Here is a 45,322-nt window from a genome sequence, read left to right on the forward strand (position 1 = left end):
TACCGCCTCCATGGCCGCACAACAGAAGAAGCGACCTCAGAAACGATCATCGCCGACCCGCCCTCACCCCCGCAGCGAATTGCGCAGCAGAGTCAGCGCCTACCGGCCGGCCGAGTTCGCCGTGCGGGGCCGGGAGCGGTGACTCGCGCCTTTCACGCTGCGGCGCCTCATCGCAGACGTCATGAGCAGCACGGCGGATGTACCTTCCGACCGAGTTGGCCCCGACGTGATGTGCCATGGGCTGCTGCGTCTGGCGAGGTCTTACGGACCCGTGACGTGATGGGCGCGGTGCTGCCGTGCGGGGTGCTCATGCTCCTAGCGTTCGTGTATGCGAGTACTGGTCACCGGCGGAGCCGGGTTCATCGGATGTCATGTCGTCGCGGCGCTGTCCGCACGGGGGCACGAGGCAGTTGTGTTCGACCTGCGTGACGGCCTGGACGTGCGTGACGCGGAGGCGGTCGCGGCCGCTCTGCCGGGTGTGGACGCCGTGTGCCATCAGGCGGCGATGGTGGGGCTCGGGAAGGGGTTCGGCGACGCGGTCGAGTACGTGTCGCGCAACGACCTCGGTACCGCGGTGCTGCTTTCCGCCATGGCCGAGGCGGGGGTCGGGCGGTTCGTGCTGGCCGGGTCGATGGTCGTGTACGGCGAGGGCTCGTACGGGTGTGAGCGGCACGGGGAGGTACGACCAGGCCCTCGGGCCGTAGCCGATCTGGGCGCAGGGCGTTTCGAGCCCCGGTGCCCGCGGTGCGAGTCGGCTCTGGAGCCGGGGCTGGTCGGCGAGGACGCTCCGGTCGATCCCCGGAACGTGTACGCGACGACCAAGCTGGCCCAGGAGCACCTGGCTTCGGCCTGGGCCCGCTCGACGGGCGGCTCGGCGGTTTCCCTGCGCTACCACAACGTGTACGGGCCGGGCATGCCACGCGACACCCCGTACGCGGGGGTCGCGTCCTTCTTCCGGTCCGCGCTCGCCCGGGGTGAGGCACCGCGTGTCTTCGAGGACGGCGGTCAGCGGCGGGACTTCGTGCACGTACGGGATGTGGCGACGGCCAATGTGGCGGCCCTGGAGGCAGAGTCCCCGGCCGGAGCGCTGGCGGCGTACAACACCGGCAGCGGGGAGCCCCACACGGTCGGCGAGATGGCGCGGGCGCTGGCGTCCGCGTACGGCGGACCTGCGCCCGTGGTGACGGGGGAGTACCGCTTGGGGGACGTACGGCACATCACGGCGGACTCGTCGCGGTTGCGGTCCGAGCTGGGTTGGAAGGCCGAGGTCGGGTTCGAGGAGGGCATGCGGGAGTTCGCGAGAGCGGGGCTGCGCGAGGAGTAGTGCGCGACCGGTCCTGTCGCGGCGGGGCGGGAGGCGGACGGCGCTCGGCCGGCGGACCGGCGGTCGAGCAGCAGCGCGGTCGCCGCAGCGGATACCGGCTGCCATCGCGACGTCTGGGGTCGACACGGTGGGGGCCGGCAAGGTCGTCGCCTGAACTACGGCCGCCGGCTCCGCGGGCATCGCGGTGACCGCGACAGCGACGGCGGATGAGGGAGACGGGCAGCGTTCGCGCGTCAGGTCTCCGTGTCCGGTATCCCGGTGCCCCCGCGTGCGGTACAGCCGGTTGAGCATCGGAGGCGCGTGCCGCTCACGCACGCGACCGGACCCCTGCCGACCGCACTTCGGTGCGCTGCCACCTCCTTCGACGTCCGCGTTTCGTAAGGAGCCGAAGTCCCTTACATACCTTTTGTCTTCGTAGGGTGAAAGCCGTGACGACTTCTCCAGCAACGCAATCGGAAGCGGAGACGACCGCGGCGACTGTCGACGTGGTGCTCCCTTGTCTGAACGAGGCCGAGGCCCTGCCCTGGGTCCTCGCCCGTATCCCGCCCGCATGGCGCGCGCTGGTGGTGGACAACGGATCCACGGACGGCTCGCCGGAACTGGCCCGCGACCTCGGCGCGACCGTCGTGCGTGAGACGCGCCGCGGCTTCGGCGCCGCCTGTCACGCCGGGCTGACCGCGGCCACCGCGGACATCGTGTGCTTCTGCGACTGCGACGCTTCCCTCGACCCGTCCCTGCTCGTGCCCTTCGTGCGCGAGGTGTGCGAAGGTGAGGCCGACCTGGTGCTCGGGCGGCGCCGTCCGCAGGGCCGGGGCGCCTGGCCCGCGCACGCCCGGTTGGGCAACGTGGTGCTGGCGCGGATGCTGCGTCGCCGCACGGGGCTGCGCCTGCACGACCTCGGCCCGCTTCGCGCCGGCCGCCGTGAACAACTGCTCGACCTCGCTCTCACGGACCGCCGCAGCGGCTACCCGCTGCAGATGGTCGTCCGCGCCGCCGACTCCGGCTGGCGTGTCGTCGAGCACGACGTGCCCTACCTGCCGCGCACCGGTGCCTCCAAGGTCACCGGTACCTGGCGCGGAACCTGGCAGGCGGTACGGGACATGAGCAGGGTCCTGGCCGAACCACCGGTGCCCCGGCACGGGGCTGGTGCCGACTCGTTCGCCGTACTTCCAGGAGGAACCGCTCAGTGACCACTCTCCTCGTCATCGCCAAGGAACCGCGGCCAGGACGGGTCAAGACACGGCTCACGCCGCCGTTCACGCCTCGAGAAGCGGCGGCGCTCGCCGAGGCGGCGCTCGTGGACACCCTGCGTACGGTGGCGGCCACACCCGCCCGGCGTCGCGTGCTGGTACTCGACGGCGCTCCGGGCTCCTGGCTGCCGCCCGGCTTCGACGTCGTCCCGCAGTGCGCGGGAGGTCTGGACGAGCGGCTGGCCGCCGCCTTCGCCGGCTGTGACGGACCCGCGCTGCTCATCGGCATGGACACCCCCCAGGTGACGCCCGCACTGCTCACCGTCGACTTCGCCGACTGCGACGCGTATTTCGGGCCGGCTGAGGACGGCGGCTTCTGGGCGCTGGGCCTCGCTCACCCGGATCCCGAGCTGCTGCGGGGGGTGCCGATGTCGACGCCCACGACGGGTGCCGTGCAGCGTGAACGGCTCGCCGCCGCGGGCCTGCGCGTACGCGAGCTGCCCCGCCTGCGAGACGTGGACACCGCCGACGACGCGGAGGCGGTCGCCGCGGCTGCGCCAGGGAGCCGCTTCGCCGCCGAACTGGAGCGTCTCGGGGCGGCTGTCGGCCGATGAGCACCGCACATGAGATCACGTCGCCGAGGGCGATCGCCGTGGATCGCCCGGTGCCTGTCGCGTCCGTCAGCTCCCCGCGCCCTTGGGCTGCCGACCCCTACTCCGAGGCTCTGGTCACCGGCCGGGGTCCGCTCTTCCTCCGCCGCGCCGACGGCTGGCTGCTGCCGCTGGAGGTGGAACGCTGGTGTGCCAGGGCCGACGCGGCGGACCTGAGTGTTCTGGAGCACTGCGAAGGCGCTGTACTCGATGTGGGGTGCGGTCCGGGGCGGCTTGTCGCCGAACTCGCGGCCCGGGGCCGGCCGGCGCTCGGCGTCGACGTGAGCGAAGCCGCCGTCGCCCGCACCGTGCGGCTCGGCGGTCAGGCTCTGCACCGCTCCGTCTTCGAGCCGCTCCCGGCCGAAGGACGCTGGAACACGATCCTCCTCATCGACGGCAACATCGGCATCGGAGGCGACCCGACGGCCCTCCTCCGGAGGATGGCCGAACTCCTCAACCGAAACGGCCTGTTGATCGCCGAGACGGTCCCGGACAGTGAGGTCGACGAACGCGTCACCGTCCACGTCGTGAGCATCACCGCCGGCACGCACGGCATGGCCGGCCCGCCCTTCCCCTGGGCCCGACTCGGCGCACCGGCCCTGCTCCGGCTCGCGACACGCGCCGGCTGGCGCCCGGAGCGTCAGTGGACGACCGGCGGTCGCTCCTTCGTCGCCTTGCGCAACCGCAGTGACCGCACCAGGAGCATCACCGCCGAGCCGCCGAACAGCACCGCGGTGATCAAGAGCCAGCGGGACAGGAATGCGTCGCCAGGCAGGGTGGTGGCGGAGCTGTAGTGGTCCGCCACCTGCCCGCTGATCAGCGGAAACCAGATCAGCAGCAGAAGGCCGGAGAACGCCGCCGGGACGCGCACGAAGACCGTCCACTCCCGGCGGCCGACCACGTCCAGCCCTCGCGCGACGACCCGGTCCGCTCCTGCGTACAGGGGCGACAGCACGAGGTCGTGGACCAGCGCCGCGCCCACGAACCAGAGCACGACAGAGGGCCAGTCGTCCGCGAGCAGTCGCACACCCGCATACCCTGCCAGTGCGAACGAACAGGCGAGAAGCAGGAGTTGAAGCGGGCTGCCCACTCGCGGGCGCACTACGAGCCGTCGTGTCACACGTCGTCGCATCACAGTTCTCCGAACGTCATCCGTGCCACCCACTTGGTGTTGAGCACGCCGGGCGCCGCAGGAACGATGATCCGCGCCGGGTAGCCGTGGTCCGCGGTGAGGGGCTCGCCGTTGACGAACAGGGCGAGCAGGGAACGAGGGTCGCGCACCTGGTTGTCGCGCAGGGCGGCCCGGCGGAACGCCCCGTGCCGCTGGAGCGACTCCACCAGTACGTCGGGCGCCGCGCCGCTCTCGAACCCGACGAGCGCCGCCAGATCCCGCAGGCGTACGCCCCGCCACCACTGGTCGGAGGTCGACCAGCCTTCCACGCACGCGATGGGCAACGCTGCGCTGTACAAGGGAAGTTGCAGCAGCTCTGCCCGGCTCAGCCGGACCGTCCGCCCCCGCCCCTCGATGACCAGCCGCCACGCCTCGTCAGTCGTCTCGGTCATGCTGATCCCGCGCGACGCGGCCGTCTTGTTGATCTGGAAACCGCCGGGTCCCGAACCCGGTTCAGGGCCGCCGTGCGGCGCGAGCAGAGCCGTTGCCCGCAGCGGTCCGTCGAAGTTCCGGCCCGCCGTCGTGACCAGCAGGAGCAGAGAGCCGCCGCCGACGAAGGCGAGCGCGCCGCGGCGCGAGACGGTGGGCGGGGCGGGGTTCGGGGAGACGAGCTCGCTCTCCTCGTCGCGAAGGTGGCGCAGATTGCGCAGCGCGGCCGGCACCCGCAGCACCGCGTGCGTCACGAACGCCGCGAAGAACACCCAGGCCCCGTAGAAGTGCAGCGGATAGAAGGAGCCGGGGAAGAGGTAGTCGAGCTGGACGTTGAGCACGCCCGTGGTGAACTCGAACAGTGCGCCCCCGACCAGCAGGAGCAGTGAGATCCGCTCCAGCGCATGCGCGAGGGATCGCACGGGCGGCAGGGTGAACAGCCTCGGCAGGACCGACCACAGCTTTGCCAGCAGTACGGGGATCAGCGCGATGCCCAGGGTGACGTGGACGCCTTGGGTCAGCCGGTAGAGCCAGGGCGGGTCGGTCGGCCAGGCGAAGAGGTAGAAGCCGAGCAGGCCCTTGTCCGGGGTCATGTCGTTCACCGGCGACAGGCCGGGGTTGTAGGCCGCGTACGACACAAGGCCCGTGGTGAAGAGCACCGTGATCCCGCCGAGCAGCACGATACCGAGCACGGAGGTGAACCAGGGGCTGCGCAGCGGGCTGCGCCAGAAACCGGGAGAGGTGGGGAGTCGATAGTCGCGCATGTCCCGACCGTAGGCCGGGACGGGCCGAGGAAGGGGCCCGCAACACATGACGAAACGCTGACGTCCAGGCTCACCGAAGCCTCATCTGGTCCTCCCCGGCCTAGCGTGCCGGTGTGAACCGCGATCTTCTCCGCGACCTGTCCGCGGCCCTGGCCGCAGCGCTGCTCATCACGACGGCGGCTGTGATCGGCACCGTCCTCGAACACCGTTACGGAAGCCTTCATGTCAGCTGGCCGCCGCTGTACGGCCATTGGGAGCCGCATGTCGGCCCCGGCACCCCCGCAGCGATCACGGTGGCCCTCGTCGTGGTCGTGTACGGGCCGCTCCTCGCCGCCCGGCTGCCCTGGCGCGCGCTGCTGTGCGCTGCCTGGGGCACCGCCATGGCGTGGACGTTCTCGCTCGCCCTGGTCGACGGATGGCAGCGGGGAATCGCCCGGCGGCTCACGACCAGGTACGAGTACCTCCAGGTCATCGACCCCGTCAACCGCTTCCACGACATCCCGGCCGCCCTGCGGGACTTCACTCACCACATCCTGATCCACTCACCCGACGCCTGGCCCGCGCACGTCGCCGGGCATCCCCCCGCGGCCACCCTCACCTTCGTCCTCCTCGACCGGATCGGGTTGGGCGGCGGGGCCTGGGCGGGCGTCTGGTGCATCACCGCCGGGGCGACAGCGGCGGTGGCGGTCCTCATCACCGTACGAGCGCTGTCCGGGGAGGCGCTCGCCCGCCGCGCCGCGCCCTTCCTGGCCCTGGCCCCGGCCGCCGTGTGGATGGGCACCTCCGCTGACGGCTACTTCGCGGCGGTCGCCGCCTGGGCCGTCGCATTCCTCGCCCTCGCCGTCACGGGACACCGGCCACGTGCGACAGGTCTCGCCTCCGGACTCCTCTTCGGCCTCACCGCGTATCTCTCGTACGGGCTGACCCTGTTCGTGGTGATCGCCGCCGGCGTCCTGCTGCTCGGCTCCCGACGACTGCGCCCACTCCCGTACGTCCTCGCCGGATTCGTCGTCGTCCCGGCCGTCTTCACGATCGCGGGCTTCAACTGGTGGGAGGCGTATCACCTGCTGGTCACCCGCTACTACCAAGGAGCCGGCGGTATCCGTCCTTACGGCTACTGGGTGTGGGCGAACCTCGCGTGCACGGCGCTCGTCGTGGGCCCGGCGACGGTGGCCGGACTGCGACGAGTCGGCGCGTCTCCCGTCCGTCAGGGCGTTCGCACGTGCCTGCGCCGCTGCGCCCCCGAACCCCGCCTCGCCCTGCTCGTCCTCGCCGCTCTGCTCGCGCTCCTCGCAGCCGACCTCTCCGGCATGAGCAAAGCGGAAACAGAACGCATCTGGCTGCCCTTCGCGATGTGGCTTCTCCCCGCCTGCGCGTTCCTGACCCGACCCCGCACCTGGCTCACCGCACAGGCTGCTCTCGCCCTGCTCCTCAACCACCTGCTGCTGACGGGATGGTGATCATGGAGACCCGGCTCGAGCCTCCGCGGAGGAGCGTCACCGGTCACCGCTTCTCCGGACGGATCTTCCGGCCCTCGCCGTCAGCGCCACCCCCTACTGCGCACACGGCACCGCTCTGGTTTGTGCGAGGGGAGGCAGGCAGGGGCTCGCGACGCAAACGGGCGTCAAGGTCTTACGAAACGCGGACGTCGGGGCGGCCCTGCTGCACGGCAATGGAGCCGGTGGGAAGCTGGGGGCATGCAGCAGCCGCACGAATCCCCTGACTCCGGACCTGCTCCCCGTGGGCAGGGAGGTACGACCCGCGTCCTCGTCGTGGACGACGACCCCACCGTCTCCGAGGTCGTCTCCGGCTATCTGGACCGCGCCGGGTACCAGGTGGACGTAGCCGGGGACGGGCACTCCGCGCTCACGCGGGCCGCCGCGCACTGGCCGGACCTGGTGGTGCTCGACCTGATGCTGCCCGGCATGGACGGCCTGGAAGTGTGCCGCCGGATACGTGCCCGCGGGCCCGTGCCGGTCATCATGCTCACCGCCCGAGGCGACGAGGGCGACCGGATCCTGGGCCTGGAAGTGGGTGCCGACGACTACGTAACGAAGCCCTTCAGCCCCCGTGAGCTGGTCCTGCGGGTCGAGTCGGTACTGCGCCGGACCCGGCCCGCCGTCGAGGCTCACCCCGTGCGCGCGGCAGGTGTCACCGTCGACCCGGCGGCCCGCCGCGCCACCAAGAACGGCGCCGAGCTCAGCCTCACACTCCGCGAGTTCGACCTCCTCGCCTTCCTCCTGCGCAACCACGGCCGCGCCTACAGCCGCGAAGAGCTGATGCGCGAGGTGTGGGGCTGGGACTTCGGCGACCTGTCCACCGTCACCGTCCACGTCCGCCGGCTGCGGGGCAAGGTGGAGGACGACCCGGCCCGGCCCCGGCTGATCCAGACGGTGTGGGGAGTGGGCTACCGCTTCGATGCCACGCCCTGCGAGGAGGCGGTCTGACCATGCGCGACACCCTCCTCATCGCCCTCTTCGCCTTCCTCGGCGCCGCCCTGGCCGGGCTGCTAGGGGCGGGTGTGCTGTGGCTGATCCGGCGCCGCTCGCTGACCGCGTCCCTCGCCGTGGTCGCCGCCGTGGCCGTGACCGCCATGCTCGCGGGGACGCTGGCCGTGGCGTGGGCGATGTTCCTGTCCTCGCACGACCTGACCGTCGTCACCATGGTTGTCGCGATGGCGGCGGTCGTCTCCCTGGCCACCGCGCTGCTGCTGGGCCGCTGGGTCGTCGCCCGCAGCCGGGCGCTCACCGCCGCCGCCCGTTCTTTCGGCGACGGCGGCCACTTCTCGGCTCCCAACGGCCCGGTGACCGCCGAACTCGCCGCGCTCAGCGAGGAGTTGGCCGCCACCAGTGCGAAGCTGGCCGAGTCCCGCGATCGCGAGCGCGCCCTGGAGGCATCGAGACGGGAACTGGTCGCGTGGATCTCGCACGACCTGCGCACTCCCCTCGCCGGGCTGCGCGCCATGTCCGAGGCCCTGGAGGACGGCGTGGCCGCCGACCCCCACCGCTACCTTCGCCAGATGCGCACGGAGGTCGAACGCCTCAACGGCATGGTGGGGGACCTTTTCGAGCTCTCCCGCATCCACGCCGGGGCGCTCGCCCTCTCCCCCTCCCGTATGTCGGTGTACGACCTGGTGGGCGACGCCCTCGCGGGAGCGGACGCCCTCGCCCGCGAGCACGGGGTGTGGCTGGTCGGCGACCGCGTCGAGCCGGTGCCGGTCGAGGTGGACGGCAAGGAGATGAGCCGAGTACTGGGCAACCTGCTGGTCAACGCGATCCGCCGGACACCCTCAGACGGTACCGTCGCGGTCACCGCCGAGCGCTTCTCCGACGGAGTCGTCCTGTCCGTCACCGACGGATGCGGCGGCATCCCCGAGGAGGACCTGCCGCGTGTCTTCGACACCGGTTGGCGCGGTACCCATGCCCGTACTCCTCCCGCCGGTGCGGGCCTCGGCCTGGCCATCGTCCGGGGCATCGTGGAGGCCCACCGGGGTCAGGCCGCCGTACGCAACGTCCCCGGCGGCTGCCGCTTCGAAGTGACGCTTCCCCTGGCCGAGGCGTGATCACGCCCATGAGACGGTGCTCGGCGGAGTAGCCGCCTGGGCGGTCGCACTCCGCGAGCGTGCCCTCGAACACAACGCGGTCGGGATCGGTCTTGCCCAGCACCTTGAGCAAGCCCGTGCACGGTCAGCGAGCAGGTTGGTCACCGTGGTGCTGTTGGCGTGGAGGAATGAGGGCACCACCATGACGGTCGTACGCTTCCTGCGCTGCTGCTTGGTCAGGGCTGTGGGGTGCTGCCCATCTCGGCGGCGAAGATCACGGGGTCGCTGTCGAACCCTCGGACCATCTCGTGGAACTCCCACGTTCCGGAGGCGTCCCTGGTGAATTCCGCGACCGTCGCGGCGGTGTAGCCGGAGAGCTGTGCGAAGTCGTCCTTCAGCAGCTCCCTGTACCCCTCGACAACCAGGACTCCGGCGTTCGATATGGCACCGAAGGTTTTGGGGCCGCTGTTCTGGTGGATCGCCACACCGACCACCACCCGTGCGAAGGAGGAAGCGAGGCGATCGAGCTCCAGGGTCATCGCTTCGACGTAGCCGAGGCCCTGGCCGGTCTGACTGTGCCGGCTCATGTTGATGGTGCCGTCCGGTGAGCGGCTGTCGAAGTGGACGATGTACACCGGACTCCCGAAGGGGGCGTCCGCCGAGTAGGTGGCGGCGATGATGTCGAGATGATGGGGTGGCTGACCCCAGGGACTCGGGTCCCATTTGAGCCGTATCTCGGCTTTCCCGACGCCGTGGCTGTCGCTGCTCACCGATTTGCTGCCTCTCTCATTTCAAGCCACCTCGCGATGGCACTTGCATGAGCAAGTATGGCTCTCGGCCATCCTGCTGAAGCCATGCGCGGCAGCTCGCGATCGGGCTCGCCCTGCTGTGGACGGTGGAGGCGTTTGGAGGATCCCTCCAGAGCGTCGCGGACGATTTCTGCGGTAGTAGCGTTCGACGAGGAGGTGGGACGCCTCCCGCTCCCGCCCCCCTGGCCGACGGCGCGACGGCGCGACGGCGCGACGGCGCGACGGCGCGACGTAAGGATTCCGTCATCAGCCGCGGGGTGGGGGACGGCCGCCCGTGCCCGTTGAATGGGAGCGCAACAGGAAAATCTCAAGGAGGCGAGCGGGGATGGGGCGCGTGCGGAAGGCAGTGACCGGGCCGTGGGTCATCGCGGTTGTGGTGGTGGCGGTCGGGGCAGTCGGCTTCGGGCTGTACTGGTTCCAGCCCTGGAAGCTGTGGCAGGACGAGACCGTCCAGGAGGCACTGCCCGGGGTCGTGGAGGTGTCCGCTCCTCCTGCGGCGGCGCCCTCGGAAGAGACCTTCGCGCCGCCCTCCCCGGCTACCGGTCCGCAGGTGCTGGCCAGTGGTGAGCTGATCAGCCACGAGCATGCGACCTCGGGCGCGGTGAAGCTCGTACGGCTGGCTGACGGCTCCCATGTCGTCCGGCTGGAGAACCTCGACACCAGCAACGGACCGGACTTGCGCGTCTGGCTGACCGACGCGCAGGTGAAGCCGGGGGAGGCGGGGTGGCATGTCTTCGACGACGGGAAGTACGTCAGCCTCGGCAAGCTGAAGGGCAACAAGGGAAGCCAGAACTACGCCCTGCCCAGGGACGTGGATCCGTCGAACTACCGCAGCGTGAGCATCTGGTGCGACCGTTTCGACGTGTCGTTCGGCGCCGCCGAACTCGCCCGAGTCTGACAGCGGTGCGGCCATTTCTCGCCACGTCGGTACTCAGCCCAGGGCATCGAGGGCGGCCAGGACATCGGCGGGTTCGGCGCGCTTGGTGTAGTCCGTGTCGACGAGGGCCCAGCGGATGACGCCCTCGCGGTCGATGACGTAGGTGGCGGGCAGCGGCAGGGTGCGCGGGTGTCCGCCGTTGACGCGCTGGAGGTCGGAGCCGAGCTTGGCGTAGACGGTTGCGACGTCGTCGGGGAGGTCGAAGGCGAGGCCGTACTGCTTGGCGGTGTCGGAGCCGACGTCGCTGAGGACGCTGAAGGCGAGCTGGTGCTTCTCCGCCAGGGAAAGGGACTCGTCGGGGACCTGCGGGGAGACCGCGACGAGGCGTGCGCCGCGTGCGGTGATCTCGTCGTGGTGCTGCTGGAGGGCGCGCGCAGGGCGATGTTGCAGTACGGGCACCAGGCGCCCCGGTAGAACGTCAGGACGACGGGGCCGGTCTTGACCAGGTCGGCCAGGCTCACGGGGTTGCCGGTCGCGGACGGCAGGTGGAAGAGAGGGGCCTGTGCGCCGACGGCCAGTGCGCGGTCGGCCTGACCTGAGTCGGCTGGTTCCTGGCCGGCCCCGCTGCATGATCTGCCGTATGTCGGCGGGGATCTGCTGCCGACGGGCTGTGTAGAAGGCGTGCAGCTCGGCGTTGAGGGTCGTCGGAAGGGTTCCTCCTGGGGGCCGGTCAGTGTCCAGGACGTCGTGACGGCGACCGGCCTGAACCGCTCCAGCCTCTACGACACCTTCGGCGGCAGGCAGGAGCTGTACCGCGCCGCACTGCGCCGGTACGTCGAGCAGCGCTCCCGGCCGGCGTTCAGCCGCCTGGCGGGAGACGGCCGCGGCCTGCCCGCCGTCCACGAATTCTTCGCAGCGCTGATCGAGGCCCGTTGCTCCGGCGCGTACGCCCGCTGGGGCTGCATGGTCTCCAACGCTCACGCCGGCGGCGAGAACGGTGACCCCGACATCCGGGTCGTCCTCGAACGGCACCATGGGGAGCTACGGGAGGCGCTGCGCACGGCGCTCGTCGCCGCCGAGGCCAAGGCTCAGCTCAAACCCGGCACCGATCCCGGGGCCGCGGCCGACCTGTTGGCCTTGCTCGCCTACGGAGTGAATCTGCGCTCCCGTGCAGGCGCCGACGCCGGGGAGCTGACGAGGACGGTGACCGGGGCCCTCGACGCGCTGGGGGCCGCGTAGCCGGGCCGTGCGGCATGCCGCGTCGGCGGGGTTGGGGCTCGAGGTGAGTGGACACGGGCGCATCGAGGGCTGGGGGACGGCTGTGGACGTCGTACGCGCTGTCGGCGGCAGGCCGTGGCGGCGGGCGGTGTCAGACGTCTTTGGCCGGCCAGTCCAGAAGCCGGGCGCCGATCACGGCCGTCTGGAGCATGTAGCGGTGGGTCGGGTCGGCGGGGTTGGCGCCGGTGAGTTTGTGGATGCGCTCCAGGCGGTAGGTCAGGGCGCGCACACTGAGGGTGAGGCGGCGTGCGGCCTCGGCGGCCACACAGCCGGAGTCGAAATACGCGGTGAGGGTGTCCAGGAAGGGCTGGGCGCCGCCGCGGGCGCTGGTGAGCGGTCCCAGGGTGTCGGCGACGAGGTCGGCCATGGCTTGGCGGTCGCGGGTGAGGACGGGGTAGACCAGCAGGTCGGCGGCGCGCAGGACGGGGTCGTCGAGGTCGAGGCGCTCGGCGAGTTCCAGGGCGTTGAGAGCTTCCTCGTAGGACTGGACGACGCCCCCGGGGCCGGGTTGGGGCCGGCCGATGGCGACCCGGCCGCCGTGGGTGGCGGCGTGCGCCTGCTTGGCGAAGTAGGCGAGTACCTCGTCCTGGTGGCCGGGGGCGACGCACAGCAGGCGGCCGTCCTTGGTGGTGAGCAGGATGCTGCGGTCGCCGAAGCGGGAGATGAGCGCCCGTTCCACCTGCTGGGGCACCGGGTCGCCCTCGTCGTAGGTGGCGGGGCCCTGCGCGACGGCGACGGCGTGCGCGTGGGACAGGCGCAGGCCGAAGCGTTCGGCGCGCTCGGCGAGGCGGCCGAGGTCGCTGCGGCCGTAGAGGAGGTCGTCGATGAACTCGCGGCGGGCGGCCTCTTCTTGGCGTACGGCGACAAGCTGGGCGCGTTCGTAGCCTTCGGCGAAGGCGTCGATGACCTGCTGCACGGCGGCAAGTGCGTCGTCGGCGGAGCCGGGTGAACCGGGCCAGGCAGTGCGGGCGGTGGTCAGATGCGCGCTGACGAGGGCGCGCAGGCCGTGGCCGGCCTCGGCGGCCTGCTCGCCCAGGGCGCGGCGGGAGGCGATCTCGTCCCGGGTGAGGCGTCGCCCGGTGGCCGACACCTCGGCCAGTATCTCGGCGTAACCGTCCAGATACTGCTCGGGAAGTGCCCGGTCCGTCATGTAGTCCCCCCGGATTCTTGACGCGCCGGTGACGGTTCCTTAGCGGCCACCGGCATGCAGACCCTAATGAACACTGCCGGGAACCGGCAATGCGCGGCCGGGATCGGATCGTGCAGCATGGCTCGTGGGGAGCGCGGCGGACGGTTCCGGTGCCGGACACCGGCAAATGCCCGGCACCGAGCCCGGAACGACCGCGCGCCGTCGGAGACGACAGATGCGCGCCGCGTGCGAGAGGGGGATCAGGAGATGCGGACATTTCTGGTAGCGGCCACGGGCCTGCCCACGATCCTGCTGACCGCCGCGCTCGTCGTGGTCGTCTGCTTCTGGCTCCTGGCCGCCGGCGTCGCCGGCGCCGGCACTTTCGACACGGACGTGGACCTTCGGGCGTGGCGTATGGGCGGGGTGCCCGTGGCGGTCGCCTTCTCCGTGCTGACGGTGCTCGCCTGGTCCTTGAGTGTCGGCGCGACGGTCGTGGTTGCCGTGTTGGCGCCCCTCGGGCTTGTCGCCGGGCTGCTGCGCATGGTCGTGCCCGTGGGAGCTCTCCTGGTCGCCTGGGCCACGACCTGCCTGATCGTGCGGCCGTTGCACCGCCTCTTCCCGGATGAACCCGCGCCGTCCGGGCTGAGCGAGGCTCGCACGGGCGGCGGCACCGGGCTACGAAGTGCCGGGAGCCGCGATCCCCATGGGAGCGCGTCCCGTGTCGCCGTGCACCAGCCGCGGGACCCCACCGCCTGAACCCCGACGCCGCCGGATCTCACCTCCGGCCTTCTTCCTCACGCTCAACTCCCTTACGCCTCAAGGACGTATGCCATGGTTGCCATGCTCGTGGGCATCGGCGTGCTCGTCGCCGTCTGCCTGCTCGTCGTACTCGTCGTCTCCCAGCTGTTCCGCAAGGTGGAGCAGGGCAAGGCGCTGATCGTCTCCAAGCTGCGGAAGGTCGACGTGACCTTCACCGGGCAGGTCGTTCTGCCGGTGCTGCACAAGGCCGAGGTGATGGACATCTCGGTGAAGGCCATCGAGATCACCCGGGCCGGCAAGGACGGGCTGATCTGCCGGGACAACATCCGCGCCGACATCCGGATCTCGTTCTTCGTCAAGGTCAACAAGACGGTGGAGGACGTCGTCAAGGTCGCCCAGGCGGTCGGGACCGCCCGGGCGAGCGACCAGAAGACGCTGCAGGAGCTGTTCCACGCGAAGTTCTCCGAGGCGCTGAAGACCGTCGGCAAGCAGCTGGACTTCACCGACCTGTACACCAAGCGCGAGGAGCTGCGGTACCGGATCATCGAGGTCATCGGCGTCGACCTCAACGGCTACCACCTGGAGGACGCGGCGATCGACTACCTGGAGCAGACACCGCTGACCCAGCTCGACCCGGCCAACGTCCTCGACGCCCAGGGCATCCGCAAGATCACCGAGCTGACGGCCGTGGAGCACGTGCGTACCAACGAGGCCCAGCGCACCGAGGAGAAGGAGATCACCCGGCAGAACGTCGACGCCCGTGAGGCCATCCTGGAGCTGGAGCGCCGGCAGGCGGACGCCGAGATCAAGCAGCGCCGGGAGATCGGCACGGTACGGGCGCGGGAGGAGGCCGAGACCGCGCGGGTGGTGGAGGAGGAGCGGCTGCGGTCCCAGGGCGCGTTCCTGAAGACCGAGGAGCAGCTCGGCATCCAGCGGGAGAACCAGGCCCGTGAGGTCGCCGTCGCGGCGAAGAACCGCGAGCGGGTCATCGCCATCGAGAACGAGCGCATCGAGAAGGACCGGCAGCTCGAGGTCATCGCGCGGGAGCGGGAGACGCAGCTGACGCAGATCGCCGCCTCCAAGGAGGTCGAGGCGGAGAAGCGGGAGATCGCCGAGGTCATCCGCGAGCGGGTGGCGGTGGACCGTACGGTTGCCGAGCAGGAGGAGGCCATCAAGAAGCTGCGGGCCGTGGAGGAGGCCGAGCGCGGTCGGCAGACGGTGATCATCGCCGCCGAGGCCGAGGCACAGGAGAAGCTGGTCAAGGACATCAAGGCCGCCGAGGCCGCCGAGCAGGCTGCCGTTCACCGCGCCGCCGAGGAACTCACTCTGGCCGAGGCCCGGTTGAAGAGCGCCGACCTCGACGCGCAGGCCAAGCTGCGCCTCGCCGAGGGCATCCAGGCTGAGACCGCCGCCGAGGGCCTGGCTGCCGTCCAGGTGCGGGACAAGGAGGCCGAGGTCATCGAGAAGGCCGGCCGCGCTGAGGCGGAGGCGACCCAGGCCAGGCTGCGTGCCGAAGCCGACGGTGCGCGCGCCAAGGCGCTGGCCGAGGCGGAGGGCATCGGCGGGAAGCTGAAGGCCGAGGCCGCCGGTCTCACCGAGAAGGCGGCCGCGATGGCCGCCCTGGACGACGCGTCCCGTGGTCACGAGGAGTACCGGCTGCGCCTGGAGGCCGAGAAGGACATCCGGCTCGCCGGGCTGGACGTGCAGCGCCAGGTCGCCGAGGCACAGGCCACGGTGCTGGCCACCGGGCTGGAGAACGCCGACATCAACATCGTCGGCGGGGACTCGGTCTTCTTCGACCGGCTGGTGTCCTCGATCGCGCTCGGCAAGAGCGTCGACGGTTTCGTCCAGCACTCCGAAACGGCCCAGGCGCTCGCCAAGCCCTGGCTGGAGGGCACCTCCAGCTTCACCGACGACCTCAGCCGCATGCTCGGCTCGGTCTCCACGGCCGACGTGCAGAACCTGACCGTCTCCGCCCTGCTCATGAAGCTCATGAACAACGGCGGTGCGAACGCCGGACAGTTCCGGCAGCTCCTGGACAAAGCCGGTGAGCTGGGCCTCGCCGACACCTCGCTGACCGCTCTCAACGGCAGCGTCAGGGCCTGACCCTCGCCGGGGCCTGACCGGCATGCCAGGGCCCGAGCTGCCGCCACGGCCCGACCCCCGGCCCGTGGTCCGGAGCTGCCGCACAGGGGACGGCAGCTCCGGACCACGTTTCTCCGACACCCGAGAGGGACCCCATGATCACCGGGACCACCGGTCTGGACGCCGGCACCTACGAGGTGCTGCGCGACCGGCTCAATGCGCAGGCCGACGAGCTCGCCCGCCGCGCCGAGGCGCTCAACGTCCGCCGGACCGAGGAGTTCGGCTCCGCCCGGCTGGAGCTGACGAGCACCGAGCGGCTGCGCACCGAGCACGCCTGCGTGCCCCGCGACATCGTCGCCGTCGGCGACACGCTGCTCTTCGGCCACAACGTCTTCCTCGGGTTCCCCGGGCTCAAGCCGGAGACGACGGTGGCCGACGTCTTCGCGCTGTACGACCGCGACCTGAGCCGCCTGCCCGAGGACGCCGTGCCGGGTCTGCTCGACGACCCCGCCTTCGTCCGGGAGTTCGCCGCCCTCCACCGCTACTACCGCCAGGCCCACCTCCTGCAACTACGCCGTGTCGAAGGCAAGTTGCTGGCCGTCTTCCAGACAGGCGAGAAAGCCGGCGACATCCGCGTGCTGCGCTGGACCCTGTCCGACGACGGCCGCGTGTCCTTCCTGGACGCGCGCGGCGAGCGCGACCACGTCCTCCCGCCCTCCCACGACTTCGCATGGACGCGGACGACCCGCGAGCACCACGTCCTCGGCCGCCACCCACACGTCTCCATCGAGGACGAGGTCTTCGTCGAGACCATCGGCGGCACCTTGACCGTCAAGACCGAGAACAACACCGAGACAGGCGAAGGGACGTACGCCGAGCCGGTCGCCGAGCCGCTGCAGTCCCTTGCCGACGCGGACATCGCGTACGCGCGCGTCGGCGCCCTCATCCTGTTGGACGTCCTCCCCTACAAGGAGGACGACCACCGCTACCTGGTCTTCAACACGCTCACGAAGAGCGTCGTCCGCCTCGACGGCACAGGGCAGGCGTGCCGTCGCCTGCCCGAGGACCAGGGCATCGTCTTCCCCGGCGGATACTGCCTGGCCACAGACAGGTACAAGACGTTCGACGGGCTCGACACCGAGGAACTGGAATTCGAGCGAGTGGTCCGCTCACCCAATGGCGAGGATGTTCTCTTCGCCTTCCACGCGCAAGTGGAAGGCCGCAGTCTGCTGCTGCCCTACAACATGATCCGCAAGGAGGCCGCCACCCCGCTGTCCTGCCACGGCTGGGCCCTCTTCGACGACGGCACGCTGGCGGTCCTGCGCGCAGACAACGACGAACCGCAGCGCGTCCACCCCGTCCAGCTGTGGAACTCCCCGTACGTCTCCGACACCCACGCCGCCGCCCAGCCGGTAGGCACCGGCCCGCTCGCCCGTGTCGGCAACGCCGACCTCGTGCGCGGCATCTCCGACTGCCTGTCCATCACGCGCGCCGTCACCGAGACCACCCCGACGAGCGAGGTGTACGAGGCACTGGCCGCCGCCTGCGTCCGGGCCACCGACGCCTACCACTGGCTGAGCGAGCCCGAGCTCGGAGATCTGCACGAGCCGCTCACCCAGGTGCGGACCACCACCGAGCAGGTGCTGGCCGAGTTCGAGACCGTCCAGGCCCTCACCCGCCAGGCCGCCGACGCGCTGGCCGAAGCCGCCGCACGGGTAGCGGCGGTCGTTCGACGCCTGCGCGGCGAGGCCCCGCGCAGCGCCGCCGCCTGGGTGACCGGCCTGACCGAACTGTGCCACGCCCAGGGCCACCTGCTCACCCTCAAGGACATCCGGTACGCGGACACCGCCCGCCTCGACGAACTCGCCGCCGACGCCGAGTCCGACCTCGCCGCCTTCGGGCAGCGGGCCGTCGCCCACCTCGCGCGCGAGGACGCTTTCGCCGGCCATCAGGCCGACGTCGAGCAGTTCGTCGCCGACGCGGAGGCGATCGCCACCGTCGCCGCGGCCGCGCCCATCACCACCCGCCTCGACGAACTCGCGGACGGACTGCGCACCGTGACCGAGGTCGTCGCCGGCCTCGACATCGGCGACGCCACCGTCCGCACGGCCGTCCTGGAGCGGATCGCCGAGGTCCTCGGCGGCATCAACCGCGCCCGCGCCACCCTCGACGGCTGCCGCCGCGCGCTTCTCGACCGTGAGGGACGGGCCGAGTTCGCCGCCGAGTTCGCGCTGCTCGGCCAGGCCGTCATCGGCGCGCTCGCGGCTGCCGACAGCCCCGAGGGGTGCGACGAGCAACTCGCCCGCATGCTGGTGCGGGTGGAGAACCTGGAGGCGCAGTTCTCGGAGTCTGCCGATTTCGACGACTTCCTCGGCGAGCTGGTGGACAAGCGCGACGAGGTCCACGAGGCGTTCTCCGCCCGTAAGCAGACCCTCGCCGACGCCCGCGCCCGCCGCGCCGAGCGCCTGGCCGACTCGGCGAGGCGCGTCCTGCAGACGGTCGCCCGCCGCGCCGGCACGCTCGCCGACGCGGACGCGATCGCTGCGTACTTCGCCTCCGACCCGATGGCCGTCAAGGTCCGCCGTCTCGCCGACGAGCTGCGCGAACTCGGCGACCAGGTCAGGGCGGAGGAAATGGACGGCCGTCTGAAGGCCGCCCGCCAGGAGGCCGCTCGTGCCCTGCGCGACCGCACCGACCTGTACACCGACGACGGCCGCACCCTCCGACTGGGCAGCCACCACTTCGCCGTCAACACCCAGCCCCTCGACCTCACCCTTGTCCCGCACGGCGACACCCTCGCCTTCGCGCTCACGGGCACCGACTACCGCTCGCCGGTCAAGGACCCCGGCTTCGCCGCCACCCGGCCGTACTGGGACCGCCCGCTGCCGTCCGAGTCGCCCGAGGTCTACCGCGCCGAGCACCTCGCCGCCCGTCTGCTGGACGAACACGGCCCGACCGCGCTCGCGGAGGCCGACCTGCCCGCCGTCGTCCGGCAGGCGGCGGAGGCGGCATACGACGAGGGCTACCAGCGCGGCGTCCACGACCACGACGCGACCGCGATCCTCGCCGCACTTCTTCGCCTGCACGAGGACGCCGGCCTGCTCCGCCACGAGCCCGCCGCACGCGCGGCCGCCCATCTCTTCTGGGCGCACGGCACGACGGCCGAGGAGCGCGAGAGCTGGACCCGGCGGGCGGTATCGCTGGCGCGCGCCCGGGACACGTTCGGGCTCGCGCCCGCCATCGACGACCTGTGGGCCGAACTCGCGGAGGCGATCGGCACACAAGCGGCGGCCGTCTACCTCTTCGAGGAGCTGACGAGCGGGCCCGACGGCTTCGTCATCAACGCCGGCACCCGCACGCTGCTCGACAAGTTCCGCCGTACGGTGGGCACCGCGGCCTACGACGACGACCTCGCCGTCCTCACCGACCCGGCCGCACGCAGGCAGCTGGTGGAGGCGTGGCTGACCTCGTACACCACCGCGACCGGCACGGAGACCACTTCTGGTGACCTGGCCGAGGCGGTGGCCGCAGAGCTCTGCACGGACCTGCCCCGCTACGAGTGCGACGCGCCACTGACCCAGCGCGTTGAGGGGCTGCTGGGTGCCCACCCGCGCATCAGCGGCCGTAGGCTCACCATCCGCGTCGACGAATTCCTCGCCCGCACAAGGGAGTTCCGCGAGCGAGAAGTCCCTGCCCACCGCGCCTACCAGCGGCGCCGTGCGGCGTTGGTAGGCGCCGAGCGCACCCGCCTCCGCCTGGACGAGTACCGGCCGGCGGTGATGTCCGCGTTCGTGCGCAGCAAGCTGATCGACGAGGTGTACCTGCCGCTGGTCGGAGACAGCCTCGCCAAGCAGCTGGGCACCACGGGCGAGTCCAAGCGCACCGACACCGGCGGCCTCCTCCTGCTCATCTCACCACCCGGCTACGGCAAGACGACCCTCATGGAGTACGTCGCCGACCGCCTCGGCCTGATCCTGGTCAAGGTCGACGGACCCGCGCTCGGCCGTGCGGTGACCTCCCTCGACCCGGCAGAGGCTCCGAACGCGACCGCCCGCCAGGAGGTCGAGAAGATCAACTTCGCGCTGGAGGCCGGCAACAACACACTGCTGTACCTGGACGACATCCAGCACACCTCGCCCGAGCTGCTGCAGAAGTTCATCCCGCTGTGCGACGCCACCCGCCGCATCGAGGGCGTACGGGACGGCGAGCCGCGCACCTACGACCTGCGCGGCAAGCGCTTCGCCGTCTGCATGGCCGGCAACCCCTACACCGAGTCCGGCAGCCGCTTCCGCGTCCCCGACATGCTCGCCAACCGCGCCGACGTCTGGAACCTCGGCGACGTCCTGACCGGCAAGGAGGACGCGTTCGCGCTCAGCTTTATCGAGAACTCACTGACGTCGAACCCGGTCCTCGCTCCGCTCGTCGGCCGAGAGCGCACGGATATCGATCTACTGATCCGCTTGGCCGAGGGCGACACGACAGCCCGCGCCGACCGGCTGACCCACCCGCACGGCCCAGCCGAGCTGGAGCGGATCCTGGCCGTGCTGCGCCACCTGTTGACGGCCCGCGAGACGGTCCTGGCGGTGAACGCCGCGTACATCGCCTCGGCGGCCCAGGCCGACGCCACCCGCACCGAACCGCCCTTCCAGCTCCAGGGCTCCTACCGCAACATGAACAAGATCGCTCAGCGCATCCAGCCGGTCATGAACGACACCGAGCTGGCAGCGCTGATCGACGACCACTACCGGGCCGAGGCCCAGACCCTCACCGCCGGCGCCGAGGCCAACCTGCTGAAACTGGCCGAGCTGCGCGGCAGGCTCACCGGCGAACAGACGCTGCGCTGGGCGGAGTTGACGGCAGCGTACGTCCGCACCCAGACCCTCGGCGGACCGGACGACGACCCTCTCATCCGCGCGGTGGCCGCCCTCGGCCTGCTCGCCGACCGGGTCGCGGCCGTCGAGTCGGCGATCAACCACGCCGCCGGTCCACGCCACCTGGTCGCCAAGCCCACCGCCCGGCACGCGGTCCCCTTCGACCCGGGCCACGGGGGGTAATGAGCTGCCGCGCATCGGCACCGCTACCCCGAGAGCTGCCCGACGCGGGTACGACCTGCCGTCGGGCGCGTACGGGCACGGGCCTGGTCGTGTCGCTGCTCGTGCTGCCCTTCGCTGTCGGCGGCATGGTCCGGTCGGGTGCGGCAGCGGGGCTCGTGACTGGTCCCCTCGCCTTCCTGCTGTTCGTCGAGCTGTGCGCGGAACGCCCGCCGACGCGCTGCTCGTCGGCCGGAATGACCGCACGGACCCTGACAGGCATACGCTCCGTCGACCTGAGCCGCACAGCGAGTGTCCGACTGCAGACTGCGCCGCACTCCCGTGCCCTGGAGCAGGGCACGCCGCGGTGCGGCATGCCGATGCCGGAGCGTTCGGACAGACGGACCGACGCCGAGGTGTGCCGGAGATCCTGTGCGCTTCAGACCTGGAGCAACCGACACACGCGCGTGGCTCACATCGCGGTCACGTGGTGCTCAACGCCCCCGCAGCGCCCAGCAGTTCGTGCAGGAGGTGCGAGGCCGTGATCACGCCCAGCAAGCGGGTCCTGCCTTGCTCCCGGCCGCCCGGTCCGGCTTTCACCTTCTCGGCGACCGCCACCAGGGGGCTGCGTACCTGCGCCATCAGCGCGGCCACCTCCAGCGCGGTGTCGTCGGGGTCGGCGATCGGCGGCGGGGCCGCCTTGCTGGACAGGCAGTCCCCGACACGGCGGCCCGCCAGCGCCTGGCAGAGCCGGTCGGCGTGCTTCTCGTCGACGACGGCGGCGAGGGCCGGGTCCTCGACGACGTAGGCGGGCACCAGCACTTTGATCATCTGGGAGGCGGGAAGGATCGCCTTCGGCTCGCCCCGCTCGTCCAGTACCAGCAGGCCCGGCAGCTTGTGCTCGGCCATCAGCCGGGCAGCGTCCATGGCGTCGCTGTCGACGCTCACCGTTTCGTATTCGACCGCCAGGTCACGAGCGCGCACGGCGGGGCTCCTCTTCCACTGGAAATGTTCCTGTGCTCAGCCTCATACGGTTTCGGGGCGCGGGCCAGGTCATTGACGCGGAACATACGCAGCAGCCCTGTCCGAACACGCATCACTCGACTCCGGTCACCCACCGTGGTCCGACTGGGTCCGGGCGGCCGAGGTCCTGGCGTCCGTCTCGCCGGGGTGCACCCGAACTCACCATGGTTGCCCGCCGCTGCCGGGTGCCTCCTCGACTGCCTGAGAGCACCTCCGGATCAGGCCAGTGCGAAGTAGCGCAGCCACACGTACCCCGCCGACAGCGCCACGGTGACGACGGTGACGACCAGGCCGTACTTGGTGAACTGCCAGAAGGAGATGGGCTGCCGGTTGCGTTCGGCGATGCCCAGGACGACCACGTTGGCACTCGCGCCGATCGCAGTGGCGTTGCCGCCGAGGTCCGCGCCGATGGCCAGGGCCCACCACATGACGTGGTCGCCCGCCCCGCCCATCGACTGCACGAGGTCGCTGGTGATCGGCGCCATCGTCGCGACGTAGGGGATGTTGTCCACGATGCCGGACAGCACGGCCGACGCTGTCAGCAGCAGCATCGAACCACCGAGTTCGTTGTCGCCGATGGCGTCGGCGAGGGACTTGGAGACCTCGCCGATGACGCCGGTCTCGATCAGACCGCCGATCATGATGAACAGCCCGGCGAAGAACGCGAGGGTGGGCCATTCAACCTCGGTCAGGACCTCGCCGGTCTCCACGGCGGACACCGCGATCAGCAGGCCGGCGCCCAGCAGCGCGACGACACTGGGCTCGTAGTGCAGCACCGGGTGGAGCACGAAGCCGACGACGACCAGGGCGAGCACCACGAGCCCCTGGACGAGCATCCGGGGGTTCTTGATGACCTCGCGCTCCTCCAGCGCCATGACCTCCTCGGCGCGTGCCTCGTCGTAGACGAAGGACCTGCGGAACAGGAAGCGGCACAGAGCGACGAGCACCACGACCAGGATCGCGGAGAGGGGAGCGAGGTGGACCAGGAAGTCGTTGAAGGTCAGGCCCGCCCGGCTGGCGATGATGATGTTGGGCGGGTCGCCGACCAGGGTCGCGATGCCGCCGATGTTGGATGCGAACACCTCGGCGATCAGGAAGGGGGCGGCGGGCAGCCCGAGGCGCTCGCAGACCAGCAGGGTGACCGGGGCGATGAGCAGGACCGTGGTGACGTTGTCGAGCAGCGCCGAGGCCATGGCTGTGATCAGGATGAGCATGACCATCACGCGGAAGGGTCTGGCCCGTGCCCGTTTCACCGACCAGATGGCCAGATACTCGAACATGCCGGTCTTCTTGAGCACGCCGACGATCATCATCATGCCCATGAGCAGGAAGATGACGTTCCAGTCGACGCCGCTGTGCTCGGAGAAGAAGGCCGACTCGTCGTCGGTCGCGCCGATCGCCAGCATCAGCGCGGCACCGCCGAGGGCTGCCCCCACGCGGTGGATCTTCTCGCTGATGATCAGGGCGTAGGTCGCGACGAAGACGACGATCGCCGCCCAGCTCTGCCAGCCGTTCACGATCCTCCGATGAGTCGTTCCGTCAGGCGGGCGGCCGTCACGGCGCCTGCCGGCCAGGTTCGGTCGCCGTCGTGTTCGACGACGGTGACCAGTGGGGCGTGTCTGCGGGCCATGAGAGCCGCGATGTGCATGAAGCCGGCGTCCGGTCCGGCCGTCGGCCGGCGAAACCCGAGGCGCGGCAGCCTCTCCGAAGCTCTCGACTTCTCCACCAGGGCCTCAAGGGCCCGGGGGGTGCCCCCAGAGTAGGGGGACCCCCATCGCGGCCGTGGGCACGACGGCGTACGGCTGGTCGTCCCGGTCGACGACCAGCAGTGCGGGCAGCCTGTGCGGCCGACAGCAGGATTGCATCGGTGGCGCCGTCGTCTGTGGACACGTACGGGTACGGCTCGGCCAGTTCATGCGCCGACATGGCCGACCTCCTTGGTGGTACGGGAGGACTCGTCGCCGCCGGGTACGCCGGCGAGGTCCTCGACGTCGAAGAGACGGGCGATCGCAACGTCGGTGGAGCTGTGCGCGATGATCGAGAAGGCGATGCACACGGCGATGAGCGTGAACGCCTCCTCGCCCTGCGGGATTCCGGCCTGCAGCACCAGCAGCCCGTACACGACCGACGCGAAGCCCTTCGGCCCGAACCAGGCCGCGACCAGCTTCTCCCGCCGGTCGAATCGAGTGCCGAGCAGCGAGAGCAGCAGAGAGGCCGGGCGGATCAGCGCGATGGCTAGGACCACGGCGACGTAGCCGCCGAAGGACAGGTCCCCGAACAGCTGAGGCGTCAGCAGCGCGCCGAACACCAGCAGCGCCGCGAACTTCGCCAGCTCCGCCAGCGCCTCGCCGAGCGGCTCGAACGCCTCCTCCGCCTCCAGTGAGCGCGCGGTGAGCACCGCGCCCGCGGAGAACGCGGCCAGGTAGGGGTTGGCGTGCGTCAGGTGGCACGTCGCGTACAGGATCACGCCGACCGCCAGGGGCAGCAGCGGCTGCAGCTTGGGCTCGGCGCCCAGCAGCCGGAACCGCACGAGTTCGATCACCACGAACGGCAGGACGACACCGAACGCCAGCCCGAGGACCAGCTCGAGCGCGATCTTCCCCAGCGAAGCCTCGGCGTGCCCGGAGGTCGGCCCGGCCGCGGCGATCAGGATGAGCACGACCGGCAGAGCGAGCCCGTCGTTGATGCCGCTCTCCACGTTCAGCAGCTGCCGCAGCTTCGCCGGGACCTCCTTGCGTCCGACGATCGCCGACGCGAATACCGGGTCGGTCGGCGCCAGCACGGCGCCGACCAGGAACGAGGTCGTCCAGTCCAGGCCCACCAGGTAGTGCGTGATCAGCGCCATGCCGACGAACGCGAGCGGCATACCGAGTCCGAGGGCGCGGGCCGGGTTGCGCCAGTTGGCGCGCAGCTTGGGGAAGGAGACGTGCATGCCGTCGGTGAAGAGCACCGCGAACAGCGCCAGATCAGCCGTCACGGACACGATCTCGCTGTCCGGCGTGATGTGGATCAGCCCCAGGAAACCGTCACTGACGAGAGCGCCGCCGGCCAGGAAGAGAAACGACGTCGACAACACGGTCCGGGCGGCCAGACCTGACAGCAGCACCGCGATGAGCAGTGCCACTCCGAAGACCACGACGAGCACCATGACCCGAACCCCCGATCAGCGAAGAGACTTGTCCTCAAACGCCGACCAGGCTTCCCGGCACACCGCTGGGAACCATACACGTTCTTTACGCGGCACTGACAGGTCACCGGCGCGCACTCTGACAGGCCGGACACTGCCGGGTTCCGGAAAGACGTCTCGGCCGCCTAAAGATGCCGTTGTCCGCTCCGGCCGCCGACGCACGGGTGATGCCGATGCGGCGCAGGACCGACCGTGCTCGGTCGTTCGCACACGTACGACCAGCCGTGTGCCGCGCGCCCGGGCGGCACGAAGGGCCATGAGCAGCGCCGCCGCACAGCCGTCCGGACTGAGGTGGTTCACGCCGGCCGGGTGGCCTGGCCGACCGCCTGTTCTGTGCCCCTCTTCCGTGACTGCCTGACGACCCGTGGCACGAAAAAGGCAGCTGACGTGGGCAAACGCGTCGGTTCGCAGCGGTCCCGGGCCGCAGAGCGGAGCGGCTCCGCCGCCTCACCTCTCGTCGTCTCGTCGTCGAAGGCAGGCCCTCGCGCGATCAGTCAGGCGTGGCCGACGGCGTCCTGGTCGTCGATGGTCTCGTACGTGTCGGGCGGCGCAGGCGGCTTCTCCCGGGAGGGCGGGGCCGACCGCTGACGGCGCTGTCCCCGCAGACGGGTGGCCAGGGGGCCGAGGGAGGGTTCGATGCCGGCCGTGACGGCGAGCCCCGCGATCACGATGGAGAACTCGCCGCAGGCTACCGGGGCCCACCACAGCGGTATCGGGGAGAACCGGAAACGTCCGGCGAATCGGCCGAGCGTGGCTGATGCGCGCGGCCGACCCGCGGCCCGAGGCGGCGCGCGAACCTCATCACGGTGCTGATTCGAGGGCGATAAGGCCAAGGGCGACCGAGTCCGCTTCGCATGGAGGTGTGCGGGCCTCAGCAGCGGATAGAGTGTAAAGAACGCGTCAAGCGACGCGGGGTGTGCCGGGAAGTCTGGTCGGCGTGGAAAGGGGCCGTGGGCCCTCCGTCGCCGATGCCCGGAGGTCGCCTGTCATGGCTGATGCACCGCAGTCCCGTTCGCTGTTCCTCGGTGTCCTCCCGCTCCCGGAGCGGCAGGCCCTCGCCCGCGCTCTGCGGACGGAAACGGTGGGCGGCCTGATCCTGCTGGCCGCGGCGGTAGCGGCCCTGGTGTGGGCCAACAGCCCCTTCAGCGGTGCCTATGAACAGATACGCGACTTCCATTTCGGGATCCCGGTCCTCGGGTTGGACCTGTCTGTCGGGCACTGGACCGCGGACGGACTGCTGGCTGTGTTCTTCCTTGTCGCGGGGATCGAGCTGAAACGCGAACTCGTGGTCGGCGAGCTGCGAAGCCCGGCAACAGCCGTGCTGCCTGTCATCGCAGCCCTGTGCGGCATGGCGGTCCCCGCCGCCCTTTACGCGGCCACCGCCGGTCTCGGCGGCGGCCGTCTGGACGGGTGGGCGGTGCCGATGGCCACGGACATTGCTTTCGCCCTCGCTGTTCTGGCGGTCATCTCCACCCACTTGCCCGCGGCGCTGCGTGCGTTCCTGCTCACCCTCGCCGTCGTCGACGATCTCGGCGCGATCCTGGTGATCGCCGTCTTCTTCACCGCCGATCTCAACCCGTACGCGCTGGCCGGGGCCTTCACCGGTCTCGCTGCTTTCTACCTGCTTCAGCGGCTGAGGGTGACCGGCTGGTGGTGGTACCTCCCTCTCGGGATCACGACCTGGGCGCTGATGTACAACGGCGGCGTCCACGCCACAGTCGCCGGTGTCGCCATGGGCCTGCTCCTGCGCACCACCCTCGACGAGGGTGAGAGCGCATCGCCCGGCGAGCGCACCGGCCACCTGGTGCACCCTCTGTCCGCCGGCATCGCGGTCCCGTTGTTCGCGCTGTTCGCCGCAGGCGTCAGCGTCTCCACGGCTGCCCTGGGGGAGGTGTTCTCCAGCCCGGAGCCGCTTGGCGTGGTCGTGGGCCTGGTGCTCGGCAAGACGGTGGGGATCTTCGCGGGCACCTACCTCGCGGCCCGCTTCACCCGCGCCCGGCTCAACCCGGACCTGGCCTGGGCCGACGTGTTCGCTTCTGCCGCCCTGGCAGGGATCGGGTTCACGGTCGCCCTGCTCGTGGGCGAGCTCGCCTTCCCGCAGGCCGCGCTGGGTGAGCACGTCAAAGCCGCGGTCCTCATCGCCTCGCTGGCTTCCGCTCTCCTGGCCGCGCTGATGTTGCGCCGCCGTAACCGGCTCTACCGGCGCCTGTACGAGGAGGAGAACACCGACGCGGACGCCGACGGCATCCCGGACGTGTACCAGCGGGCCACTCCGACGCCGGCCGGTGCGGACCGGTCTGACGGGACGTCCGGCTGATGGCCGCCGACGCCTCGCTGCTGGCGCCCGCGATCGTGGCCGCCGCTCTCGTGATCAGAACAGCCCTCGGCGAGCTCAGGCACCCGGGCAGCGCCCGCGGACAGTGGGCCTTCGCCACCGACCGCCGCGGCCGTGGTCCTGCTCGGCCGGCACCAGGCCGGCCCCGCTGCGGCGGCCTGGGCCCTGCTCATCGGGGCGCTCACCGCCCATCTGATCCACCGCGACCGGAACCGCTCATGACCGCAGCGCCGACGACGGCCTCCGTCCCGGCCGCGCCGACCACCGGCCCCGAGGATGATCGGTCCCGAGGATGATCGGCGCCGCTCGCCCGAGTTGACCCGCCCCGCCCGCACACCCACCCACAGGAGCCCTGCCCCTATGACCTGGCATTGGATCGGTCTCGTCTTCTTCTCCCTCACCCTGCTGCCGGCCGGGCCGGCGTTGGTGAGCGGCCGGATACCGCACCGGCTGCGGCATCGGCTGGCCCCCCTTCGTCCGCGCGGCTGGGCCCTTCTCAGCCTCTACGCCGTCGCCCCCCTCAACACGATCCCGCGGCTTGCCGAGGCGCCGCCTGTGATCATCGTGGTGGCTACGGCCGCCGCAGGTGTGCTGGCCGCAGCAGGCAGCACGTACGCAGCCCTCGCTCCGCGCCGGGCCAGGGCGTCGCCCTGTGACCGGCAGGAGGCACGTGGGATGGCTGCGCGTCGTGACGGCGCAGACGGCCTCCCAGCGCGCTCCCGCCGGCACAGCGAGGCTCCCATCGGGAGCCTGCAGCCCGCTGGGGAACACATACACGTAAGGCAAGAAGTGGTTGAACCGCTGCTGCGCCGCGCCGACTTGTTGTCGCAGCTCCTGTGGGTCGGGTACGCACGTGACCTGCAGGGGAAGGAGACGCGGCAGTCCCGCGTATCCCTGATGGCTCGCGCTCCTTTTTCGTGCCCGGGGCGCTGTTCCTGGTCCCCAGGCTGCTGCCGGTGCACGGCCGGACGCCTGCCGCGCTGCCCGCGGTGTGGTTTGGGGACTGGTGGCCGGGACCTTGGCGACGACCGTCTCGGTGCCGTGGCTGATCGCCTCGCAGGGGAGAGCACCGTGCCGCGGTGAGTCGCAGCGGGACAAAGCGCGCATTCCGCGAGACGCTGCCGCCGGGACGGCGCGAAGGCGCCGCCTCCCCCGCCCCTGTCCGCTCTCCTCCTCGGAGTCCACCATGGCAGCACAGCCCGCCCCAACTGAGGACAGTTACCGCTTCGACGACCTGCGCGCGCTCTTCGTCAACTGCACGCTCAAGCCGTCCCCCCAGCTCAGCCACACCCAGGGACTCATCGACAAGAGCCGGGCGATCATGGATGCGCGTGGGGTGACCACGGACGAGATCCGTGCCGTCGACCACGACATCGCTCCCGGTGTACATCCGGACATGACCGAGCATGGCTTCACCGCGGACGCCTGGCCCGCGCTGTACGAGAAGGTGATGGCCGCGGACATCCTCGTGCTGGCCGGACCGATCTGGCTGGGCGACAACAGCTCGGTCACCAAACAAGTCATCGAGCGTCTCTACAGTTGCTCCAGCCTCCTCAACGCCCAAGGCCAGTACGCCTATTACGGGAGGGTCGGTGGCTGTCTGATCACCGGCAACGAGGACGGCGTGAAGCACTGCGCGATGAACGTCCTCTACAGCCTTCAGCACCTCGGCTACACCATCCCGCCGCAGGCGGACGCGGGCTGGATCGGCGCGGCGGGGCCCGGGCCCTCGTACCTGGACCCCGGTTCGGGCGGCCCGGAGAACGACTTCACCAACCGCAACACCAGCTTCATGACCTGGAACCTGATGCACATGGCGGCCCTGCTCAAACGCGCCGGAGGCATTCCCGCCCACGGCAATCAGCGCTCGGAGTGGGACGCCGGCTGCCGGCCGGGGGCGGACAACCCCGAGCACCGCTGAGCCGGACCGGGAAGTCCAGGGTTCTCGCCGATTCGACTACGGCCCGGCGCCCAAGCGGGCTCAGGAAACCACGTGCCACTGACTCGTCCCGGGTATCCGTCCCACACCTCGACCGCCGCGATACGAACTCTGTGGGCACCTCGATATGGTCCCACCGCCTGGGACACCCAACTCGCAGACCGGCTGAGGCAGGCGCACGCCGACGGCGAACTCGACGGATGCGTTGCCCCGGCGATGTGAGGGCAAGCAGCCGGAGGGCCGCGGGGTGTGGCCCCTCCCCGCGGCCCTCAGCCGAGCGTATGTGTGGGTCAGTGGCTGCGGGCGAGTTCGCCGCTGAGCGTTTCGTGGATCCGGGCGCTGGGCTCGTTCAGCCCGATGATCTCGACGCTCTTGCCGCGCTGGGCGTACTTGGTCTCGATGGCGTCCAGGGCGGCGACGGAGGAGGCGTCCCAGATGTGGGCGGCGGACAGGTCGATGACGACCTTGCCGGGGTCGCCTGAGTAGTCGAACTGGCCGACGAGGTCGTTGGAGGAGGCGAAGAACAGCTCGCCCGTGACCCGGTAGACGACCGTGGCGTGGCGGGAGTCGGTGACTGCGGTGACCTCGGCCAGGTGGGCGACGCGCTTGGCGAAGATGACCATCGCGGTGATCGAGCCGACGACCACGCCGACGGCGAGATTGTGGGTGGCGACCACGCACGCGACGGTGATCGCCATGACGGTGATCTCCCCGGCCGGCATCCGCTTCAGCGTCTTCGGGGCGATGGAGTGCCAGTCGAAGGTCGCGAACGAGACCATGACCATCACCGCGACCAACGCGGCCATGGGGATGTCGGAGACGACCGGCCCGAAGACGATGCACAGCACCATCAGGAACGCGCCCGCGAGGAATGTCGACAGCCGGGTGCGGGCGCCGGAAACCCGTACATTGATCATCGTCTGGCCGATCATGGCGCAGCCGCCCATGCCGCCGAAGAAGCCGGTGACGATGTTGGCGACGCCCTGGCCGATCGACTCGCGGGTCTTGGAGGAGTGGGTGTCGGTGATCTCGTCGACCAGCTTGGCCGTCATCAGCGACTCCATCAGCCCGACCAGCGCCATGGCGAGCGCGTACGGGGCGACGGTCGTCAGAGTGTCCAGGGTGAACGGCACGTCCGGCAGACCGGGTACGGGGAGGGAGGACGGCAGCTCACCCTTGTCGCCTACCGTCGGCACCGCGATCCCGGCAGCGACGGTGATGACGGTCAGAATCACGATCGACACCAGCGGCGCCGGGACCACCCTGGTGACCTTCGGGAAGAACACCATCAGCGCCAGCCCGGCGGCGATCAGTGGATAGACCGGCCAGGGCACGTCCGTCATCTCCGGCACCTGCGCCATGAAGATGAGGATGGCCAGGGAGTTGACGAAGCCGACCATCACGCTGCGCGGCACGAACCGCATCAGCTTCGCCACCCCGAGCGCACCGAGGACGATCTGGAAGACGCCGGCCAGAATCACGGCCGCGATCAGGTAGCCGAAACCGTGCTCGCGGTTGAGCGGGGCGATGACCAGGGCGACGGCGCCGGTCGCCGCGGAGATCATGGCCGGTCGGCCGCCGACGATCGCGATGGTCACGGCCATCGTGAACGAGGCGAACAGCCCGATGGCCGGGTCGACCCCGGCGATGATCGAGAACGAGATCGCCTCGGGGATCAGCGCCAAGGCGACCACGAGACCGGCGAGCACCTCGGTGCGCAGCACCTTCGGGTCGGACAGCCAGGACGGACGTCGGGGGCCACGCAGCCACGCGACCGGGGACAGTGCGGAGGAAGACAAGAGATGAGGAACCTGTCGTGCTCGGGCACACCCGGCATCACGGCGGGCGCGCAGGAAGGCGTGGAGGATGGGGGTGGTCCTCCACGAAGTCCGCGAGCGGCGCGGACCGAAGTCAGGGGGCGGCAGTCAGGCGACCTGCGAGGGTATCGGGCGCCGCTTGGGGGCGAAGGGTCACGGCGGGCAGGCGGCGGCGCCGGGCATCAGGGGCATGCGAACGCACTCTCCTGCGGACAACGGTCTTCGCCGAGGGCGTCGTCGGCCCCGACACGGCAAGCGGTGACGGGACGGCATCCCGCACCATGGGAACGGGCAGGGCAGGCAGCCGACCCCATACCAACTCTACCCTAACGTTAGAGTAGAGATCGGCGGCGGACGTCCGAGGCCGCAGCGAGAGGCGAGGAAGGCACTCAGCATGAGCAGCGAGCACATGCAGATCGGTGAGGTCGCGGCACGGACCGATCTGTCGCTGCGCACCATCCGGCACTACGAGGAGACCGGCCTCGTCATCCCCTCCGCCCGCTCGCAGGGTGGCTTCCGCCTCTACACCGAGGCTGACGTCGCCCGCCTGATGGTCGTCCGCCGCATGAAGCCCCTCGGCTTCACCCTCGACGAGATGCGGGCCCTGCTCGACGCCACCGACCGCCTCGACTCCGGCGAGGACCTGCCACCCGAGCAGCGCCAGGAACTGCTGGAGCGGATCAGCGGCTTCGAGCAGGCCGCCCACCAGCGCGTGGTCGACCTTCGCACCCAACTGGCAAGGGCGGAGGAGTTCGCGGCCACGCTGGCGGACCGCCTCGCGCGGAGTCCCGCGTCCTGAAGACGTGTTCCCATGACAGCCCCCACTCCAAGGCGGCCCCACGGATTCAGACATCGATGTGCACGTGCCCGCCCGGCGGCAGCCGTCCTGGAGGGCGCAGACACCTATTGCGGCGGTGATGGCATCGGAACTGCACCTGCTATGGCTCCTCGCAGTCCCAGCCGGTTACGGCGGGCGACTTCCCGCGGACCGTGCTGAGGGTCAAGGCGGCCGGCTGCGCGGTCATCAGCGTCTTCATGGCACCGGGTGCAGGCCGCGTACTCATCCACGGACTCGGGAGCTCCTCGCCAGGGAAAACCCGTTGCTCGTGTACTTCGCGGTCATGTGGTTCGGCTCTTTCGCCGGCGCTACCTGGACCGCCACAGACAGCAGACGCCGACACAATCGGCGTCTGCCGCCAGTGCGGGGCAGTTGTCTGCGGCCAGCAGGTCCAGAGGGGGCAGGAGTGTCATTTCAGAGGTTGCGCAGCCTGGCCGGTCTCTACCTGCTTTCCGGCCCGTTGTCTTCGGCCTGCTCGCTGTCCATCGGGTGCGCGGCTGCCCCGTGCATGCGGATCACCGTGTACGTCTCGCCGTCCCTCGGCGGCCGCGTCCATGAACGGGTGGTGAAGGTGTGCAGCCGCCCGTTCACGATGGCATGACGCGGCAGAGACGCACCGAACTCCCCGGCCACCGCTTCCAGCAGCGACCGTTCCACTTCGGCCCCGTTCTCCAGATCACCGAAGAACCGGCTCGGATCCAGCGCCCGCGGTATCTCCCCGCTCGGCCGGACCTTTCCGTCCACGTACGTGAATGCGTACTGCTCGGCACCGTCTCGTGCCACCGACAGGTGGAAGAACGGCTCCCCGTGCCATGTCCTCAGGCCGCTCCACACCACCACCGCGCGGGTGCCCGTGCTGGCGGCCGCGGCCGGGGAGACGAACCGCCGCTGGTCGAACTGGGCAGGGGCGCCGTCGAAGGCGAAGCTCCAGTCGGGGCCGGCCCGGCCGACTGCCATGAGGGCCCTGTCGTCGTAGGACGAGAACTCCCTCTGGTTGTGCAGCGGTCCGTGGCGCGCCTCCCAGAAGGTCATGGGTTCGTTCAGCACGGTGCCGTCCCCGTCCGCGAGACGTCCGGGCAACTCATCCGGTTCCACCCCCTCCACCAGGACGAACCGGTAGGACGTGCGGTTGTTGCCGGGGTCCGGCTCCGCGAGCCACGCCAGGTCGCCCGGGTCGAGACCGGCCGTGGGACTCGGTGTCTCACCCGCCTGCCCGCCCCTCGGCGTGGACAGCAGCTCGCGGCCCCGCTCCGGGGTCAGCAGTGGCCCGAGTACGGAGTCGGCCACCCACCCCAGCGGTGCCAGGTGGTCCGGTCCCAGCGGCTCCCACAGGGGCAGAGCGTTCAGCAATGTCCGCCATGCCCCGTCGGTGTCTGCCCACCGCGCCAGCTCCCGCGCCCGCTCGACCGCTTCCCCGAACGGTCCGGCCGCCGTGTACCGGTACGTGCCGTTCCTCACTTGGTCCAGCGTCGCGTAAGCCAGTGACACCAGGTCGTCGTCGGCGCCCCGCAGATGGAACATCAGCGTGGAGTCGTCCCGGTACGAGTGCGCCGCGTGCTCGGCGACCAGCGGTGGCAGCAGCTCGGGAGCGTACCGCGGGTCCGTCACCAGTCCGTCGAAGTACACCATGTAGGTCTGTCCGAGCAGGCGGCGTATCTGGTCACCCAGCCCGGCGGCCCGCGGCCGGCCGTACTCCTTGGCCTCGTCCAGCGACTCCCCGGCCCGTTCCCAGCCGCCGCGCAGCGCCTCCAGCCGGGCCTCCTCCACCAGGGCGTCCAGCTTTCGCGTCGTGTCGTTGGCGAACACCGGCTCCCCGTCGCTCCGGTGCGCCCGCAGGCTGTGGAACTCCCGGTACATGTCCCGCATGAACTCGAGGAAGTTCGCGTGCCGCTCGGGTGGCGCGGCCCGCCAGCTCGCCCATGTGTAGACGGCCCACTCGCCGTCCTCGTCCACGTCCTCGGGGTCCATGAGGACGTGGGTGATGTCGGACTCGACGTCGATCTGCAGCCCGCGCCGCCAGATGTCCGCCTCCCGCCGCCCCTCGGGCCCGGCGTCCTCGTCCAGGTACTCCTCGAACATGACCGCGAGTCCCGACGCGTCGTTGTGCCAGCGCGCGGCTTCGGTCCCCGCCAGCAGCCACACGAACCCGCCCGCGTGCCGCCATCCGTCGCTGACCTTGAGGAACTCCCGGTACGACGGGGGCATCCGTCGGCCGAGGCGCTCCTCCATGGCCGCGATCCGCTCCTCGGACGCGGGCGGGAACCCCAGCCACCGCGCTTGCCGTGCGGCCTCGTCGTCCTCGCCCCGCGTCTCGCCGTCCGGCAGGGAATCCACCCACTCCCCGCTCCACCTGAGCAGGAAGGACCGCCAGTCGAATGCCGTGGTGTCCGTCATACGCCCGATGCTGCCACCCACCACTGACAGCGCTCTGCTACTTGCTGCGGCCAACGGGAGCCTCTCGTACGCAACCGGCACGGCAGATGTGCCGGTGTGCTTGTGCCCTGCTTGGTCGATGGAGAACGGCTTGGGCGCCGCCAGTGGCAACTGGACCGCCTTGGGGGCAAGCAAGGTCCCCCGAGTTCCTCGGCCACCGCCTCGCCGGGTACCGCGAGGAGCAGCGGATGGTTTTCGGGGTCAACACGTATCGGGCGCTCGCGCGGATGCTGGGCTCAAGTACCGAGGGGGCCGAGGCGTGTGACCCATGGTTCACACGGATAAGGAGCCTTCCGGCAGCGGTGGTGTCGACACCGGAAGGAACCCTCGGCTGGCCCGATGCGAACGTCGTGAGCGGTGACGCCGTCGACGTCTTCGCCCGGCTCGAGGAGGAGCCCGAGGTGCCGTTGCGCTCGCACGGCAGCCTGTTGAGGAACCGGGCGCTGATGGCCGCCGGTCTGGTCGACCTCGTCCAGGTGACGCTCTTGGCAGTGACCGCGAAGTCCAGGACGCCTACCCCGCCATCACGAGAAGCTGCGGGAAGCCCTGCGTGAGGCTCTCGCCGGTGTCCGGGGCGTGCGCCAACTCGCCCACCCTGCCGACCTGGACGCCGCGGCCGACCTGCTGGCGCATCTCGCCTACGCTGCCAACCTGCGCTCCCGCGACGGAGCCGACGCCCGTGACCTGACGAAGACAGTGGGCACGGCCCTGCACTCGCCCGGCGCTGTGCAGCCGGCCTTCGATGCGCCGGTTGATCGACTGACCCCGACGTGGGTGAGCCGACGGTGTCAGCGGGCAGGCGTGGCCTGCCGGGAGAACCGCTCACCGAGTTGTGCGCCACACATGAGCCCGGCGGCGAACATCATCAGCCCGAACTGCGCGGGGAAGGTGAGGAACGCGCTGTCTTCGGGGTCCGCTCCCAGTAGCCGGCTCAGCGGTACCACCACTGCGCTCGTCCAGAGCACCAGCAGCGCAACTCCCCGGACTCGGATGACCCACCGAGCGGTACGCCTGCGGATGCGGTGGGGAGCCCAGCCTCGCAGTGTGGCGATGGCGAGCGGTAGGGCGAACGCGGAAAAGCCGACTATCAAGAGCAGGTCGAACACGGTTGGCGCTCCTCCTTCGTCCGGTCGGCCGCAGTGCGACGCCCGTCGCCTCGACGACGGTCCCACGCGCTGCCCGAGGGCGTCACTGCCTGGTTCCGGCAGAGTTCGGGTGTCTGCGCGACGGGATCTGGGCGTCTGCCGGGCGTATCCCCGTCCGGGGCCGTCGGCCGAGGAGTTCGGCGAGCCCCTGCCAGGTGGCGGCAGCTCGCCGAACGCCTGGACGAAGCTGCCGAAGGACCGGCGACGGCCGGTTGACGCAGCTCCAGGACAGTGCCTGTAGCAGGTCTCCTCTCTGGGCTCGCGGCCACGCACGGGGAGCCAGGCGCCCGCCGATGATCACGAAGAGTCATCGGCTGAACGCGAGCATGCCGCCAACCAGCAGATCCCGCCGCCGACGACGGTCCGTCCTCGCCTCAGCCGAGCCGCCAACCGATTCCGGCGCTGGATTCTCCTCAGGAAAGCCTCAGAGTTCCACCAAGCGGTGGCGCGTTGGCGGGCCCGACGATCGAGAGCCGAAGGCCGTTCGGCCGGAGACCATCGACGCCTCGGACAACGAGGCACAGCGAGATGCGGAGTTGCAGTGATCTACGAGAGCAAGTACCCGGACGTCGCCGTCATCGATCGCCCCCTCCACGAATGGGTGCTCGGTGACGCCTCGCGGCGCGGAACACGGCCGGCCATGGTGGACGTGTCCAGCGGACGGACGCTCACCTACGGCGAACTGGCCGCGCTGGTCCGCGGGCTGGCGGTGGGCCTCGCTGCCGAGGGCATCGGCAAGGGCGACGTGGTCGCGCTGCACTCGCCGAACACGGTCCTGTTCCCCGTGGTCCTCTACGCGGCCACCACCGCGGGAGGGACGGTCACCACGCTGTCGCCGCTGGCCGTGCCGGCCGAGATCGCCAAGCAGTTGATCGACGCCGGGGCGCGACTGATGGTGAGCGTGTCCGCGCTGATCGAGACCGCGCGGGCCGCGGTCGAGCTGGTCCGGCGGCAGACCGGCCGGGACATCGAGATCCTGGTCTGCGACTCGGTGGACGGCCACCGATCCGTGCTGGGGCTGCTGAGCGACGCCGACGTGCCGGCCTTCGAGCTCGATCCGGCCGTCGACGTCGCCGTTCTGCCCTACTCGAGCGGTACGACGGGCGTACCCAAGGGCGTGATGCTGACCCACCGCAACCTGTGCACCAATCTCGAACAGTTGCATGGTCTGCACAGGATCGAGCAGGACGACCGCATCATCGCGATCCTTCCCTTCTTCCACATCTTCGGGCTGACCGCGCTGGTCAACAGTGCCCTCCACCGGGGCGCGACCGTGTACGTGCACGCGCGGTTCGACCTCGACGCGTTCCTGACCGGCCTGGAGCGTGACCGGATCACCCACGCATACGTCGCGCCGCCGGTGATGCTGGCGCTGGCCAAGCACCCGGCGGTCGACACACTCGACCTGTCGCACCTGCGCCGCGTCATCTGTGCCGCGGCCCCCCTGGACGCCGGGGTGCAGGCGGCGGTGGCCGACCGGCTGGGTGTGGAGGTCGGGCAGGCGTACGGGATGACCGAGCTGTCCCCCGCCTCGCACCTTCACGCGGACGGCAACCGCGAGGAACCCGTCGGCTGCGTGGGGCACCTGCTCCCGTCCACGCGGGCACGGCTGGTCGATCCGGTCACCGGGCGGGATGTGGCGGCAGGCGACCCGGGCGAGGTGTGGATCCGGGGTCCGCAGGTGATGAAGGGCTACTTCGGCCGTCCGGAGGACACCGACGCGACGGTCGACGCCGACGGCTGGCTGCACACCGGTGACATCGGCCGGGTCGACGAGGAGGGGAACTGGTTCATCGTCGACCGGGTCAAGGAACTGATCAAGTACAAGGGGTACCAGGTGGCGCCGGCGGAGCTCGAAGCGATCCTGGTGAGCCATCCCGGCATCGCCGACGCGGCGGTGATCGGCGTCACGGACGAGGAGGGCGGCGAGGTGCCCAAGGCGTTCGTGGTGCGGGCGCCCGGGGCGTCGGTCAGCGCCGACGAGGTGACGGACCATGTCTCGGGCCAGGTCGCCCCGTACAAGAGGATTCGCCGCGTCGAGTTCATCGAGGAGGTGCCGAAGGCGGCCTCCGGGAAGATCCTGCGGCGCCTGTTGCGGGAGCGCGAGCCGCAGGGCTCCTGACCGGCGACCGTCCCGACCCGCGCCAACCGAAGCAAGTCCTATGGAAATGCTGGGCGTTGACAAGAAAGCGGTCGTCGAGAGCCGCGCGTTCGGCTCCCGTTGGGAGGAGCAGCCGTTATACAGTCACGTTGTGGACGGCGCGGTTTACCATTTCGGGCAGTACGAGTTGGACGCGGACCGCCGTCGGCTCAGCCACGACGGACAGCGGATCGATCTCGAGTCCCAGGTCGTGGAGTTGCTCTGCCATCTCGTCGAGCATCGCGACCGGGTGGTGGACAGGGACGAACTTCTGGACGTCGTAGGGCAGCAAGGCACGGTCGGCGAGGCGGCTCTTGCCGCCGTGGTGCACACCGCCCGTCGTGCGATCGGCGACGCCGGCACGGGACAGGGGTCGATCCGCGCGGTGGGCCGAGGCGGCTATCAGTTCGTCGCGCCCGCGACGGTGGCCACCACAGCGCCCGCCATTCCCCCAGGCCCCGCCCCCGCGGACCAGGAGATCATCCGGTTCTGCCGCTCCGCCGACGGTACCCGCATCGCCTACGCCACCACCGGCGAAGGCCCACCCCTGGTGAAGACTGCGAACTGGCTGACCCACCTCGACATCGACCGGACCACCCCGATGTGGGCGCACTGGTTCGACGGACTCACCCGCGGCCGCCGGCTGATCCGTTACGACGAGCGGGGCTGCGGCCTCTCCGAATGGGACGTTCCCGGATTCACCCTGGACGACCTCATCGGAGACCTCGACTCCGTGGTGGACGCTGTCGGCCTCGACCGATTCCCTCTGCTCGGTGTGTCACAGGGCGGGGCGGTTGCGGTCGCCTACGCCGCACGCCGGCCCGAGCGGGTCAGCCGGCTGGTCCTCACGTCGGCCTACGCCAGAGGACAGCTGATCCGGGCCGGCACCGACGCCGAGCGCGACGCCGCCGAGGTCGATCTGAACATCGCCCGAGCGGGATGGCGTTCCCAGGACAGCAGCTTTCTGCGCTACGTCGCCTCTCAGTTCCTCGCCGACGCCACTCCGGCGGAATGGGACGCGTTCGCCGCCTACCGGCGGCAGACGACCTCGTCCGAGAACGGTCTCCGCTTCCTGGAGGAGTTCTCCCGCATCGACGTCTCCGGGATCGCCCACCAGGTGTCCTGCCCCACGTTGATCGTCCACGCCCGCGACGACGCGCGAGTCCCGGTGGCGCAGGCCCTGGAACTGGCCAGTCTCATCCCGGACAGCCGGCTGGTCCTCCTCGAAAGCCGCAACCACCTGTTCACCGCGGACGATCCTGCCTGGCCCACCTTCATCTCCCACCTCGACAGCTTCCTCGCCGAGTAGCACAGCCGCACCACTGAGGCGCCGTGTCCGCGGTGCGTTGCCGGGACCGTAGGCCGGCAGACGGCGCGAAGGGCCGTCCGGCTTGTGGCCGGGCGGCCCTTCGGCAAGGTGCTCGGTGACACCCGAGGCGTCTTGCGGCAGGGCTCCGTCAGGGCGACGGAGCCCGTCTCGGTCAGCCGATGACGATGTCGCAGTCGGCCCGGCCGTGATCGGCGATGTCGGCGAAGTCCGCCTGGACGTTCGGGTCGTACGCCGCCGAGCTGATGGTGCGGGTCTTCTTGCCGGGCACGGCCTTCTTCCCGGTCGAGTGCGAGACCTCGGCCGCGTCCCACGTCAGGTCGCAGGTCCAGTGGAACGTGCGGACGAGGAGGTTCGAGTTGTGCCCGGTCCCCGTGATCGACCAGTTGCCGTCCGCGTTCACCACGAACGTGACGTTCCCGCTGACGTCACGGCTGCTGTCGCTCGTGGCGAACGTGACCGTCTGGCCGTCGGCCGAGACCTGCTTGGTGGTGTCGTTGGCCTGTGCGGGAACCGTTCCCAGCAGCAGGGAGCCCAGGCCGGCCCCCGAGGCGATCAGCAGCGCCAGCCCCCGGCGAGTCCGGATCCGGCCGGACATCCTGGTGTTGTCGAGTCGCATGATCTGTCCTACTTTCTCGTGTCTGGTCTCTGCGATGACGCCGGGCCGAGGAGATGTCGTGTCCCCGTTCCTCATCCGGCGCCTTTCAAGCATCGGGCCAGGCACCAGGCCGAGACTTGGCGAAGGTCTGAGGCATTCCTGAGGGGAATCTGAGGGGGACCGGCGGCACCAGGACAGGCGGGGTGAGCCGGATGACACGGGCACGGAACCCGTCGGCCACCGGAGTCACCGATGCCCCTGAAGTGGTCATCCGCATGTCGCCGCTTGCGGGCGGCCTGCGGTCACTCGGCCAGGAAGGCGTCGATATGGGTCAGGAACTCGTCCCAGGCCGGTTCGAAGGCGGTGAGCAGGTGGTTGCGGCTCTTGAGCACGACCAGTCGGCTGTCGGGGATGAGAGCGGCCAGTTCACCGGCCTGCGAGACCGGCACCCGTTCGTCGTCGCGCGAGTGAAGGATCAGCGTCGGGCAGGCCACCCGGTGGGCGATGTCGGACACGTCGATCCGGGCGAACTCCTCCAGGAAGCGGACCCCGTTGGCCGGAGTGGTCGTCTGCCGCTGGAAAACCGTGAACTCGTCCCAGTCCTGCGGTGTGCCCTCGGGCAGGAACTGGGAGGCGAAGACCCGGAGGAATCTGGGGTCCTGGTGGATCCATCCCACCCGGGCCAGGTCCAGATCGAGGGTGGCCTCCTCGCGCTCGGCCTCGTTCCGGGCCCGCAGCTGCCGTCCTCGTGCGTAGGCACCGGCCAGGACCAGGTGGCTGACCCGCTCGGGGTGGCGGGCGGCGTAGGCGATCGCCACCGCGCCGCCCTGCGACACGCCGAGGAGAGGGAAACGGTCGAGCCCCGCGGCCTCGACCACGGTCTCGAGGTCGTCGACCCAGTGGTCGAACGTGAAGCCGGGTACCTCCCAGTCCGAGAGTCCGCAGCCCCGCTCGTCGTAACGGACGAGCCGACGGTTGCGGGCGAGGCCGCCCAGCCAGTGGGACCACACCGGGGTCGTCCACTCGAGGTCGAGGTGGCTCATCCAGTTGGCGGCCTTGAGCAGGGGCGGGCCCGAGCCGATGGAGGCATAAGCGATGCGGGTGCCGTCGCCGGCCCGGCAGAACCGGATCGTCTGACTGCCGGCGCCCATAGGTTGGCGGGCGGTTGTCGCCTCGGTGCCTGCCCTCCGGTCGGAGCGGCTGGACGAGCCGCGACCGACGACCGTCACGGGTGCCACGAACTGGTACCCCCGCCGGTGAACGGTGCGGATCAGTTGCTGTCGGCCGCCCGTGTCGCCCACGGCCAGTCGCGCGGTCCGCAGCGCCGTGGTGATGGCGGCCTCACTGACGAAACGGTCTCCCCACACCTCGTCCAGGAGCTCGTTCTTCGGCACCACCCGGTCTCGGCGCTCGACCAAGTGGCACAGCAGGTCCAGAGCCCGTGGCTCGACATGGACCGGCTCACCGGACCGCCGGAGCTGCTGCCGGGCGGTGTCCAGTTCGTACTCCCCGAAGCAATACTTGTCCCCCTGCACCTTTGCAGCGTACAACTCCCGTCTGTGGGCGTACACATGGACGATTCGCCGTGTGTCGGCAACGATTGACTGGCATCACAAGTGACCCTTGGCGCTCGGGGATTCCAGCTCGCTGATGGCACATGTTCCGGCCGGCGGCCGGTCCCGTCCCGGCTTCGGGCTGACGGACGTCGCCTCTCGGCGCAGGCCGCGCACTCATCGCCCCGTCAGTGAACGCGGGCGGCACCTCGTCCGTATGGAGTGGGAAGTTCATCGGTTCGAGGAGTTGTTGTTCGGATGTCCCGCAGGTGCTGCGGCGCCGTCGCCCCGCGTCTGGCGCGGGCCGGGGTCTTCGCGGCCGTGTGCGTGGTGACCACGACCCTGGGGCATACCGTGATGTCCGGAGACGTGTTGCCCTGGTGGGCCGTGGCCCTGGCGATCGTCGCGACGACTACGCAGGGCTGGTGGCTGACCTCCAGGGACTGCGGCGCCGCTGCCGTGGTGGGTGCCACAGCAGCCGCCCAGGGGTTGCTGCACCTTCTGTTCGGCCTCGCCCACGCGATCGTCCGCGGGCCCGAGGCCGGCTCGTCGGCCGGACACATCCCGAGTGACGGCCACGGGTTGATGCTCTCCTCATCCGGCATGGCCATGCACATGCACCACTCGGGTTCGGCCATGGCCATGGGATCGGCCGAGGCGGCAAGCGCGGCTTCCGCCCTGCCGCTCGAGTCCGCCATCGCGCGACAGGGCACCGCCGGGATGCTCCTGGCGCATCTGCTCGCCGCAGCGGTGTGCGGACTGTGGCTGTGGCGGGGTGAACTGGCGGCCCGCCAGCTGGGCCGTGCCCTCGCCGTGCTGCTGTTCGCGCCGCTGCGACGGATCCGCCGCCTGCTCACACACCCCGCCCTGGACCGGGCTGCGACGTCAGCAAGGACGGCCACGGGCTGGTCGGAGACCTCGCGGATCGCTCCTGCGGTGCTGAGACACGCTGTCGTGCGCCGAGGACCGCCGCCGTTCGGTCAGACACTCGTTCGTCTGTCCTTCGGCCCGGTGTCCGTCGTGCGGTCCTGAACTCCGTTCCAGCAGCGGGCGGCAGGGCCGGGGCAGACGCGTGGTCGGCGTGCCCGTACACGTGCGTCGGCCCGTCCACCGCGGCCCCAGCGTGCCTTTCTTCCGGCGCGCCCTGCCGTCCGCTCACCGAACGGAAGTGCTCTGTCATGCGTCAGCACCTGCCCGCGCCCATACCCATGTCCAGCGATCCGTGGACACACCGGCCGCGCGTCGGGCGACCTCGTCGCGCCGCACTCGGCGCCCTCCTCGTCGCCGCGTCCGTCCTGCTGTCCGGCTGCGGCGGGGACTCGGCCGATCGCGCCTCCGTACAGGCCGGTTCCTCCGCTCACGCCTCGTCCTCGGCCAAGGGGATGGAGGACATGGAGGGGATGTCCGGGACGGACATGGGGGACCCGTCCGCCACCCCCGCCGACAAAGTCGCCGGAGCCACCGTCGTCAAGGGTGCCTTCAAGCTGCTCGACACCCGCCCGCCGGGCATGGACGAGGTCGAGGGCACCGCCTGGCTCGCGCAGGGCTCGAAGGGCACCACCGTGACCGTGTCCCTGACCGGCCTCAAGCCCGGGGCCTCCTACATGGCGCACCTGCACGCCCAGCACTGCTCCGCCGGGAACGGCGGCGAGCACTTCCAGTTCGAGAAGGGTGGTGCGACGACGCCCCCGAACGAGGTCCATCTGATGTTCACTGCCGACAAAACCGGTATGGGCATGACGACGGTCAACAACTCCCGCAAGACCGGCGAGGACGCGGTCGCGATCGTCGTACACCCCAGCGAGGCACAGGACAACCGGATCGCATGCGCGGACTTCGACTTCTGAGGGCGGCGGCCGGATCGCTCGGCTGCGCGGGTGTGTTGTGCCTCTGCGCCGGAGCACCCGCCCACGCCCATACCGCACTCAAGGAGGCCACACCGGCCCCGGTGCCAAGGTCGCGGCTGGAACCGACGTCGTCGCGCTGACCTTCAACGACGTGATGTCCGGCATCCCACCGAAGATCAGCGTGGTTGGCCCCGACGGCACCGCTCTCCCGGTCGGGCAGCCGGTCGTGACCGACGGCGCCACTGCCTGCGCCGCTGTCTCCCCCCTGCCCGCCGGGATCGTCACTCTCACCTACGCCGTCACCGCCGGCGACGGTGACGCCCAGTCCAGCGCCTTCCAGTTTGAGGTGGTGGACGGTGCCGGGCCTGCCGAAATCCCCTCCGCCTGTACGAAGTTGAGCCTGCCGGCTCCGGCCACGGGCGGTTCCGGCACGATCCTGGGACTCGGCGGCACGACAGCGGCGGCCGTGCTCTCGGGCACCGCCGCCGCTCTCACGGGCGGTGGACTGCTCGCCCTTCGCAGGCGACGCCGGGCGGGGTTGCGGGAAGGAGGCGCCACCGGGTGACGTGACGCGCCTGTTCGGCCCGGGCTTCAGGCGGTGCCCAGCAGCTTCGCCGCCCGTCCCAGGACATCCAGGATCTCCTGGCGGGCGGCGGGCCTGGAGGCGAAGACGCGGGGGCTGGGGTGCCAGGTGGGGAGTGTGTGCACCTTCGGCGCGTACCGGGCCTGGTAGGCGGCCCAGCCCGCCTGCGCCTTGCGGCCCATCGGCACGACCACCTCCAGGGCGGGGAGCAGGGAGATCACCTCGTGCAGGTAGGGGGCCGCCCGCTGTATCTCGGTCTGTCCGGGCGCGGCGATGCGGTCCGCGCTCCCCAGATACCAGGGCACGATGTTCCAGTGCAGGGACTCCCGATAAGGGAGACCGGCTTCGGAGCGCAGCGTCCAGCAGTTCTGTGCGGTCGGGTCGTCGTTGTCGACGGAGATGATGCCGCTGCCCGTGCGGCGCAGCCCGGCTTCGGCGCCCATGGACTTCTGGCCCGGTGCCTCCAGGAGGAACAGGCTGCGGGCCTCGACGCCACCGGAGGCCGGGTCGAACCACGGCACGGCCTCGCCGTCGCCGAGTCTCTCACGCAGCTTCTCCACCCACTCGTTCAGAGGGAGCGTGGCGGGTTCCGTGCGGACGGCCCCCAGCCGGGCGTTCAGGGCGTCCGGATCGCGCAGAGCGCGAGGGGCCGTGGTACGGAAACGATCGTTCGAGGTCATGGCCCGCAGTGTGCCAGGCACATCTGACAACCACGGTCGCACCCGTCGCGCGGTGCCGGTCTGGCCGATGTCGTGACCAGGCACGGAGTGATGATCACAGGGTGGATGAGGCCGGCCCGCTCGCGGTGACCGTTTCGTCCCGCGTTCGCCGTTCGGCGGCCTACGTCGTTTCGGGTCGGTCCTTGGCCCACCACAGGAACGCGGCGGAGTGCTGCTGGTTGGCGAAGCCTTCGCTGAAGTTCCCCCCGCGAACTGGACAGCGGGTGTTTACGCTGCTGGGACGAGGTTCTGCCTGAGCAGGGATCTCGTTTCGAGCGGGGTGACGTACCCGTAGTCGGGGTGCCGACGGAGCCGGCTGCGGTTGTACTCGACCTCGACGTAGCGGAAAACGTCGGCCCGGGCGGCCTCGCGGGTCTCCCACACGGTTGTCCCGATCTCCGCTTTCAGGATGGCGAACCAGCTTTCCGCGGCGGCATTATCGTAACAAGAGCCGACGCGCCCCATCGACTGCCTCATACGCAACTTGCGTACTTCGCTGCGGAATTCGTCACTCGTGTACTCGCTGCCGCGATCCGTATGCATGACGCAACCCTGCTCCAGGCCGCCACGCCCGGCCGCCATCCGCAAGGCGGCGACCGGCAGCTCGGCGCGGTGGTGGTCGGCCATTGCCCAGCCGACCACCTCCCGCGTCGCGAGATCGATACAGGTCGCCAGATACAACTTCCCTTCTAGCGTGCTGAGTTCAGTGAAGTCTTCTCGGCAACGTGACGGTTGCGGTGTGTGATGATGCCGGACGGCGGGATGGTGACTCGGCGTCAGGCATGAGTGAAGCCCCTGGTAG

General features: G+C 70.4%; 33 protein-coding genes and 4 pseudogenes. 21 read left to right on the forward strand and 16 right to left on the reverse strand.

The window, feature by feature from the left end:
* Positions 1-328 precede the first annotated feature (328 nt).
* The 4 genes from AB0J04_RS28860 (at position 329) to AB0J04_RS28875 (ending at position 3,958) form a co-directional block, all read left to right on the forward strand.
* Entirely contained in the window at positions 329-1,324 is a 996-nt protein-coding gene (locus AB0J04_RS28860) for an NAD-dependent epimerase/dehydratase family protein (protein ID WP_363171488.1), read from the forward strand.
* Positions 1,325-1,743: 419 nt separating this feature from the next.
* Entirely contained in the window at positions 1,744-2,514 is a 771-nt protein-coding gene (locus AB0J04_RS28865; protein ID WP_363171489.1) for a glycosyltransferase family 2 protein, read from the forward strand.
* Positions 2,511-3,128: a DUF2064 domain-containing protein gene (locus AB0J04_RS28870; RefSeq protein ID WP_363171490.1), complete on the forward strand. Its 618-nt coding sequence runs from the start codon at positions 2,511-2,513 to the stop codon at positions 3,126-3,128. The genes AB0J04_RS28865 and AB0J04_RS28870 overlap by 4 nt, the downstream gene beginning before the upstream one ends.
* Complete coding sequence (locus AB0J04_RS28875; protein WP_363171491.1) at positions 3,125-3,958, forward strand: methyltransferase domain-containing protein; 834 nt, start codon at positions 3,125-3,127, stop codon at positions 3,956-3,958. The genes AB0J04_RS28870 and AB0J04_RS28875 overlap by 4 nt, the downstream gene beginning before the upstream one ends.
* A gap of 337 nt (positions 3,959-4,295) precedes the next feature.
* On the opposite strand, the gene AB0J04_RS28880 is transcribed toward AB0J04_RS28875, so the two are convergent.
* Complete coding sequence (locus tag AB0J04_RS28880; protein ID WP_363171492.1) at positions 4,296-5,528, reverse strand: molybdopterin-dependent oxidoreductase; 1,233 nt, start codon at positions 5,526-5,528, stop codon at positions 4,296-4,298.
* A gap of 113 nt (positions 5,529-5,641) precedes the next feature.
* Between AB0J04_RS28880 and AB0J04_RS28885 the strand changes: the two genes are divergently transcribed.
* From AB0J04_RS28885 to AB0J04_RS28895, 3 genes are all read left to right on the forward strand, one after another.
* Complete coding sequence (locus AB0J04_RS28885; RefSeq protein WP_363171493.1) at positions 5,642-6,988, forward strand: hypothetical protein; 1,347 nt, start codon at positions 5,642-5,644, stop codon at positions 6,986-6,988.
* A gap of 237 nt (positions 6,989-7,225) precedes the next feature.
* Positions 7,226-7,975, forward strand: coding sequence for a response regulator transcription factor (locus AB0J04_RS28890; RefSeq protein ID WP_363171494.1), 750 nt, complete (start codon positions 7,226-7,228; stop codon positions 7,973-7,975).
* A gap of 2 nt (positions 7,976-7,977) precedes the next feature.
* A complete protein-coding gene (locus tag AB0J04_RS28895) occupies positions 7,978-9,090 on the forward strand; it encodes a HAMP domain-containing sensor histidine kinase (protein ID WP_363171495.1) in 1,113 nt (370 codons plus the stop codon).
* Position 9,091: 1 nt separating this feature from the next.
* On the opposite strand, the pseudogene AB0J04_RS28900 reads toward AB0J04_RS28895, so the two are convergent.
* Positions 9,092-9,252, reverse strand: a pseudogene (locus tag AB0J04_RS28900) (IS5/IS1182 family transposase); the annotation flags it as partial.
* A gap of 53 nt (positions 9,253-9,305) precedes the next feature.
* On the reverse strand, positions 9,306-9,839 hold the full coding sequence (locus tag AB0J04_RS28905; RefSeq protein WP_363171496.1) for a TerD family protein: 534 nt from the start codon (positions 9,837-9,839) through the stop codon (positions 9,306-9,308).
* Between the two features lie 364 nt (positions 9,840-10,203).
* Between AB0J04_RS28905 and AB0J04_RS28910 the strand changes: the two genes are divergently transcribed.
* Positions 10,204-10,776, forward strand: a complete 573-nt coding sequence (locus AB0J04_RS28910) for a DM13 domain-containing protein (RefSeq protein WP_363171497.1) — start codon at positions 10,204-10,206, stop codon at positions 10,774-10,776.
* Between the two features lie 33 nt (positions 10,777-10,809).
* On the opposite strand, the pseudogene AB0J04_RS28915 reads toward AB0J04_RS28910, so the two are convergent.
* Positions 10,810-11,442 (reverse strand): annotated as a pseudogene (locus AB0J04_RS28915) (peroxiredoxin-like family protein).
* Positions 11,443-11,502: 60 nt separating this feature from the next.
* Here AB0J04_RS28915 and AB0J04_RS28920 point away from each other — a divergent pair.
* Positions 11,503-11,994 (forward strand): TetR/AcrR family transcriptional regulator, encoded by a 492-nt coding sequence (locus AB0J04_RS28920; RefSeq protein ID WP_363171520.1) that lies wholly within the window; start codon positions 11,503-11,505, stop codon positions 11,992-11,994.
* A 130-nt stretch (positions 11,995-12,124) separates the two neighbouring features.
* Here the strand turns inward: AB0J04_RS28920 and AB0J04_RS28925 are convergent, their stop codons facing one another.
* Positions 12,125-13,183, reverse strand: a complete 1,059-nt coding sequence (locus tag AB0J04_RS28925) for a helix-turn-helix domain-containing protein (protein ID WP_363171498.1) — start codon at positions 13,181-13,183, stop codon at positions 12,125-12,127.
* Between the two features lie 246 nt (positions 13,184-13,429).
* Between AB0J04_RS28925 and AB0J04_RS28930 the strand changes: the two genes are divergently transcribed.
* The 3 genes from AB0J04_RS28930 to AB0J04_RS28940 all read left to right on the forward strand — a co-directional run bounded on the left by AB0J04_RS28930 (position 13,430) and on the right by AB0J04_RS28940 (position 21,060).
* Entirely contained in the window at positions 13,430-13,918 is a 489-nt protein-coding gene (locus AB0J04_RS28930) for a hypothetical protein (RefSeq protein WP_363171499.1), read from the forward strand.
* Positions 13,919-13,993: 75 nt separating this feature from the next.
* A complete protein-coding gene (locus AB0J04_RS28935) occupies positions 13,994-16,027 on the forward strand; it encodes a flotillin family protein (protein WP_363171500.1) in 2,034 nt (677 codons plus the stop codon).
* A 134-nt stretch (positions 16,028-16,161) separates the two neighbouring features.
* Positions 16,162-21,060: a DNA repair ATPase gene (locus tag AB0J04_RS28940; protein WP_363171501.1), complete on the forward strand. Its 4,899-nt coding sequence runs from the start codon at positions 16,162-16,164 to the stop codon at positions 21,058-21,060.
* Between the two features lie 459 nt (positions 21,061-21,519).
* Here the strand turns inward: AB0J04_RS28940 and AB0J04_RS28945 are convergent, their stop codons facing one another.
* The 4 genes and pseudogenes from AB0J04_RS28945 to AB0J04_RS28960 all read right to left on the reverse strand — a co-directional run.
* Positions 21,520-22,020, reverse strand: coding sequence for a CBS domain-containing protein (locus AB0J04_RS28945; RefSeq protein WP_363171502.1), 501 nt, complete (start codon positions 22,018-22,020; stop codon positions 21,520-21,522).
* Between the two features lie 257 nt (positions 22,021-22,277).
* Complete coding sequence (locus AB0J04_RS28950) at positions 22,278-23,576, reverse strand: ArsB/NhaD family transporter (protein ID WP_363171503.1); 1,299 nt, start codon at positions 23,574-23,576, stop codon at positions 22,278-22,280.
* Positions 23,577-23,971: 395 nt separating this feature from the next.
* The gene (locus AB0J04_RS28955) at positions 23,972-25,207 is read right to left on the reverse strand and encodes a cation:proton antiporter (protein ID WP_363171504.1); all 1,236 of its coding nucleotides are present in this window, start codon (positions 25,205-25,207) and stop codon (positions 23,972-23,974) included.
* Positions 25,208-25,740: 533 nt separating this feature from the next.
* Positions 25,741-25,938 (reverse strand): annotated as a pseudogene (locus AB0J04_RS28960) (cation:proton antiporter); the annotation flags it as partial.
* 296 nt (positions 25,939-26,234) lie between these two features.
* Between AB0J04_RS28960 and nhaA the strand changes: the two are divergent.
* Positions 26,235-27,563, forward strand: a complete 1,329-nt coding sequence (gene nhaA / locus AB0J04_RS28965) for a Na+/H+ antiporter NhaA (protein ID WP_363171505.1) — start codon at positions 26,235-26,237, stop codon at positions 27,561-27,563.
* A gap of 1,204 nt (positions 27,564-28,767) precedes the next feature.
* Positions 28,768-29,502: a flavodoxin family protein gene (locus tag AB0J04_RS28970; RefSeq protein ID WP_363171506.1), complete on the forward strand. Its 735-nt coding sequence runs from the start codon at positions 28,768-28,770 to the stop codon at positions 29,500-29,502.
* A gap of 308 nt (positions 29,503-29,810) precedes the next feature.
* Here AB0J04_RS28970 and AB0J04_RS28975 read toward each other — a convergent pair whose 3' ends face one another.
* Positions 29,811-31,319, reverse strand: coding sequence for a SulP family inorganic anion transporter (locus AB0J04_RS28975; RefSeq protein WP_363171507.1), 1,509 nt, complete (start codon positions 31,317-31,319; stop codon positions 29,811-29,813).
* A gap of 412 nt (positions 31,320-31,731) precedes the next feature.
* Between AB0J04_RS28975 and AB0J04_RS28980 the strand changes: the two genes are divergently transcribed.
* The gene (locus tag AB0J04_RS28980) at positions 31,732-32,136 is read left to right on the forward strand and encodes a MerR family transcriptional regulator (protein ID WP_363171508.1); all 405 of its coding nucleotides are present in this window, start codon (positions 31,732-31,734) and stop codon (positions 32,134-32,136) included.
* 480 nt (positions 32,137-32,616) lie between these two features.
* On the opposite strand, the gene AB0J04_RS28985 is transcribed toward AB0J04_RS28980, so the two are convergent.
* A complete protein-coding gene (locus tag AB0J04_RS28985; protein WP_363171509.1) occupies positions 32,617-34,569 on the reverse strand; it encodes an SMI1/KNR4 family protein in 1,953 nt (650 codons plus the stop codon).
* Between the two features lie 118 nt (positions 34,570-34,687).
* On the opposite strand from AB0J04_RS28985, the pseudogene AB0J04_RS28990 reads away from it, so the two are divergent.
* Positions 34,688-35,093 (forward strand): annotated as a pseudogene (locus tag AB0J04_RS28990) (deaminase); the annotation flags it as partial.
* A 303-nt stretch (positions 35,094-35,396) separates the two neighbouring features.
* Here the strand turns inward: AB0J04_RS28990 and AB0J04_RS28995 are convergent.
* Entirely contained in the window at positions 35,397-35,714 is a 318-nt protein-coding gene (locus AB0J04_RS28995) for a hypothetical protein (RefSeq protein ID WP_363171510.1), read from the reverse strand.
* Between the two features lie 580 nt (positions 35,715-36,294).
* Between AB0J04_RS28995 and AB0J04_RS29000 the strand changes: the two genes are divergently transcribed.
* Positions 36,295-37,875, forward strand: a complete 1,581-nt coding sequence (locus AB0J04_RS29000) for an AMP-binding protein (RefSeq protein ID WP_363171511.1) — start codon at positions 36,295-36,297, stop codon at positions 37,873-37,875.
* A gap of 130 nt (positions 37,876-38,005) precedes the next feature.
* Positions 38,006-39,202 carry an alpha/beta fold hydrolase gene (locus tag AB0J04_RS29005; RefSeq protein WP_363171512.1) on the forward strand — a complete coding sequence of 399 codons (1,197 nt, stop codon included), beginning with the start codon at positions 38,006-38,008 and terminating at the stop codon, positions 39,200-39,202.
* A 172-nt stretch (positions 39,203-39,374) separates the two neighbouring features.
* Here the strand turns inward: AB0J04_RS29005 and AB0J04_RS29010 are convergent, their stop codons facing one another.
* Both AB0J04_RS29010 and AB0J04_RS29015 read right to left on the reverse strand, forming a co-directional pair.
* Positions 39,375-39,839 carry a hypothetical protein gene (locus tag AB0J04_RS29010; protein ID WP_363171513.1) on the reverse strand — a complete coding sequence of 155 codons (465 nt, stop codon included), beginning with the start codon at positions 39,837-39,839 and terminating at the stop codon, positions 39,375-39,377.
* Between the two features lie 281 nt (positions 39,840-40,120).
* A complete protein-coding gene (locus AB0J04_RS29015) occupies positions 40,121-41,353 on the reverse strand; it encodes an alpha/beta fold hydrolase (protein WP_363171514.1) in 1,233 nt (410 codons plus the stop codon).
* 276 nt (positions 41,354-41,629) lie between these two features.
* On the opposite strand from AB0J04_RS29015, the gene AB0J04_RS29020 reads away from it, so the two are divergent.
* The 3 genes from AB0J04_RS29020 (at position 41,630) to AB0J04_RS29030 (ending at position 43,783) form a co-directional block, all read left to right on the forward strand.
* A complete protein-coding gene (locus AB0J04_RS29020; RefSeq protein WP_363171515.1) occupies positions 41,630-42,403 on the forward strand; it encodes a hypothetical protein in 774 nt (257 codons plus the stop codon).
* A 146-nt stretch (positions 42,404-42,549) separates the two neighbouring features.
* Positions 42,550-43,218, forward strand: a complete 669-nt coding sequence (locus AB0J04_RS29025; RefSeq protein WP_363171516.1) for a superoxide dismutase family protein — start codon at positions 42,550-42,552, stop codon at positions 43,216-43,218.
* 154 nt (positions 43,219-43,372) lie between these two features.
* Positions 43,373-43,783 carry a copper resistance protein CopC gene (locus tag AB0J04_RS29030; RefSeq protein WP_363171517.1) on the forward strand — a complete coding sequence of 137 codons (411 nt, stop codon included), beginning with the start codon at positions 43,373-43,375 and terminating at the stop codon, positions 43,781-43,783.
* A 26-nt stretch (positions 43,784-43,809) separates the two neighbouring features.
* Here the strand turns inward: AB0J04_RS29030 and AB0J04_RS29035 are convergent, their stop codons facing one another.
* On the reverse strand, positions 43,810-44,481 hold the full coding sequence (locus AB0J04_RS29035) for a uracil-DNA glycosylase (RefSeq protein WP_363171518.1): 672 nt from the start codon (positions 44,479-44,481) through the stop codon (positions 43,810-43,812).
* 267 nt (positions 44,482-44,748) lie between these two features.
* A partial coding sequence (locus AB0J04_RS29040; protein WP_363171519.1) for an IS3 family transposase occupies positions 44,749-45,322 on the reverse strand: 574 nt, incomplete at its 5' end.

This window comes from Streptomyces sp. NPDC050263 (assembly GCF_040655955.1).
GTDB lineage: Bacteria > Actinomycetota > Actinomycetes > Streptomycetales > Streptomycetaceae > Streptomyces.

Coding starts and splice junctions, on each gene's coding strand:
- AB0J04_RS28860 (WP_363171488.1), top strand. CDS start 329: ATGCGAGTACTGGTCACCGGCGGAGCCGGGTTCATCGGATGTCATGTC.
- AB0J04_RS28875 (WP_363171491.1), top strand. CDS start 3,125: ATGAGCACCGCACATGAGATCACGTCGCCGAGGGCGATCGCCGTGGAT.
- AB0J04_RS28880 (WP_363171492.1), bottom strand. CDS start 5,528: ATGCGCGACTATCGACTCCCCACCTCTCCCGGTTTCTGGCGCAGCCCG.
- AB0J04_RS28890 (WP_363171494.1), top strand. CDS start 7,226: ATGCAGCAGCCGCACGAATCCCCTGACTCCGGACCTGCTCCCCGTGGG.
- AB0J04_RS28895 (WP_363171495.1), top strand. CDS start 7,978: ATGCGCGACACCCTCCTCATCGCCCTCTTCGCCTTCCTCGGCGCCGCC.
- AB0J04_RS28910 (WP_363171497.1), top strand. CDS start 10,204: ATGGGGCGCGTGCGGAAGGCAGTGACCGGGCCGTGGGTCATCGCGGTT.
- AB0J04_RS28925 (WP_363171498.1), bottom strand. CDS start 13,183: ATGACGGACCGGGCACTTCCCGAGCAGTATCTGGACGGTTACGCCGAG.
- AB0J04_RS28930 (WP_363171499.1), top strand. CDS start 13,430: ATGCGGACATTTCTGGTAGCGGCCACGGGCCTGCCCACGATCCTGCTG.
- AB0J04_RS28935 (WP_363171500.1), top strand. CDS start 13,994: ATGGTTGCCATGCTCGTGGGCATCGGCGTGCTCGTCGCCGTCTGCCTG.
- AB0J04_RS28940 (WP_363171501.1), top strand. CDS start 16,162: ATGATCACCGGGACCACCGGTCTGGACGCCGGCACCTACGAGGTGCTG.
- AB0J04_RS28955 (WP_363171504.1), bottom strand. CDS start 25,207: ATGGTGCTCGTCGTGGTCTTCGGAGTGGCACTGCTCATCGCGGTGCTG.
- nhaA (WP_363171505.1), top strand. CDS start 26,235: ATGGCTGATGCACCGCAGTCCCGTTCGCTGTTCCTCGGTGTCCTCCCG.
- AB0J04_RS28970 (WP_363171506.1), top strand. CDS start 28,768: ATGGCAGCACAGCCCGCCCCAACTGAGGACAGTTACCGCTTCGACGAC.
- AB0J04_RS28980 (WP_363171508.1), top strand. CDS start 31,732: ATGAGCAGCGAGCACATGCAGATCGGTGAGGTCGCGGCACGGACCGAT.
- AB0J04_RS28985 (WP_363171509.1), bottom strand. CDS start 34,569: ATGACGGACACCACGGCATTCGACTGGCGGTCCTTCCTGCTCAGGTGG.
- AB0J04_RS29010 (WP_363171513.1), bottom strand. CDS start 39,839: ATGCGACTCGACAACACCAGGATGTCCGGCCGGATCCGGACTCGCCGG.
- AB0J04_RS29020 (WP_363171515.1), top strand. CDS start 41,630: ATGTCCCGCAGGTGCTGCGGCGCCGTCGCCCCGCGTCTGGCGCGGGCC.
- AB0J04_RS29025 (WP_363171516.1), top strand. CDS start 42,550: ATGCGTCAGCACCTGCCCGCGCCCATACCCATGTCCAGCGATCCGTGG.
- AB0J04_RS29030 (WP_363171517.1), top strand. CDS start 43,373: ATGTCCGGCATCCCACCGAAGATCAGCGTGGTTGGCCCCGACGGCACC.
- AB0J04_RS29035 (WP_363171518.1), bottom strand. CDS start 44,481: ATGACCTCGAACGATCGTTTCCGTACCACGGCCCCTCGCGCTCTGCGC.